The 56,128-nt window shown below is 66.3% G+C and carries 52 protein-coding genes (2 of these 52 cut by a window edge); 22 read left to right on the top strand and 30 right to left on the bottom strand.

Annotated elements, in window-relative coordinates; translation table 11 throughout:
- Window positions 1-884: the 3' portion of a fumarate hydratase gene (locus tag ACWV8V_RS08275; RefSeq protein ID WP_019185911.1), read on the top strand. The gene continues 634 nt to the left of window position 1, outside the view; the window shows 884 of its 1,518 coding nt (coding positions 635-1,518); the start codon falls outside the window, past its left edge; it ends in the stop codon at window positions 882-884.
- Window positions 885-985: 101 nt separating this feature from the next.
- On the opposite strand, the gene ACWV8V_RS08270 is transcribed toward ACWV8V_RS08275, so the two are convergent.
- Entirely contained in the window at window positions 986-1,621 is a 636-nt protein-coding gene (locus ACWV8V_RS08270; RefSeq protein WP_259261558.1) for a LysE family translocator, read from the bottom strand.
- Window positions 1,622-1,780: 159 nt separating this feature from the next.
- Between ACWV8V_RS08270 and ACWV8V_RS08265 the strand changes: the two genes are divergently transcribed.
- Window positions 1,781-2,416, top strand: coding sequence for a glutathione S-transferase family protein (locus tag ACWV8V_RS08265; RefSeq protein WP_455899441.1), 636 nt, complete (start codon window positions 1,781-1,783; stop codon window positions 2,414-2,416).
- Between the two features lie 6 nt (window positions 2,417-2,422).
- Here the strand turns inward: ACWV8V_RS08265 and ACWV8V_RS08260 are convergent, their stop codons facing one another.
- The gene (locus ACWV8V_RS08260; protein ID WP_455899440.1) at window positions 2,423-3,532 is read right to left on the bottom strand and encodes a sterol desaturase family protein; all 1,110 of its coding nucleotides are present in this window, start codon (window positions 3,530-3,532) and stop codon (window positions 2,423-2,425) included.
- 177 nt (window positions 3,533-3,709) lie between these two features.
- Here ACWV8V_RS08260 and ACWV8V_RS08255 point away from each other — a divergent pair, with 177 nt between their 5' ends.
- Complete coding sequence (locus ACWV8V_RS08255; RefSeq protein ID WP_455899439.1) at window positions 3,710-4,063, top strand: hypothetical protein; 354 nt, start codon at window positions 3,710-3,712, stop codon at window positions 4,061-4,063.
- Window positions 4,064-4,072: 9 nt separating this feature from the next.
- Here ACWV8V_RS08255 and arsC read toward each other — a convergent pair whose 3' ends face one another.
- The 3 genes from arsC to ACWV8V_RS08240 form a co-directional block, all read right to left on the bottom strand.
- Window positions 4,073-4,426 carry an arsenate reductase (glutaredoxin) gene (gene arsC, locus ACWV8V_RS08250; RefSeq protein WP_259261562.1) on the bottom strand — a complete coding sequence of 118 codons (354 nt, stop codon included), beginning with the start codon at window positions 4,424-4,426 and terminating at the stop codon, window positions 4,073-4,075.
- A complete protein-coding gene (locus ACWV8V_RS08245; RefSeq protein WP_455899438.1) occupies window positions 4,426-5,592 on the bottom strand; it encodes a phospholipase A in 1,167 nt (388 codons plus the stop codon). Before ACWV8V_RS08245 ends, arsC begins: the two co-directional genes overlap by 1 nt.
- A 153-nt stretch (window positions 5,593-5,745) precedes the next feature.
- Complete coding sequence (locus ACWV8V_RS08240; protein WP_455899437.1) at window positions 5,746-6,231, bottom strand: DUF456 domain-containing protein; 486 nt, start codon at window positions 6,229-6,231, stop codon at window positions 5,746-5,748.
- On the opposite strand from ACWV8V_RS08240, the gene ACWV8V_RS08235 reads away from it, so the two are divergent.
- Together ACWV8V_RS08235 and ACWV8V_RS08230 are read left to right on the top strand one after the other, a co-directional pair.
- Window positions 6,215-6,355 carry a hypothetical protein gene (locus tag ACWV8V_RS08235; RefSeq protein WP_259261655.1) on the top strand — a complete coding sequence of 47 codons (141 nt, stop codon included), beginning with the start codon at window positions 6,215-6,217 and terminating at the stop codon, window positions 6,353-6,355. The two genes, ACWV8V_RS08240 and ACWV8V_RS08235, sit on opposite strands and share 17 nt — an antisense overlap.
- Before the next feature lie 108 nt (window positions 6,356-6,463).
- Window positions 6,464-6,667: a cold-shock protein gene (locus ACWV8V_RS08230; RefSeq protein WP_019185917.1), complete on the top strand. Its 204-nt coding sequence runs from the start codon at window positions 6,464-6,466 to the stop codon at window positions 6,665-6,667.
- Window positions 6,668-6,760: 93 nt separating this feature from the next.
- Here the strand turns inward: ACWV8V_RS08230 and ACWV8V_RS08225 are convergent, their stop codons facing one another.
- Both ACWV8V_RS08225 and ACWV8V_RS08220 read right to left on the bottom strand, forming a co-directional pair.
- Entirely contained in the window at window positions 6,761-7,246 is a 486-nt protein-coding gene (locus ACWV8V_RS08225) for a glycine zipper 2TM domain-containing protein (protein WP_019185918.1), read from the bottom strand.
- 118 nt (window positions 7,247-7,364) lie between these two features.
- Entirely contained in the window at window positions 7,365-7,805 is a 441-nt protein-coding gene (locus ACWV8V_RS08220) for a hypothetical protein (RefSeq protein WP_455899436.1), read from the bottom strand.
- A gap of 94 nt (window positions 7,806-7,899) precedes the next feature.
- Here ACWV8V_RS08220 and ACWV8V_RS08215 point away from each other — a divergent pair, with 94 nt between their 5' ends.
- Window positions 7,900-8,712 carry a tRNA threonylcarbamoyladenosine dehydratase gene (locus ACWV8V_RS08215; protein ID WP_455899435.1) on the top strand — a complete coding sequence of 271 codons (813 nt, stop codon included), beginning with the start codon at window positions 7,900-7,902 and terminating at the stop codon, window positions 8,710-8,712.
- Window positions 8,713-8,730: 18 nt separating this feature from the next.
- Here ACWV8V_RS08215 and ACWV8V_RS08210 read toward each other — a convergent pair whose 3' ends face one another.
- Together ACWV8V_RS08210 and ACWV8V_RS08205 are read right to left on the bottom strand one after the other, a co-directional pair.
- Window positions 8,731-9,492 (bottom strand): TatD family hydrolase, encoded by a 762-nt coding sequence (locus tag ACWV8V_RS08210; RefSeq protein WP_259261567.1) that lies wholly within the window; start codon window positions 9,490-9,492, stop codon window positions 8,731-8,733.
- On the bottom strand, window positions 9,489-9,713 hold the full coding sequence (locus tag ACWV8V_RS08205) for a DUF6116 family protein (RefSeq protein ID WP_123730791.1): 225 nt from the start codon (window positions 9,711-9,713) through the stop codon (window positions 9,489-9,491). The genes ACWV8V_RS08210 and ACWV8V_RS08205 overlap by 4 nt, the downstream gene beginning before the upstream one ends.
- Window positions 9,714-9,872: 159 nt before the next feature.
- Here ACWV8V_RS08205 and ACWV8V_RS08200 point away from each other — a divergent pair, with 159 nt between their 5' ends.
- From ACWV8V_RS08200 to ACWV8V_RS08170, 7 genes are all read left to right on the top strand, one after another.
- A complete protein-coding gene (locus tag ACWV8V_RS08200; RefSeq protein WP_123730792.1) occupies window positions 9,873-10,703 on the top strand; it encodes a glycine zipper 2TM domain-containing protein in 831 nt (276 codons plus the stop codon).
- Window positions 10,704-10,834: 131 nt separating this feature from the next.
- Entirely contained in the window at window positions 10,835-11,386 is a 552-nt protein-coding gene (locus ACWV8V_RS08195) for a GNAT family N-acetyltransferase (protein WP_455899434.1), read from the top strand.
- 129 nt (window positions 11,387-11,515) lie between these two features.
- The gene (locus tag ACWV8V_RS08190; protein ID WP_455899433.1) at window positions 11,516-13,795 is read left to right on the top strand and encodes a thiamine pyrophosphate-dependent enzyme; all 2,280 of its coding nucleotides are present in this window, start codon (window positions 11,516-11,518) and stop codon (window positions 13,793-13,795) included.
- Between the two features lie 3 nt (window positions 13,796-13,798).
- Entirely contained in the window at window positions 13,799-15,742 is a 1,944-nt protein-coding gene (asnB, locus tag ACWV8V_RS08185) for an asparagine synthase (glutamine-hydrolyzing) (protein ID WP_455899432.1), read from the top strand.
- 118 nt (window positions 15,743-15,860) lie between these two features.
- Complete coding sequence (locus tag ACWV8V_RS08180) at window positions 15,861-16,421, top strand: NADPH-dependent FMN reductase (protein WP_455899431.1); 561 nt, start codon at window positions 15,861-15,863, stop codon at window positions 16,419-16,421.
- 214 nt (window positions 16,422-16,635) lie between these two features.
- Window positions 16,636-18,060: a replicative DNA helicase gene (locus tag ACWV8V_RS08175; protein ID WP_455899430.1), complete on the top strand. Its 1,425-nt coding sequence runs from the start codon at window positions 16,636-16,638 to the stop codon at window positions 18,058-18,060.
- A gap of 192 nt (window positions 18,061-18,252) precedes the next feature.
- Window positions 18,253-18,468, top strand: coding sequence for a hypothetical protein (locus tag ACWV8V_RS08170; protein WP_259261571.1), 216 nt, complete (start codon window positions 18,253-18,255; stop codon window positions 18,466-18,468).
- Between the two features lie 143 nt (window positions 18,469-18,611).
- Here ACWV8V_RS08170 and lpdA read toward each other — a convergent pair whose 3' ends face one another.
- The 7 genes from lpdA to ACWV8V_RS08135 all read right to left on the bottom strand — a co-directional run bounded on the left by lpdA (window position 18,612) and on the right by ACWV8V_RS08135 (window position 29,491).
- Window positions 18,612-20,048: a dihydrolipoyl dehydrogenase gene (gene lpdA / locus ACWV8V_RS08165; protein WP_121037968.1), complete on the bottom strand. Its 1,437-nt coding sequence runs from the start codon at window positions 20,046-20,048 to the stop codon at window positions 18,612-18,614.
- A 60-nt stretch (window positions 20,049-20,108) separates the two neighbouring features.
- Window positions 20,109-21,311, bottom strand: a complete 1,203-nt coding sequence (gene sucB, locus ACWV8V_RS08160; RefSeq protein ID WP_121037965.1) for a dihydrolipoyllysine-residue succinyltransferase — start codon at window positions 21,309-21,311, stop codon at window positions 20,109-20,111.
- Window positions 21,312-21,354: 43 nt separating this feature from the next.
- Window positions 21,355-24,186 (bottom strand): 2-oxoglutarate dehydrogenase E1 component, encoded by a 2,832-nt coding sequence (locus tag ACWV8V_RS08155; RefSeq protein WP_123730799.1) that lies wholly within the window; start codon window positions 24,184-24,186, stop codon window positions 21,355-21,357.
- 185 nt (window positions 24,187-24,371) lie between these two features.
- Complete coding sequence (locus ACWV8V_RS08150) at window positions 24,372-25,280, bottom strand: GNAT family N-acetyltransferase (RefSeq protein WP_455899429.1); 909 nt, start codon at window positions 25,278-25,280, stop codon at window positions 24,372-24,374.
- Window positions 25,281-25,294: 14 nt separating this feature from the next.
- On the bottom strand, window positions 25,295-26,698 hold the full coding sequence (locus ACWV8V_RS08145) for a ribosomal protein uL16 3-hydroxylase (RefSeq protein WP_259261574.1): 1,404 nt from the start codon (window positions 26,696-26,698) through the stop codon (window positions 25,295-25,297).
- A 65-nt stretch (window positions 26,699-26,763) separates the two neighbouring features.
- Window positions 26,764-28,131 (bottom strand): adenylosuccinate lyase, encoded by a 1,368-nt coding sequence (gene purB, locus ACWV8V_RS08140; protein WP_259261651.1) that lies wholly within the window; start codon window positions 28,129-28,131, stop codon window positions 26,764-26,766.
- 37 nt (window positions 28,132-28,168) lie between these two features.
- Window positions 28,169-29,491: a hemolysin family protein gene (locus ACWV8V_RS08135; protein WP_259261575.1), complete on the bottom strand. Its 1,323-nt coding sequence runs from the start codon at window positions 29,489-29,491 to the stop codon at window positions 28,169-28,171.
- Between the two features lie 295 nt (window positions 29,492-29,786).
- On the opposite strand from ACWV8V_RS08135, the gene ACWV8V_RS08130 reads away from it, so the two are divergent.
- Complete coding sequence (locus tag ACWV8V_RS08130; RefSeq protein ID WP_455899428.1) at window positions 29,787-31,199, top strand: class II fumarate hydratase; 1,413 nt, start codon at window positions 29,787-29,789, stop codon at window positions 31,197-31,199.
- A 176-nt stretch (window positions 31,200-31,375) separates the two neighbouring features.
- On the opposite strand, the gene ACWV8V_RS08125 is transcribed toward ACWV8V_RS08130, so the two are convergent.
- The 7 genes from ACWV8V_RS08125 to ACWV8V_RS08095 all read right to left on the bottom strand — a co-directional run bounded on the left by ACWV8V_RS08125 (window position 31,376) and on the right by ACWV8V_RS08095 (window position 35,968).
- Window positions 31,376-31,801, bottom strand: coding sequence for a hypothetical protein (locus ACWV8V_RS08125; protein ID WP_121037947.1), 426 nt, complete (start codon window positions 31,799-31,801; stop codon window positions 31,376-31,378).
- 93 nt (window positions 31,802-31,894) lie between these two features.
- Window positions 31,895-32,503, bottom strand: coding sequence for a YggN family protein (locus ACWV8V_RS08120; RefSeq protein ID WP_259261577.1), 609 nt, complete (start codon window positions 32,501-32,503; stop codon window positions 31,895-31,897).
- A 30-nt stretch (window positions 32,504-32,533) separates the two neighbouring features.
- On the bottom strand, window positions 32,534-33,418 hold the full coding sequence (locus tag ACWV8V_RS08115; protein WP_455899427.1) for a GIN domain-containing protein: 885 nt from the start codon (window positions 33,416-33,418) through the stop codon (window positions 32,534-32,536).
- A 27-nt stretch (window positions 33,419-33,445) separates the two neighbouring features.
- Window positions 33,446-34,477, bottom strand: a complete 1,032-nt coding sequence (locus tag ACWV8V_RS08110) for a hypothetical protein (RefSeq protein WP_455899426.1) — start codon at window positions 34,475-34,477, stop codon at window positions 33,446-33,448.
- Window positions 34,474-35,349, bottom strand: coding sequence for an ABC transporter ATP-binding protein (locus tag ACWV8V_RS08105; protein WP_259261580.1), 876 nt, complete (start codon window positions 35,347-35,349; stop codon window positions 34,474-34,476). The genes ACWV8V_RS08110 and ACWV8V_RS08105 overlap by 4 nt, the downstream gene beginning before the upstream one ends.
- Window positions 35,346-35,708, bottom strand: a complete 363-nt coding sequence (locus ACWV8V_RS08100; RefSeq protein ID WP_019185943.1) for a GntR family transcriptional regulator — start codon at window positions 35,706-35,708, stop codon at window positions 35,346-35,348. The genes ACWV8V_RS08105 and ACWV8V_RS08100 overlap by 4 nt, the downstream gene beginning before the upstream one ends.
- Window positions 35,709-35,710: 2 nt before the next feature.
- Window positions 35,711-35,968 carry a hypothetical protein gene (locus ACWV8V_RS08095; protein ID WP_455899425.1) on the bottom strand — a complete coding sequence of 86 codons (258 nt, stop codon included), beginning with the start codon at window positions 35,966-35,968 and terminating at the stop codon, window positions 35,711-35,713.
- Window positions 35,969-36,384: 416 nt separating this feature from the next.
- Between ACWV8V_RS08095 and ACWV8V_RS08090 the strand changes: the two genes are divergently transcribed.
- The 6 genes from ACWV8V_RS08090 (at window position 36,385) to ACWV8V_RS08065 (ending at window position 42,478) form a co-directional block, all read left to right on the top strand.
- Window positions 36,385-36,984 carry a glutathione peroxidase gene (locus ACWV8V_RS08090; RefSeq protein ID WP_455899424.1) on the top strand — a complete coding sequence of 200 codons (600 nt, stop codon included), beginning with the start codon at window positions 36,385-36,387 and terminating at the stop codon, window positions 36,982-36,984.
- Window positions 36,985-37,068: 84 nt separating this feature from the next.
- Window positions 37,069-38,049: an FKBP-type peptidyl-prolyl cis-trans isomerase N-terminal domain-containing protein gene (locus tag ACWV8V_RS08085; protein ID WP_259261583.1), complete on the top strand. Its 981-nt coding sequence runs from the start codon at window positions 37,069-37,071 to the stop codon at window positions 38,047-38,049.
- 22 nt (window positions 38,050-38,071) lie between these two features.
- A complete protein-coding gene (locus ACWV8V_RS08080) occupies window positions 38,072-39,421 on the top strand; it encodes a UDP-glucose dehydrogenase family protein (protein ID WP_455899423.1) in 1,350 nt (449 codons plus the stop codon).
- Window positions 39,414-39,653: a SlyX family protein gene (locus tag ACWV8V_RS08075; RefSeq protein ID WP_019185948.1), complete on the top strand. Its 240-nt coding sequence runs from the start codon at window positions 39,414-39,416 to the stop codon at window positions 39,651-39,653. The genes ACWV8V_RS08080 and ACWV8V_RS08075 overlap by 8 nt, the downstream gene beginning before the upstream one ends.
- Window positions 39,654-39,662: 9 nt before the next feature.
- Window positions 39,663-40,355 (top strand): DUF2058 family protein, encoded by a 693-nt coding sequence (locus tag ACWV8V_RS08070; protein ID WP_455899422.1) that lies wholly within the window; start codon window positions 39,663-39,665, stop codon window positions 40,353-40,355.
- Window positions 40,356-40,402: 47 nt separating this feature from the next.
- On the top strand, window positions 40,403-42,478 hold the full coding sequence (locus ACWV8V_RS08065; RefSeq protein ID WP_455899421.1) for an acyltransferase family protein: 2,076 nt from the start codon (window positions 40,403-40,405) through the stop codon (window positions 42,476-42,478).
- 55 nt (window positions 42,479-42,533) lie between these two features.
- Here the strand turns inward: ACWV8V_RS08065 and ACWV8V_RS08060 are convergent, their stop codons facing one another.
- The 5 genes from ACWV8V_RS08060 to ACWV8V_RS08040 all read right to left on the bottom strand — a co-directional run bounded on the left by ACWV8V_RS08060 (window position 42,534) and on the right by ACWV8V_RS08040 (window position 49,959).
- Window positions 42,534-43,871, bottom strand: a complete 1,338-nt coding sequence (locus ACWV8V_RS08060) for an amidohydrolase family protein (RefSeq protein ID WP_455899420.1) — start codon at window positions 43,869-43,871, stop codon at window positions 42,534-42,536.
- 89 nt (window positions 43,872-43,960) lie between these two features.
- Entirely contained in the window at window positions 43,961-45,151 is a 1,191-nt protein-coding gene (locus ACWV8V_RS08055) for an MFS transporter (protein ID WP_455899419.1), read from the bottom strand.
- Window positions 45,152-45,165: 14 nt separating this feature from the next.
- The gene (metH, locus tag ACWV8V_RS08050; RefSeq protein WP_259261587.1) at window positions 45,166-47,850 is read right to left on the bottom strand and encodes a methionine synthase; all 2,685 of its coding nucleotides are present in this window, start codon (window positions 47,848-47,850) and stop codon (window positions 45,166-45,168) included.
- Between the two features lie 63 nt (window positions 47,851-47,913).
- Window positions 47,914-49,020 (bottom strand): homocysteine S-methyltransferase family protein, encoded by a 1,107-nt coding sequence (locus tag ACWV8V_RS08045; protein WP_259261588.1) that lies wholly within the window; start codon window positions 49,018-49,020, stop codon window positions 47,914-47,916.
- A gap of 9 nt (window positions 49,021-49,029) precedes the next feature.
- The gene (locus tag ACWV8V_RS08040) at window positions 49,030-49,959 is read right to left on the bottom strand and encodes an ArsR/SmtB family transcription factor (protein WP_121037902.1); all 930 of its coding nucleotides are present in this window, start codon (window positions 49,957-49,959) and stop codon (window positions 49,030-49,032) included.
- 112 nt (window positions 49,960-50,071) lie between these two features.
- Here ACWV8V_RS08040 and ACWV8V_RS08035 point away from each other — a divergent pair, with 112 nt between their 5' ends.
- Complete coding sequence (locus tag ACWV8V_RS08035; RefSeq protein WP_429000572.1) at window positions 50,072-51,256, top strand: acyl-CoA dehydrogenase family protein; 1,185 nt, start codon at window positions 50,072-50,074, stop codon at window positions 51,254-51,256.
- A 163-nt stretch (window positions 51,257-51,419) separates the two neighbouring features.
- On the top strand, window positions 51,420-51,713 hold the full coding sequence (locus ACWV8V_RS08030) for a hypothetical protein (RefSeq protein WP_455899418.1): 294 nt from the start codon (window positions 51,420-51,422) through the stop codon (window positions 51,711-51,713).
- Window positions 51,714-51,953: 240 nt separating this feature from the next.
- On the opposite strand, the gene ACWV8V_RS08025 is transcribed toward ACWV8V_RS08030, so the two are convergent.
- Window positions 51,954-55,127: a multidrug efflux RND transporter permease subunit gene (locus tag ACWV8V_RS08025; protein ID WP_455899417.1), complete on the bottom strand. Its 3,174-nt coding sequence runs from the start codon at window positions 55,125-55,127 to the stop codon at window positions 51,954-51,956.
- Window positions 55,128-55,142: 15 nt separating this feature from the next.
- Window positions 55,143-56,128, bottom strand: partial view of an efflux RND transporter periplasmic adaptor subunit gene (locus tag ACWV8V_RS08020; protein ID WP_455899416.1) — the 3' portion only. Its footprint extends 292 nt past the window's final position; the window shows 986 of its 1,278 coding nt (coding positions 293-1,278); the start codon falls outside the window, past its right edge; the stop codon is at window positions 55,143-55,145.

Raw genomic sequence — 56,128 nt, 5'->3', positions numbered from 1 at the left:
CGATCGACATCAACGAGCTCAAGGCCCGCGGCGCCTCCAACCGTGCCGAAGAACTGCGCCTGGAACTGTTCGACAAGGTCAACGCGTTGGGCATCGGCGCGCAGGGCCTGGGCGGCTTGACCACCGTGCTGGACATCAAGGTCAAGGATTTCCCCACCCACGCGGCCAACCTGCCGGTGGCGATGATCCCGAACTGCGCGGCCACCCGCCATGCGCATTTCACGCTGGATGGCAGCGGCCCGGTGATGCTCGATCCGCCGTCGCTGGAAGACTGGCCGCAGATCACCTATGACGCCTCCAAGGGCACCCGCGTCGATCTGGACACGATCACTCCGGAAGACGTCGCCAGCTGGAAGCCGGGCCAGACCCTGCTGCTCAACGGCAAGCTGCTGACCGGCCGCGACGCCGCGCACAAGCGCATGGTGGAGATGCTGGACAAGGGCGAGCCGCTGCCGGTCGACCTCAAGGGCCGCTTCATCTACTACGTCGGCCCGGTCGATCCGGTGCGCGACGAAGTGGTGGGCCCGGCCGGCCCGACCACCGCCACCCGCATGGACAAGTTCACCCGCCAGGTGCTGGAACAGACCGGCCTGCTGGGCATGGTCGGCAAGGCCGAGCGCGGCCCGGCGGCGATCGAAGCGATCCGTGACAACAAGTCGGCCTACCTGATGGCGGTCGGCGGCTCGGCGTACCTGGTCTCCAAGGCGATCAAGGCGGCCAAGGTGGTGGGCTTCGCGGATCTGGGCATGGAAGCGATCTACGAGTTCACCGTGCAGGACATGCCGGTGACCGTGGCGGTGGATTCCACCGGCGAGTCCGTGCACCAGACCGGCCCGCGCGAATGGCAGGCCCGCATCGGCAAGATTCCGGTCGTGGTCGCCTGAGGCCTCCGGTCGCGGCAACGCTGGAAACGAAAACGGCGCCCCGGGGCGCCGTTTTTCGTGGCTGACGCGGGCAGGCACCGACCGTTGGCCGTTACTTCCCCTCAGCGGCGCGCGTCCACCAGCATGCGCACCGCCAGCGCGCCGAGCACCGTGCCCATCAGGCCACGCTGTACCGTCTGCCAGCGCGGGCGCCCGGCCAGAAAGGTGGCGATACTGCCGGCGGCCAGTACGATCAGTGCGTTGATACTGACGCTGGTTGCGATCTGCACCAGCCCGAGCACCACCGATTGCACCATCACGCTGCCATGCCCATGGGGCTGGATGAACTGCGGCAGCAGCGAGAGATACATCACGGCGATCTTCGGATTGAGCAGCGCGGTGAACAGGCCCATGCCGAACAATCTGCGCGGGCTGTCATGGTCCAGCGTGCGCAGCTGGAACGGCGAACGTCCGCCGGGGCGCAGCGCCTGCCAGGCGAGGTACAGCAGATACGCCGCGCCGGCGAAACGCAACACATCGTAGGCATGCGGCACTGCCATCAGCAGCGCGGTGATGCCCAGTGCCGCGCACACCAGATACACCAGAAAACCCAGCGCGACACCGCTCAGCGAGATCAGCCCGGCGGTGCGTCCCTGGCAGATCGAGCGCGAGATCAGATAGATCATGTTCGGCCCGGGCGTCAGCACCATCCCCAGCGAAATCAGACCGAAGGCGAGCAGAGCGGACGAATCGGGCATGGGGGATCCTGGGCTGGCGGCGGGGCAGAGGACGCATTCTGCGAGCGTCCGCGGCGCAGTGGCAGAGACAGAACGCGTCCCCATCGCCCGTGCTCTGTACCCATGTGATGGCACGGAGCGCGGGCGCATACTGTGCGCCTCCCTCAAGAGGCCCTGAGCATGCGCACCACGTTGTATGGATCGCCGAGTACCGCCGCCCTGGTCGTCCATTGGCTGTTGCTGGAGCTGCAGATCGAGCACGAGCTGGTGCTGCTGGATTTCGACAAGCGCGAGCACAAGGACGCGGCGTATCTCGCCCTGAATCCCGCGGGCCTGGTGCCGACGTTGAGCATCGACGGGCTGGTTCTGACCGAAGCGGCAGCGATCGCGCTGCATCTGGCAGACCGCCATCCGGAAGCGGCCCTGCTGCCAGCACCGGGGACTGCCGACCGCGCCGAGGCGTACCGCTGGATGTTCTGGTGCGCCAATACTGTGCAACCGGCGTATCGGGCGTGGTTCTACCCGCAGGAAATGGCGGGCCCCGAGCACGTGGACGCGACCCGCCAGCGTGCGCGCGAGCGGTTGGAAGGCGCCTGGCAGCATCTGACCGAGCACCTGTCCACGCGCGGCCCGTATGTGCTGGGCGAGTCGTTGAGCGTGGTCGATTTCATGTTGGTGATGTTGATGCGCTGGTCACGCAACATGCCCACGCCCAGTGACACCTGGCCGGCATTGAAGGCCTACGCGGATCGCCTGAAAGCACGGCCGGCGTTCGCCGAGGTCTACCGTCGCGAGGGCATCACCGACTGGCGCTGACTGGGTTCAGTCGACGTACTCGTCGAAGGTCCGTCGTGCACGGAACGGCATCAGGTGCTGGTTGAGCAGTCCCTTTGGAACGGTCTCCAGTTTCATGACGCCGTATTCCTGCGGCCATTCGCGCTGATCCCGCGGCAGTTTGAAGGTGCCCATCAGCATGTCCACCAGCGGCAGGTGGATGGCGTAGTTGACGTCGACGTACTCCTGCTGTCGCGCGTGATGCCAGTGGTGGTAGCGCGGCAGCACCAGCAGGTACTCCAGCCACCCGAAACGGATGCCCAGGTTGGCGTGGGCCAACACCGCCTGCAGACCCACCAGGATCACGTAGGCGTTGATCGCCGGGGTCGAAAAGCCGAGTACCAGCAGTGGCAGCAGCACGCAGCTGCGGGTCATGACGATTTCGACGAAATGGATGCGCGAGCCGGCCAGCCAATCCATGTGCCGGCTGGAATGGTGCACGGCGTGGAAGCGCCAGAGCCATGGGGTGTTGTGATACGCGCGGTGCAGCAGCGCCTGGGCCATGTCCGCGACGAACACCGCGATCAGGAACTGCAGCCACACCGGCATCGACTGGATCAGCGTCTTGAGCGCGGGAAACGCGGCCAGCCCGGCAATGGTCGAGGTCGAGGCGGTCACCAGGATCAGGATGAACTGCACCAGCACGTGGCTCATGAAGAAGTAGCCGACATCGGTACGCCAGCCCGGGCGTAGCGGCGAGAGCACGTGTTTGCCGAGGTAGCGCTCCAGCGGCACGAATACCAGTGCCGAGAAGAACAGCGACAGCACGAACCAGTCCAGACCCAGTGAGTAGGGTGTCTGCCCGATCGCATCGAACTGCACGTTGGTACCCCCCAGCAGCACCGCCAGGGTGGCGCTGCCGACGCCGATCGTGGCGATCCGCTTGTTGCGGTCGCGCAGGATCGCCAGGGTGCCCATGATGAAGGCGGAGGCCAGCCCGACCAGCAGCAGGTGGCGGGCGAACTGTTCGTTGTAGACCGCGCGGAACTCGCGGCTGGTCAGCAGGTCCGGAAAGTGGAAGCAGGCCACGCCCATCAGGCTGAGCAGTCCCAGCAGAGCCGAGGCGTAGGCGAAGAACGAGCGTCGTGGTCGGGCCATCCGCTGGCATCCAGGTAAAAGGGCGGGGCTATTGTGAGCGTCGGAGCTGACGAAACGGAAGAGGCAGTTGCGGCTGCGCTGGGAGCCCGGGTCTTAATTCGGAAAACAAGCAGTGCTACATTCCGGGCATGCGCGCATGCCGGCCATGGCCGGACGCTTTCCACACGGAGCACGACGATGCCACGGATGCTTTTCACCCTGCTGTTGATCCTGCTGGTCACCGCCTGCAGCAGTGATGGCGATTTCCACACCGCCCCGCCCAGCCTGCGCGAGGTCACCGCTGCCAACCAGTGCATGCAGCAGTGCCAGCGTCAGTACGACAGTTGCATGACCAGCCGTACCGGGTTTGGCAGCGGCGACAGCTGTGGTGCCGGGGTGGCGACCCAGCGCGACGCGAAGTGCGACAAGATCGACAACCCGGACCTGCGTAAATCATGCCAGGCCAGCAGCGACTACTGCCGCAACCGGCTGCCCGCGCTGACCTGTGGCGAGGATATCAACCGGTGTACCAGCCGCTGCGGAGGCAGCTGAGGCGCGGTTTTACGCCGGCAGGATCGCCAGCACCGTCTCCGGCGGCCGGCACAGGCGTGCACCGCGCGGGGTCTCCACGATCGGGCGGTTGATCAGCTCCGGGTGGGCGACCATCGCCTCGATCAGCGCGGCATCGGACAACGCGTCGTCGCCCAGCCCGAGCGAACCATAGGCCGGCTCCTTGCTGCGCAGCAACGCGCGCGGGGCGATGCCCATGCGCGTGATCAGCCCTGCCAGCGTGGCACGGTCCGGCGGCGTCTTCAGATACTCGACCACCACCGGCTCGATGCCGTGTTCACGCAGGATCTCCAGTGCCCCGCGCGAGTTGCTGCAGCGCGGGTTGTGCCAGATCGTCACGGCCATCAATACCACTCCAGCAGCGACACCCCCAGGCCGACATAGGTGGCCTTGTGGTTGTAGTCGATCATGCTCTCGCCGTAGCCATCGAAGATCTGCACGTGGCCGCGCAGCAGGTTGCTGATCGGGAAGCCGTAATCAAGCTGCAGCGCACCGTGCGAGCGGTCGCCGCCGCGCAGCGAGTGACGCGCCATCAAGGACACCTCATGACCGTTTTTGTTCCAGGTCAGGGTGGCGTCACCGCGGCCCATGTAATCGGAGATGTCGGGGTTGTTGTCGTCCTTGCGGTCTTCCGGGATGCGATACCACGGGCGCAGCACCAGCGCCCAGTTCTCGCGGTCCAGACCAACGGTGGCGATCACCCGGTTCCAGCTGCGCGACAGGGGATCGGCGCGGCCATTGGACATGTGGTTGACGCTGATCCCGCTCATGCGTCCGCGCCAGCCGCCGATCGAGTAGCCGTTGCGGAACATCAGCATCACTTCCGGCTCGTAATTGGTCTCACGGAACGGACGCGAGTTGTCGGCGTTGTAGGCCTGCCAGCGCGAGCTCTGCGTGTAGCCGGCCCAGATGTCGCCGTTGTCGCCAAACAGGTTTTCCACGATCTTGGTCTTGAAGCTGAGCTGGAACTTCAGTTCCGCGCTGTCCAGCTGCTGCGAGGTGGTGACCGTGTTGACCGGATTGGGCGACTGCGGCATCTGGTTCTTGTCGCTGGTCCAGAACGCGGGCAGCAGGTAGACCGGCTTGTAGGCGCGCAGCTGGAAGGCACCGAGCTTGGAGTCCTGCGCGAGCTCCCAGCGGCTGTCGAGCAGCGAGCCCTTGCCGGCATTGGCCAGCGCGTCTTCATGGCCGTCGTTCTTGAACACTTCGCCGAGGCGCTGCTTGACCCGTTGCGTCGCCGGGGCGTCGGCGTCGGCACTGCGGGCGGCATGACGTTCTTCCCGGCGCTCCTGCTTGGCGGCGGTGGCAGCGGCATCGGCGGCCAGGGTGACCTCGGGCGTACGCCCGAACAGCGTGTCGTAGCAGGCCAGACGCGCTGCGTCGGTGTCCACCAGGGCGCAGGCCTCCGGTGACGCCGGCTTCGGTGCCGCCTCCTGTGCTGCAGCGGGCAGGGCGGCGCCGGCCAGGGCCAAGGCAGTGAACAGGGCGGAGCGGGAATAGGGCAGGGTCATGGGAGCAGGGCCGCGTGACAAAAATGAATGGGTCTGATCGCACAGTGTCGCCGCTGCCCGGCTTTCCTGCCAGCACGCGATGCCATCGATCTGACCCGGTTTATGCCGGTCAGTGGTGTGCTCGGGGTGTGAACGTCCGCGTCCCGGTCGCAGTCAGAAGAACCACGCGAAGGCGAACAGCCCCAGCATCGCGATCACCAGCGCCAGCTTGAGCGCGAACCCCAGCAGGATGCCAAGCCAGGTCGCCAGGCCCACCTTGGTGGAGCGGCCCAGCTCGCGGGTGTGCCAGTACTCGCCCAGCAGTGCACCGGCCAGCGGGCCGACGAACAGGCCGATCGGCATGAAGAACACCCCGACAATGCTGCCCAGGAAGGTTCCCCACAGGGCCTTGCGGCTGGCACCTACCCGCTGCGCGCCGACCACCGTGGCCAGGATGTCCACGGCGAAGGACAGCAGGGTCAACAGGCCCAGGATCGTCAGCGGCAGCCAGCCCACATGGACGAAATCGTCGGCCCATGCCGCCAGCACCAGCCCGGCGAACACCAGCGGGATGCCGGGCAGGGCGGGAAGGATCACGCCGGCGATGCCGACGAGCACCAGAACGACGGCTAGCAGGTACAAGATGAATGAATGGTCCATGCTGTCCAGTATGGTTCCTGAAATGGGGTTGACATCCGAAGGTTTTGGCCAGTTGCTTTTTCGTTTTGCTCGGGTTAAGTTGCAGGCGCTGAGCTTGGCAAGGTCACCGTGGATCGTGGCCTGATGATGGTAGATCTTCCAGATCCGCTGCATCGTTGCACCCCGCTTCCTCCTTGCTGTCAGCCGCCTGTACGGGTGTATCCAACAACAAGACAGTTAGGGAGTAGCTGAGATGGCTGAGAAGGGCACCGTCAAGTGGTTCAACGACGCGAAGGGTTTCGGGTTCATCAGCCGTGAGAGCGGCGAAGATGTGTTCGTGCACTTCCGCGCGATCGAATCCCAGGGCTTCAAGAGCCTGAAGGAAGGTCAAGCGGTCGAGTTCGAAGTGGTGACTGGCCAGAAGGGCCTGCAGGCCGACAAGGTCAAGCCGCTCTGAGCGCAGACCGGGTCCTGCCTGGTTGAAACACGAAAAGCAAAAGGGCCCGCTTGCGCGGGCCCTTTTTTGTGGCGTGCAGGGCGGCTGCGCCAATCAGCGCAGGATCACCTTGCCGTTGACCACGCGCACGTAGGTATTCTCGCGGATGCCACCCAGATCACGCTGGTTCACCACGACGGTGCGACCGTCATCCATGCGCACGGTGATGTCGAACGTATCGCTGGTCACGTTCTTCTGGATCTGGTTGCCGGCCAGCGCACCACCCACCGCGCCTGCGGCGGCGGCGATGTTCTTGTTGCCGCGGCTGCCACCGGTGTGGTCGGAGATCTCATGGCCGGCGACCGCGCCGACGATGCCACCCAGCACCGCGCCGGTCGCGCTCGGTGCGCTGCGGCCCGACGCGACCTGATTGATACGGGTCACGATGCCGCAATCGGCGCAACGGTTGGTGTTGTAGTTGCCGCCGGAATTGCCGTAACCGTTGTTGTAACCACTGCTGCCGTAGCCCGGCGAGGTGGTGGCACAGCCAGCCAGGGCGACGGTGGCAACGGCAGCAGCGGCAATCAGTTGAATCTTCATGGTGTATCTCCTGGCCAGAGGGGTGGTCGAATGCGTCTGGTGCGCATGGAGCAGATCGTGTCCTGTGCTGCGTGAACAGCGTGCCAATCCCGGGGCGCCAGCGTGGCTGGAAGATGAATCAGCGGAAATCCTGGTGGCAGGCCTTGCAGTCCGCCTGGATCTTCTCCACCAGCGTGGCCATGCCCGGGCAGTCGGTCGGCGGCGCGGCCAGGGCCTCGTTGAGGGTGGCGCGCAGGGCGCTGGCGTGCTGCTGGAAGCCTTGGCTGTCCTTCAGGCCGGGAAAGGCCAGGTCCAGATCATTGGAGAGCGAGCGCAGCGTCTGCAGCCGCGGCACGGTGTCGGCCAGACTGCAGCGGTTCTGCGCCTGCGCCGCCTGAAGCAGTTCCACCTGGCGGTTCATCACGTGCATGAGCGAATCCGGGAAGGGGTCCTGGCGGGCCTGGATCGCCCGCGAGACCATCACCGTAGCGATCAGGCCGATCACGAGGCCCAGCAGGCCCACGAACAGGTAGCGGTAAGCGGCGGAGGGGCGGCGTGGCGGGGTCACGGGGTCGTTCATGGTGAGGGCTTCGGTGAGGGTGGCTGCGGCGATGGTACGACGCGTCCTGTCCACGGCGCGTACCGGCCGGGCCTGGGCGCATTAAAATAGGCGCATGAACGACGTACTGCGCGAACGATTTGCCGGCATCGACCGGTTGTATGGAGTGGGCACCGTGGATCTGCTTGCCAGCCGTCGAGTGGCGGTGGTGGGCATGGGCGGCGTCGGCTCGTGGGTGGTCGAAGCCCTGGCGCGCACGGCGGTGGGCCATCTGACCCTGATCGATGCCGATGACATCTGCGTGTCCAACACCAACCGCCAGCTGCCGGCGCTGGCCGGCCAGTACGGCCGCAACAAGGCCGAGGCGATGGCCGAGCGCTGCCGCGCGATCAACCCGGACATCAGCGTCGATGCTGTCGCCTCCTTCTTGACCGTGTCCAACATGGTCGAGCTGCTGGACCGCGATTTCGATCTGGTGATCGATGCCTGCGACAGCTTCCGGGTCAAGGTCGAGACCATCGCCTGGTGCCGTCGCCGCAAGCTGCCGATTCTCACCGTGGGGGCGGCCGGTGGCCGTACCGATCCCACGCTGGTGCGGATCCGCGATGTCTCGCGCACCGAACACGACGCAATGATGGCGCTGATCCGCAAGAAGCTGCGCAGCGATTTCAACTTCCCGAAGAACGCCTCGCGTTACTTCGGCGTGCCGGCGGTGTACTCGCTGGAAAACGTGAAGTACCCGCAGGCCGACGGCAGCGTGTGCGGCATCCGCCCGAACCTCGGCGCCGACGCGGCGCTGAAGCTGGACTGCGGCGCCGGGCTGGGCGCGGCCACGCATATCACCGGTGCGTTCGCGTTCGCGGCGGTGGGCAAGGCGCTGGAGATGTTGAGGAAGCCGAAGAAGGGTGCGCTGCCCGCCGAGGCTTGATTCCGGCGGATTCTCCGCTCAGAGGCGGAACAACGCCTCGGCATTGGCCGTGGTCTGCGCGGCAATCGCCTCGGCCGGCTCCCCGCGCAGCCGCGCCACCGTCTCCAGGATCACCGGCAAGCGTGCCGGCTCATTACGCTCTCCACGGATCCCCGCATCCGGCTGATCCGGCGCGTCGGTCTCCAGCAGCAGCTGCTCCAGGGGCATGCGGGCCACCAGCCGCTGCAGGCGCTGGGCGCGGTCATAGGTCAACGGGCCGCCCAGCCCGATCAGGAAGCCCAGCTTGTGCAGGTTCGCCGCCTGTTCCGGACTGCCCGGGAAGCTGTGCACCACGCCGCGCAGCCCGCCGATCTGCTTGATCGCCGCGATCACCGCATCCACCGCACGGCGCGCATGCACGATCACCGGCAGGTCGAAGTCGCGTGCCAGCCGAAGCTGACCGAGGAAGTAGTGCTGCTGGGCGTCCGGGTCCAGCCCCTCGACGAAGAAATCCAGCCCGCACTCGCCCACCGCGCAGGGGCGCTCGCGTTCGAGCCACGCGCGCAGTTCGTCCAGGTGTTCGGGGCGGTGCTGGTCCAGAAACATCGGGTGCAGTCCGTAGGCCGGGTGCAGCCCGTCGGCCAGCCTGCACGCATCGCGCAGGCCGGGCCAACTGGCGGCAGTGACGGCGGGAACGACCTGGGCCATGACCCCGGCAGCGCGTGCGCGCGCGATCACCTCAGGGCGATCCGCATCGAACTCCCCCGCATCCAGGTGGCAGTGGCTGTCAATCACCCTCACGCGCGGCGCTTGGTCGGCAACGGCGGGGGAAGCTTGTCACCGCGTCGCTTCCAGTTGGCCAGCAGCAGCGTGCCCAGGCCGAACAGGATTTCATCCACGAACGGCAGCGGGTCGGGAATCACCAGCGTCACCGCGAACAGCGCGGCGGTGATCTTGAACAGCGTGGGGTAGCGCAGCCGACGCGCCCATTCCAGCACCGGCAACAGTATGGGATTGGACATGAGGCACTCCTGGGCAGATGCTGTAAACGCTATCACGAGCCCAATGCTCACCGAACCTGAATGGGCGGCAGGATGTTCACGATCCGTGGAGATTCCGTTCAGGGTGGCCGTGCTGGAATTCACTCAAGAACGTTGCGGATCGTCCGCAAGGAGCCGGTTATGAAAAGTACAACTACTACTGCGTTGGTCGCTGCGGGTGCACTGCTGGTCGGCGGTATCGCCACCGCTGCCTTCATGAAGGGCGGCAGTTCCTCGCCCGATGCGGTGACCGCTGCTCAGACCCGGCCCACTCTGGACACCACGCCGCTCGCCGACGATGGCGCGCGCACCGACCAGCTGGCCATTGAAGACAAGGCCGGCAAGCTGGAGTACGCCGACATCGTCAAGGTCGACCCGCTGACCAAGAAGGAAAAGGCCTACGCCACCGTGATCGGCACCGAGCCGGTGCGCGAGACGTCCAGCACGCAGACGCCGCATGAAGTCTGCCAGGACGTGGTGGTGCAGGAACGCCTGCCCGAACGCGACGGCAATGTCGGCGGTACCGTCGCTGGTGCCGTGATCGGCGGCCTGCTGGGTAACCAGGTCGGTGGTGGCAATGGCCGCAAGGCCGCCACGGCCGCTGGTGCTGTCGCTGGCGGCATGATCGGCAACCAGGTGGACAAGCGCCATGTGGGCGGCCGCGTGGTCAACCGCACCGAGCGCCAGTGCCATACCGAAACCGCGACCTCCGAGTCGACCCGCGTGACCGGCTACAACGTCACCTACCGCAATGAAGACGGCACCACCGGCACCATGCGCATGGCCAGCAAGCCGGGCAACCGCATCCCGATGGGCACCACCAACGCGGTCACCGGTTACAACGTGACCTACCGTTACGACGGCGCCGAGAAGACCGTGAAGATGGACAACAAGCCGAGCAGCGATCGGCTGCCGGTGATCGATGGTCAGCTGGTCACCCAGACCGCTGCACTGGATGCGAACAGGCAGTAAGTTCCTGCAGCTCGTAAGCACCACCAGCACGCCGGCCTCTGCCGGCGTGCTGCGTTTTGGGGTGCGCCGCACGGCATGCCGATCACGGCATCTGCGATCATGCCGGCACGCATGCGACACACGAGGACGCCATGAGCATTTTCGACCTCCAGCTGGAGACCGACCGTCTGATCCTGCGGCCACCGCGCGCCGAGGATTTCGATGCCTTCCTGCGCTTCTGCTCGGACCCGGAGGTGATGCAGCACCTCGGTGGCGTGCAGGCCCCGTCGCAGGCATGGCGCAGCTTCAGTTGCCTGGTCGGCAGCTGGCATCTGTACGGATTTTCGATGTTCTCGGTGATCGAAAAAAGCAGCGGTGAATGGGTCGGCCGCATGGGTCCGTGGCAGCCGCTGGACTGGCCGGGCACCGAGGTCGGCTGGAGCATCCGCCGCGAGAGTTGGGGCAGGGGCTATGCGCCCGAAGCGGCGGTGGCCAGCATGGACTGGGCGTTCGACACGCTGGGCTGGGAAGAGATCATCCACACCATCGATGCCGCCAACGAAAATTCCAAGGTCGTCGCGCGCAAGCTGGGCAGTTCGCTGTTGCGGATGGGCGAGCTGCCGCCACCGCATGCCGGCAAGCCGATCGAGATCTGGGGCCAGTCGCGGCAGCAGTGGCAGCAGCGCCGCGTCGGGCAGCGGTGATGCTGCACCCGCGCTTGGCAAAGGCGCTGGGGTGAGGCCAGACTCGGGATCGCGGGCGAGCCGCCCGCGGTGCATGAGCAAGAGTCCATCCGGCTATCCGCCTACGCAACACGTCCCGGAGGGTGATGCATGTTTGCCGTGGTTCCCGATCCGATTCCGGCGCGCATGAAAGGCCTCAACCGGGCCGAGATCTGCGACGCCAACTTCATCGATTTCGTGCAGCAGTGGCGTGGCGATCCTGCGCCGAGGCCAGCCCCCGGCAGCCCCATCCTGCCTGGCAGTACGCTGGACGCGCAGGGCTTTGCCGACCTCTTCGAGTCGCAGCTGATCAGCCGCCATCTGGACCTGATGGCGCGCGTGCTGCGCGTGCAGAACAAGGTCTTCTACACCATCGGTTCGTCCGGCCATGAAGGCAATGCGCTGGTGGCACGGCTGGCCCGGCACACCGATCCGGCGTTCCTGCATTACCGCTCCGGCGGCTTCATGGCCGAGCGCTTCCGCAAGCTGCCGGGCATGGACCCGGTGATGGACGCGGCGCTCTCGTTCGCGGCCAGCCGGGACGATCCGGCCAGCGGCGGGCGCCACAAGGTATGGGGCAGCAAACCGCTGTGGGTACTGCCGCAGACCTCCACGATCGCCTCGCACCTGCCAAAGGCCTTGGGCACCGCGCTCGCCATCGAAAGCGGACGACGCATTGGTCACACGCTGCCGATTCCCGAGGACAGCGTGGTGATCTGCTCCTTCGGCGATGCCTCGGCCAACCACGCCACCGCGCAGACCGCGTTCAACACGGCGGCGTGGGCGGCGTACCAGCGGCTGCCGGCGCCGATCCTGTTCGTCTGCGAAGACAACGGCATCGGCATTTCGGTCAAAACGCCGGACGGCTGGATCGCGCAGAGTTTCGCGCACCGCCCGGGCCTGGACTACTTCTTCGCTGACGGTCTGGATCTGGTCGAGGGCCATGCGCAGGTCGAGCGCGCGCTGGCCCATTGCCGGCAGACCCGCCGCCCGACCTTCCTGCACCTGCGCACCACGCGGTTGATGGGCCATGCCGGCACCGATTTCGAGATCGAATGGCGGCCGTTGCCGGAGCTGTGCGCCGCCGAGGCCAGCGATCCGCTGCTGCGCTCGGCGGCCATCGCCCTGCAGTCCGGGTGGATGACCGCCGCGCAGGTGCTCGATCTGTACGAGCGTGTGCGCGCGCGCTGTTTTGCGGCGGCCGCCGAGGCGGATCGACGCCCGAAGCTGACCGCTCTCGCCGAGGTCATCGCCCCACTGGCGCCTTACTCGCCGGCGGCGGTGCATGCCGAAGCCACGCGCGTGGTCGCTGATGACGCGCGTGCTGCCGCCTTCGGTGGTGAGGCGCAGCTGCCCGAGACACAGCCCCCGCGCCATCTGGCGATCCAGATCAACCAGGCCCTGCACGATCTGATGGCCAAGTACCCGGCCACGCTGCTGTTCGGCGAGGACGTCGCGCAGAAAGGTGGGGTGTACACGGTCAGCAAGGGCCTGCTCAAGGCGTTTGGCCCACGCCGCGTGTTCAACACCCTGCTGGACGAAACCATGATCCTGGGCATGGCGCAGGGGCTGGCCAACCTGGGCATGCTGCCGATCCCGGAGATCCAGTACCTGGCCTACCTGCACAATGCGGCCGACCAGCTGCGTGGCGAAGCGTGCTCGCTGCAGTTCTTCTCCAACGATCAGTACCGCAACCCGATGCTGGTGCGCATTGCCGGGCTTGGCTACCAGAAGGGCTTCGGCGGGCATTTCCACAACGACAACTCGATCGCTGCGCTGCGCGACATCCCCGGCCTGGTGGTCGGCTGTCCCTCGCGCGGCGACGATGCGGCGATGATGCTGCGCACCTTGGCGGCGCTGGCGACGGTCGATGGGCGCGTCGCGGTGTTCCTGGAGCCGATCGCGCTGTACATGACCAAGGACCTGCACGCGCCGGGCGATGGGCAATGGCTGTTCCCGTATCCGGCCGCCGACCAGGCACTGGTGCTCGGCGAGGGCCGGGTCTACGCGCCGGAGGCCAGTGACCTGGTCGTCTTCACCTACGGCAATGGCGTGCCGATGAGCCTGCGGGCGGCACGGGCGATCGAGCAGCAGCTGGGTTGGCAGGTGCGGGTGGTCGATCTGCGCTGGCTGGTGCCGCTCAATGCCGGTTTCATCGCTGGCCAGGCCGCCGATGCCCAGCGCGTGCTGGTGGTCGATGAGGGGCGGCACAGCGCCGGGGTGGGCGAGGGCGTGATCACCGCGCTGGTCGAGGCCGGGCTGGGGCACCTGCCGATCCGGCGGGTCTGCGGGGCCGATACCTACACGCCGCTGGCGGGGGCAGCATTGTGCGTGCTTCCAAGCGACAATGCGGTATTGAACGCCGCCCTCGCGCTGGCGCAGGACCATTGATACATGTGTGGATTGGCAGGCATGTTGCTGCCCGCTCCGGCAAGGGAGCAGGCAGCACTGGAAGAACAGGCGCGGCGCATGGGCGACGCATTGGTGCACCGTGGCCCGGATGACAGCGGGGTGTGGGCCGATGCCTCGGCCGGCATCGCGCTGGCGCACCGCCGGCTGAGCATCCTGGATCTTTCGCCGCTGGGCCATCAGCCGATGACCTCGGTGGATGGCCGTTATGTGCTGGCCTACAACGGCGAGGTCTACAACTTCGCCGAGCTGCGCGCCGAGCTGGAAGCGCTGGGCCACGGCTTCCGCGGCCACTCGGATACCGAAGTGCTGCTCGCGGCGATCACCGAGTGGGGCTTCGACGAGACCCTGCAGCGCAGCAACGGCATGTTCGCCATCGCCTTGTGGGACCGCGCCGAGCGCTGCCTGTGGCTGGCCCGCGACCGGGTCGGCAAGAAGCCGCTTTACTACGGCTGGGCTGGCGAAACGCTGGTGTTCGGCTCCGAGCTCAAGGCCCTGTGGCAGCACCCGGCCTTCGACAACGAGGTCGACCGCGATGCGCTCACCCTGCTGCTGCGGCTGGATTACATTCCCGCGCCGCACTGCATCCACGAACGCTGTTTCAAGCTGATGCCCGGCCGCGTGCTGCGGCTGGATGCTGAGGCGGTAGCCGCCGGTGCTACCGCGCATCGCCCGGACCAGTTGCAGCAGCCGTTCTGGAACGCGCGCGAGCGCATGCAGCAGGCCCTGGTCGCGCCGTTCACCGGTAACGATGCCGAGGCCGAAGAACGTCTGGATTCCGTGCTGCGCGACGCGGTGGCGCTGCGCATGGTGGCCGATGTGCCGGTCGGCGTCTTCCTCTCCGGCGGCACCGATTCCTCGGTGGTGGCCGCCTTGATGCAGGCACAGTCGAGCCAGCCGGTGCACAGTTTCAGCATCGGCTTCACCGGCTCGGATCATGACGAGGCGCCGCTGGCCAAGTCGCTGGCCCAGCACCTGGGCTGCGATCACACCGAGCTGTATGTCAGCGGTGCCGACGCGCTCGCGGTGGTGCCCAGCCTGCCGGCGATGTTCGATGAACCCTTCGCCGATGCCTCGCAGGTGCCCACGGCGCTGGTTGCCAAGCTGGCGCGGCAGGGCGTGACTGTGGCGCTGTCCGGCGACGGTGGCGATGAACTGTTCTTCGGCTACACCCGTTACCAGCGGGCGATGCGCAACTGGCGCCTGCTGGGCAAGGTGCCGGCGCCGCTCCGCCGCTGGATGGCCAGCCATGCGCATACGCAAGGCGAGGCCTCGCGCACGGGCGGGCTGGCCGCGCTGCTGGCCGAATCGGGCGCGCGCGGGATTGGCGATGTTTACCGCAACCGCATTTCGCGCTGGCGCGATCCGGTGGCGGCCGTTCGCGGTGCACAGGCGGCCGGCAGCTTCTACGACCTGGCCGATCCGCTGCATGGTGCCGGCTCGCCGGCGGACGCAATGATGCTGGCCGATTTCAGTACCTATCTGCCCGATGATCTGCTGTGCAAGGTGGACCGCACCAGCATGGCGGTCAGCCTGGAGGCACGTGCACCGCTGCTGGACTGGCGGGTGGCCGAGTTCGCCTGGTCGCTGCCGATGGCGATGAAACAGCGCGATGGCGTCAGCAAGTACCTGCTCAAGCGCGTGCTGGGCCGCTATGTACCGCAGGATATGGTGCACCGGCCCAAACGCGGCTTCGGGGCCCCGGTCAGCGCGTGGCTCAAGGGCGACCTGCGTGGCTGGGCCGATGAACTGCTGGATCCGGCGCGGCTGGCCGAGGAGGGCGTGTTCAACGTCGAAGCGGTCGCCCCGCTGTGGCAGCAGTTCAAGCAGGGCGAGCGCAAGTGGCACACGCATCTGTGGAACGTGCTGATGTTCCAGGCCTGGCAGGCGCATTGGCGCAACGCACGCGCCGATTTGACGCGCGCGTAGCGCCACGCGTTCGGGTGCGGACGTAATGCAGCCACCCATCGGGTGGCTGACGACGCCTTCACCGTTGCCGAAGGTGGGCCCGCCTAGGCTGGGCCTTTCCCCCAACGGAGCGAACGTGATGGCCGAATACAAGATCGCCGTACTGGTCGGCAGCCTGCGCAAGGGCTCGCACAATCAGGCGTTGGCCCACGCGCTGGAGAAACTGGCCGCCGGCAAGGCGGTGTTCTCCTATGTGGAGATCGGCGACCTGCCGTTGTACAACCAGGATTTCGACAAGGATTACCCCATCCAGGGCGTGCGCCTGAAGCAGCAGATCCGCGATGCCGATGCGGTGCTGTTCGTCACCCCCGAATACAACCGCTCGGTCCCGGGCGTGCTCAAGAACGCCATCGACCTGGGCTCGCGCCCGTATGGCGACAGCGCTTTTGCCGGCAAGCCGGCGGCAGTGATCGGCGCCTCGATCGGGGTGATCGGCACGGCGCTGGCCCAACAGCACCTGCGCAACATCCTGGCCTACCTGGACATGCCGGTGCTGGGCCAGCCCGAGGCCTTCCTGCACTTCAAGGAAGGGCTGATCGACGCCCACGGCGCGATCAGCAACGAGGGCACCAAGGACTTCCTGCAGGGCTTCGTGGACACGTTCATTGCCTGGGTCGGCACCCACGGCGGTACGCACTGATCCACCGCGAGGGGGTCATGCATCTGCGATAATGGCATGGACGGACGTCGCAAGGGCGTCCGTCGCACGCGATGCGACGGCCCCGGCCGATCGTACCGGCAGGCGCCGGTATCCCCAGCTCATCCACTGTTTATCCACAGGTTTGTGCATGGCTGCGGGGCGCCCCGCGTGCCTACCATGTCCTACGCCTCACACTGCAGGAAGTACGCCCCCCATGTCCGCCCGTTCTGGCTTCCGTTCCGACCGCAGAGACCGCGGTGACCGCTTTGATCGCGATGAGATGCGCATCGACGCCCTGCGCGTGCCGCCGCATTCGATCGAGGCCGAACAGGCGGTGCTGGGCGGGCTGATGCTGGCCCCGGAGAGCTATGACCGGGTCAACGACCAGCTGACCGAAACCGACTTCTACCGCCGCGATCACCAGATGATCTACCGCGCGATCCGCGAGCTGTCCGAACGTGACCGCCCGTTCGATGCGGTGACCCTGGGCGAGTGGTTCGAATCGCAGGGGAAGATGGAGCTGGTCGGTGATGGCGCGTACCTGATCGAGCTGGCCAGCACCACGCCGTCGGCCGCCAACATCAGTGCCTACGCGGAGATCGTGCGTGACAAGGCGGTGCTGCGTCAGCTGATCCAGGTCGGCACCGACATCGTCAACGACGGCTTCCAGCCCGAAGGCCGCGAAAGCAGCGAGCTGCTCTCGGCAGCGGAAAAATCCGTGTTCGCGATCGCCGAGCAGGGCGCGCGCGGGCGCACCGATTTCGTGGCGATGCCCGGCGCGTTGAAAGACGCGTTCGAAGAGCTGCGCAACCGCTTCGAGAACGGCGGCAACATCACCGGCCTGCCGACCGGCTATACCGATTTCGATGCGATGACCGCCGGCCTGCAGCCGACCGATCTGATCATCCTGGCTGCGCGCCCGGCCATGGGCAAGACCACGCTGGCGCTGAACATCGCCGAGTACGCCGCGATCAAGTCCAAGAAGGGCGTGGCGGTGTTCTCGATGGAAATGTCGGCCTCGCAGCTGGCGATGCGTCTGATTTCCTCCAACGGCCGCATCAACGCCCAGCGCCTGCGTACCGGCCAGCTGGAAGATGAGGATTGGAGCCGGGTGACCGGTGCGATCCGGATGCTGAAGGAAACCAAGATCTTCATCGACGATACGCCGGGCGTGTCGCCGGAAATCCTGCGTTCCAAGTGCCGCCGCCTCAAGCGCGAGCACGACCTGGGCCTGATCGTGATCGACTACCTGCAGCTGATGAGCGTGCCGGGCAACAGCGAAAACCGCGCGACCGAAATCTCGGAGATCTCGCGTTCGTTGAAGGGCCTGGCCAAGGAACTCAACGTGCCGGTCATCGCGCTCTCCCAGCTCAACCGCTCGCTGGAAACGCGTACCGACAAGCGCCCGGTGATGGCCGATCTTCGTGAATCCGGCGCTATCGAGCAGGATGCGGACATGATCGTGTTCATCTACCGCGACGACTACTACAACAAGGAAACCTCGCCGGACAAGGGCCTGGCCGAGATCATCATCGGCAAGCACCGAGGCGGCCCGACCGGCTCGTGCAAGCTCAAATTCTTCGGCGAATACACCCGGTTCGACAACCTGTCGCACGATTCGGTGGGTTCATTCGAGTAACGCCGACGGCGTTACGGTAGTGCCGGCCGCTGGCCGGCTCCTATGGAATTGTCATCGTGCAGAGCCGGCCAGTGGCCGGCTCTGCCGTTTCATCGGCGTATCCCGGGCTTCGTCGCAAACCGGTTGCAGTGCGCCCGGGCAGGGCGCGATGGTGGTCGCCGGGCGGCAGGGTGCCGCCAACGGAGACCTGCGATGAAGACCCTGTTCGCCTTGGGCGTGTGGTGCCTGCTGTTCGTGCTGTGCTGGCCGCTGGCGATCCTGGCCCTGGTGGCGTGGCCGTTCGTGTGGCTGATCAGCCTGCCGTTCCGTCTGGTGGGGATCACCTTCTCGGCGCTGTTCGCCTTCCTGGGCGCGTTGTTGATGCTGCCGGCGCGGGTCCTGGGCGGCGGGCGCACGGCGACGGCCTGAACAACACCGCGATCGGGTAGTGCCGGCCGCTGGCCGGCTGCTCTTCTGTCGGGATGGCGTGGAGCCGGCCAGCGGCCGGCACTACCTGTCGCCCACAAAAAACCCCGCCGAGGCGGGGTTTTTCGTTACGCCACCAACACGGCTCAGTTGGCCTTGTGGATCGCGCGCTTGCTCACGGCCATGGCGGCGTCATGCACCACTTCCGACAGCGACGGGTGGGCGTGGCAGATGCGCGCCAGGTCGTCGGCCGAACCGCTGAACTCCATGGTCAGCACGCCTTCGTGCACCAGCTCGGAGACATTCGCGCCGACCAGGTGCATGCCCAGGATGCGGTCGGTCTCGGCATGCGCCAGGACCTTCACGAAGCCGGTCGGCTCGATCATCGCCACGGCACGGCCGTTGGCGGCGAACGGGAAGCTGCCGGCCTTGTACGGGATGCCTTCGTCCTTGAGCTGCTGCTCGGTCTTGCCGACCCAGGCCAGCTCCGGCTCGGTGTAGATGACCCACGGGATGGTGTCGAAGTTGACGTGGCCCGGCAGGCCCGCGATCAGCTCGGCCACGGCGATGCCTTCTTCGAAGCCCTTGTGCGCCAGCATCGGGCCGCGCACGCAGTCACCGACCGCCCAGACGCCATTGACGCCGGTGTGGCAGTGCGCGTCCACTTCGATCTGGCCACGCTCGTTGATCTTGACGCCGGTGCCTTCGGCCAGCAGACCCTTGGTGGCTGCGCGACGGCCAACGGCCACCAGCAGCTTGTCCACGATCAGGCTCTTCTCGCCTTCACCATCGGTGTAGGTCAGGGCGACTTCCTTCTTCTTGCCCTTGCCGGTCACCTCGGCCTTGGAGACCTTGGCGCCCAGGCGGATGTCCAGGCCCTGCTTCTTGAATTCCTTCAAGGCGGTCTTGGCCACTTCGGCATCGGCCGCGGCCAGGAAGTCCGGCAGGGCTTCCAGGATGGTCACTTCCGAACCGAGGCGCTTCCAGACGCTGCCCAGTTCCAGGCCGATCACGCCGGCACCGATCACGGCCAGGCGGGCGGGGACTTCGGTGAAGTCCAGGCCGCCGACGTTGTCGACGATGGTCTCGCCGTCGAACTTGGCGAACGGCAGTTCGATCGAATCCGAACCGGCGGCGATGATGACGTTGGTGCCCTTCAGCTCGACTTCCGAGCCGTCGTGCTGCTTCACCTTGACGATGTTGCCCGGCTGCAATTCACCGAAACCGTAGTACGCGGTGACCTTGTTCGCTTTGAACAGCATGGCGATGCCGCCGGTGAACTGCTTGACGATCTTGTCCTTGCGGCCAACCATCGCCTCGACGTCCATCTTGGCGTCCTTGAAGCTGATGCCGTGGTCGCCAAAGATGTGGCCCATGTTCCAGAACTGGCGCGAGGAATCCAGCAGCGCCTTGGACGGGATGCAGCCCACGCGCAGGCAGGTGCCGCCCAGGGCCGGCTTGCCGTCCTTGCCCAGCGCAGCGTCGATGCAGGCGGTCTTCAGACCCAGCTGCGCGGCGCGGATGGCGGCGTGGTAGCCGGCCGGACCGGCACCGATGACGACGACGTCGAATTGTTCAGCCATTGATAGTTCCTTGTTTCTTTACCAGAACCCCTCCGCGCAGGCGCGGAGGGGTGGGAGGTCTTACAGGCCGAACAGCATGCGGCCCGGGTTTTCCAGCTGGTTCTTGATGTCCACCAGGAACTGGACCGAGTCCTTGCCATCGATGATGCGGTGATCGTAGGACAGCGCCAGGTACATCATCGGCGCGATCACGACCTGGCCGTTCTGGGCGATCGGACGCTCCTTGATGGCGTGCATGCCCAGGATGGCGCTCTGCGGCGGGTTGATGATCGGGGTCGACAGCAGCGAGCCGAAGGTGCCGCCGTTGGTCACGGTGAAGGTGCCGCCCTGCAGTTCTTCCAGGCTCAGCTTGCCGTCACGGGCCTTCTTGGCGTAGTCGGCGATGGTCTTTTCGATGTCGGCGAACGACATGCGCTCGACGTTGCGCAGGACCGGGGTCACCAGACCCTTCTCGGTCGACACGGCGATCGAGATGTCCGAGTAGCCGTGATAGATGATGTCGTCACCATCGATCGAGGCATTGACCAGCGGGAAGCGCTGCAGGGCGTTGGCGGCGGCCTTCACGAAGAAGCTCATGAAGCCCAGCTTGATGCCGTGGGCCTTGACGAACTCGTCCTGCAGATCCTTGCGCGCGGCCGAGACCTTGGACAGGTCGACCTCGTTGAAGGTGGTCAGCATCGCGGTGCCGTTCTTGGACTGCATCAGGCGCTCGGCGATGCGCTTGCGGATGCGGGTCATCGGCACGCGCTCTTCCGGACGTGCGCCACCGGACTTGCCGGCGCCACCGTTGCGGGCGAAGTTGACGATGTCTTCCTTGGTCACCGCGCCGCGGCGGCCGGTGCCGTCCACGTCGGCCGGGTTCACGCCTTCAGTGATGGCGGTGAAGCGGGCGCCCGGGGGCAGCGAATCGGCAGCGGACTTGGCCGCCGGTGCCGGCGCGGCGGCAGCAGCCGGAGCAGCCGCCTTGGCCGGTGCGGCCTCGGCCTTCTTCTCTTCAGCGGCCGGTGCCGGAGCATCGGCCACGGCGCCTTCTTCGATGATCGCCACAACCTGGCTGGAGGTCACGGTGGCGCCCACCTCGAACTTGATCTCCTTCAGCACGCCGTCGACCGGCGACGGCACTTCCAGGACGACCTTGTCGGTTTCCAGATCAAGCAGGTTTTCATCGCGCTTGACGGCATCGCCGACCTTCTTGTGCCAGGTGGCGATGGTGCCGTCGGCGACGGATTCGGGCAGTACCGGGGCTTTGACTTCGGTGGCCATGCGGGAGCTTCCTGGTTTGTCTTTTCTAGAATGAGGGGGAGAGTTATTCAGCGACCGAGTCGTTGAACGGGTTGACCAGGGCATCGGCGATCAGCTTCTGCTGTTCGATGATGTGGTCAGCCATGTGTCCAGCGGCCGGCGATGCCGAACGGGCGCGACCCGCGTAATGGATGCTCTGGCCATCGGCCAGGCACGCCTGCAGGTGGTGACGGATCTGGTACCAGGCACCCTGGTTCTGCGGTTCTTCCTGACACCACACCACATCGGCCGCCTTGCCGTACTTCTTCAGCTCTGCTGCCAGTGCCACGCGCGGGAACGGATACAGCTGCTCCACGCGGATGATGGCGACATCGTCCTGGCCACGCTTGGTCTGGTCTTCCAGCAGGTCGTAGTAGACCTTGCCCGAGCACAGCACCACGCGCTTGACCTTCTTGGCGTCTGCGTTGGCATCGCCGATCAGATGCTGGAACTCGCCGTTGGCCAGTTCGTCCAGGGTCGACACGGCCAGCTTGTGGCGCAGCAGCGACTTGGGCGACATCACGATCAGCGGCTTGCGGGTGGTCATGCGCATCTGGCGACGCAGCATGTGGTACGCCTGCGCCGGGGTCGACGGCACGCAGACCAGCATGTTCTCCAGCGCGCACAGCTGCAGGAAGCGCTCCAGACGCGCGGAGCTGTGCTCCGGGCCCTGGCCTTCATAACCGTGCGGCAGCAGCAGGGTCAGGCCGGTGATACGGCCCCACTTGGCTTCGCCGGCCGCGATGAACTGATCGATCACGACCTGGGCGCCATTGGCGAAATCGCCGAACTGGCCTTCCCAGATGCACAGGGTGTTCGGATCGGTGGTGGAGAAGCCGTACTCATAGGCCATCACCGCTTCTTCGCTGAGCAGCGAATCGATGATGGTGGCCTGTTCCGGCGACTCGACCAGCTGGCGCAGCGGCAGGTAGTAGTTGTCGGTCTTCTGGTCGTGCAGGATCGCGTGGCGGTGCGTGAACGTACCGCGGCCCACGTCCTGGCCGACCAGGCGCAGGTTGTTGCCTTCGTCTAGGATCGTGGCGTAGGCCAGGTTCTCGGCAAAGCCCCAGTCGCCCGGGATCTCGCCGGCGGCCATCTTGCGACGGTCGTCGTAGACCTTGGCCACGCGCGAGTGCAGTTCCACGCCTTCGGGCACGGTGTTGATCATCTGCGCCAGCTGCTTGACCTTCTCCATGCCGACCGCGGTGGAAACCGCGTCGGAGAGCTTGCCGTTGAGCAGCTTGGGCCAATCCACGTACATCTTGCTGGTGGCCGGGGTCTTTTCGACCTGGGCCAGCTCGGTGGTGACTTCGCCGGCATCGAGCTTGTTGCGGTAGGCATCGACCAGCGCCTTGCCGCCACCGGCTTCGATCACGCCGGCAGCTTCCAGCGCCGCGGCGTACAGCTCGCGGGTGGTCTGGTGCTTGCGGATCACCTGGTACATCAGCGGCTGGGTGATCGCCGGTTCGTCGGCCTCGTTATGGCCCCAACGGCGGTAGCACATCAGATCGATGACCACGTCCTTGGCGAACTTCTGGCGGAACTCGAAGGCCAACTGGGCAGCGAACACCACGGCTTCCGGATCGTCGCCGTTCACGTGCAGCACCGGGGCGGCGATCATCTTGGCCACGTCGGTGGCGTAGCGCGTGGAGCGCGTATCCAGCGGGTTGGACGTGGTGAAACCGACCTGGTTGTTGACCACGATGTGCACCGTGCCACCGACGGCGAAGCCGCGGGCCTGGGACATCTGGAACAGCTCCATCACCACGCCCTGGCCGGAGAAGGCCGCGTCGCCGTGGATCAGGATCGGCATCACCTGCTTGCGGGCGGTATCGCCACGACGTTCCTGGCGCGAGCGCACGCTGCCGGCCACGACCGGGTCGGCGATTTCCAGGTGCGACGGGTTGAACGCCAGCGCCAGGTGGACGGCGCCGCCCGGGGTGGAGACGTCGGCGGAGAAGCCCATGTGGTACTTCACGTCGCCGGCGGAGGCGTGGTCGTCGTGCTCGAACTTGCCTTCGAACTCGTCGAACAGCTTGCGCGGGCTCTTGCCGAGGGTGTTGACCAGCACGTTCAGGCGGCCGCGGTGGGCCATGCCGATCACCACGTCCTTGACGCCATCCTTGCCGGCGTCACGGATGATGGTGTCCATCATCGGGATCAGCGCATCGCCGCCTTCCAGCGAGAAGCGCTTCTGGCCGACGTACTTGGTGTGCAGGTAGCGCTCCAGACCCTCGGCAGCCGTCAGGCGCTCCAGGGTACGGCGCTGGGTGTCCGCGTCCAGGTTGTAGCTGCCACCGGCCAGTTCCAGGCGCTGGTACAGCCACTGGCGCTGCTCGACCTCGGAGATGTGCATGAATTCCGCACCGATCGAGCCGGTGTAGGTCTTCTTCAGGCGCTCCAGCAGGTCGCGCAGTTTCATGCGCGGCTGGCCGGCGACGCCGCCGGTGCTGAACTCACTGCCCAGGTCGCTTTCCGACAGGCTGTGGAACGGCAGGCCCAGATCCGGCGGATTGGTCGGCGCGGTCAGGCTCAGCGGGTCCAGGCGGGCGGCCATGTGACCACGCGAACGGTAGGCGGTGATCAGGCGACCGACATTGCGCTCGCGCTCGTCGCCTGCACCGGCGGCCGTGCCGCTCTTGACGGCATTCCTGGCGGCGTCGGCAATGTGGGCGATGACGGCCGAATGCGGAATATCACCGGCTTCGCGGCCCTGGAAGCCGTCGAAGTAGGTCTTCCATTTGGGATCGACACTGTCCGGAGAAACGAGGTACTGCTCGTACAGATCCTCGATATAGGAGGCGTTGCCGCCGGCGAGCTGCGAAGATTGCGCAAACTGCTTCAGTTGATTGTCCACGATGGAGAGTCGGATTCGCTTGTGGGGTAAGGCTTCGATGATCCGGCAGGGAAAAGTGAATAGCCCTGCGCGGGCGGTATCTAACACCCCAAATTGTACCCCCATCGAGACAGGAAGGGGCACCGTACGGGCCAGTGCGGGGCCTGCGGTGTCATTCCCAGACAGGTTCGGGACCGGGGTGTGGGCTACAGCCCGAGCGCGCGCAGCTCGCTGCAATCACGCGAACGTTCCCATACGCGCTGCAAACCGTCCTGCAACGGCCGCGAACGTGCCGGCTGGGACACGCCCGCCTCGCCGTCGAAGCGATGCCCGCTACTACGAAAGTAGTAGTCGCCGGCGTCATTGAGCAGGCAGGCCGATGCCGTCGCGCGGTCGATCGGATCGCTCACTTCGCGCACCCGGAAGACGCTCGGCAGGCGCTGCAGCAGGCTCAACACGGGCGAGCCGGCCTGACGGATGGCGGCGCTGTCGTGGACGATCAGCCAGGCCTGTTTGTCGTAGCGGGCGGTGGCGTAGCGGCGCAGTGCTTCCAGCACCGGCGGTGCATCGAGCAGGCCGGGGTCGAGCTGGCGGCTGTGGATCCAGAGCTGGCGGCGGGCGCGGTGGACCAGCGCGGTGGTGATCGCAACCGCGTCCTCGGCCCGGTCGATCGCGACCGCCCCGGACAGGACAAGGCGCATGTGCTGGTGGGCGATGCCGGCCTCTTCGAAGACCTCGCCCTCGGGCAGGAAGCCCTGCCGGGTATAGAACACGCGGGCCGGCAGCTGCGCATGCAGCCCGACCTCGCGCCAGCCACGAGCTTTGGCCTGATCGATCAGGGCCTGCAGCAGGGCGTCGCCGACCCCTTTGCCGCGCCATGCCGCAAGCACCGCCATCCGGCCGATCCGGCCCTCCGGGGTGAGCCGGCCGGCACCGATCGGCGTGCCGCCGGTGTCCCGGGCCAGGACGTGCACGCTCAGGGGATCGAGCGCGTCGATCTCCAGCTCGGCCGGTACCTGCTGTTCGTCGACGAACACGGTGAACCGCACCCGGTGCAGCGCGGCGTGCTGCGCCGGGTAATCGACCACGTCAACCTGGAAACCGGGGGCGGCCATGGCGGGCGGGCGGATCAGCCGCGCGGGGGCTCGTCCTTGCCGTCGGCCTCGTCGCTGTCGTCGAAATCGACGATCACCTCGATGCCGTCGTCGTGGATGGTGACCTCGTGCACGTCGGCCTGGATGGCCTCGTCATCGATGACCTCGACCGCGTCGGTGCCGTCGACGATGTCGTACTCGGCGACGTAGTCGTCTTCGTCCTCGAACCCGGCATCGTCCACCAGCTGGTAGAAGCCGCCGGCGACCAGCGCCTGCACGGCATCACGGCCCTTGGCCGAGAGCTTCTGGTACAGCGCCGCACCGATCTGTTCGGTGCCGGCCAGTACCTGGGCATCCTTGACCGGCAGGGCGAAGTCCAGGCCGCTGCAGTACAGGCTGGCGCCACGCTTGGCACGGCGCCAGGCCAGCCGCGCCCACGGGTGGCGCTGCAGTTCCACGCCTGCGCCCAGTGCGGCTTCGATCTCTTCGCGCGGCAGTGGTTCGCCGTGCGCCATCACTTCCCCGGCGGCGCGGTAGGTGGTGATGAAGCGGCCGAACCAGTCGCCCAGCTTGTCCGGGTCGTTCATGCGGATCGCATTGAGCGCCTCGACCACGCGGTTCATCGAGACCACGTCGATCTCGTTCGGGTCCTCGGGCACCTTCAGGTCCGGATCCTGGTAGCGGATGGACTCGTCGGCACCGTCGATCAGGGTATCGAGGTAGTCGCTGATCAGCTCGGCCGAGGCCGGGGCACGCATGCCGAAGGAGAAGGTCAGGCAGGGGTCTTCGGCGACGCCGTTGTGCGGCACGTTCGGCGGCAGGTACAGCATGTCACCCGGGGCCAGCACCCAGTCGTGGGTCGGCTTGAAGCGGCGCAGCAGCTTGAGTTCGACGTCGTCGCGGAAGTCCAGCGGCGGACGCTTGCCCTTGATGGATTCGCTGGCATCGATCTGCCAGCGGCGGTGGCCATGGGCCTGCAGCAGGAAGACGTCGTACTGGTCGACATGCGCGCCGACCGAGCCGCCGGTGGCGGCGAAGCTGATCATCACGTCATCCATGCGCCAGCGCGGCAGGAAGTTGAAGTGGCTGATCAGGGCGCGCACGTCGGCGTCCCACTTGTCCACGTCCTGGACCAGCAGGGTCCAGTCGTGGTCGGGCATGCCGGGGAATTCTTCTTCCTGGAACGGGCCGGTGCGCACGCTCCAGCCATCGGTGGCGCGGTCGTGGGTGATCAGGCGCGACAGCGCGCCTTCCTCGCAGGCCAGGCCGGCGAGGTCTTCGGGCTGGACCGGCGTTTCGAAATCGGGGAACGCGCCACGGATGAGCAGCGGTCGCTTCTGCCAGTAATCGCGCAGGAAGGTGGCAGCGGGCATGCCCAGCGGCAGGCCGGGGCGGGCCTGGATGTCGATGACGGGGGTTTTGGTCTTGCGTGCGGCCATGGGGGAGATCCTTGCAGCGTATAGACGGGTAGTGGGGGGGGCGCGACGGTGCCACGCCCATGCCTTCAGATCGCCTTGGCCAGGTCCGCCGCCAGGCCGATGTAGCCGCCCGGGGTCAGGGCGCGCAGGCTCTGCTTGGCGTCGGCCGGCAGCTCCAGGGATTCGACGAAGGCCTGCATCGACTCGGTGGTGATGCCCTGGCCACGGGTGAGGGCCTTGAGCTGTTCGTAAGGGTTGGGCAGGCCATGGCGGCGCATGACGGTCTGCACGGCTTCGGCCAGCACTTCCCACGCGGCGTCCAGGTCGGCGTCCAGGCGTTCCGGGTTCACGGTCAGCTTGCCCAGGCCCTTGGCCAGCGAGTCCAGGGCGACCTGGGTGTGGCCGAAGGCGGTGCCGACCGCACGCAGCACGGTGGAGTCGGTCAGGTCACGCTGCCAGCGGCTGATCGGCAGCTTGGCGCTGAAATGCTCGAACAGGGCGTTGGCGATGCCGAAGTTGCCTTCGGCGTTTTCGAAATCGATCGGGTTGACCTTGTGCGGCATGGTCGACGAGCCGACTTCGCCTTCCTTGAGCTTCTGCTTGAAGTAGCCCAGCGAGATATAGCCCCAGACATCGCGGGCCAGGTCGATCAGGATGATGTTGGCGCGGCGCGCGGCATCGCCGATCTCGGCGACGTTGTCGTGCGGCTCGATCTGGGTGGTGTACGGGTTGAACACCAGGCCGAGGCTTTCCACGAAGCGCTGGGCGAAGGTCGGCCAGTCCACGTCCGGGTAGGCGATGACGTGGGCGTTGTAGTTGCCCACCGCGCCGTTGATCTTGCCGGTCAGCTCCACCGCGGCGATCTGGCGGCGCTGGCGCTCCAGACGGGCCACGACATTGGCCACTTCCTTGCCCAGCGTGGTCGGCGAGGCGGTCTGGCCGTGGGTACGCGACAGCATCGGCTGGGCAGCCTGGGCGTGGGCGAGGGCGCGCAGCACGCCGGCGATGTTGTCCAGCGACGGCAGCAGCACCTCGCGGCGGGCCTGCTCGAGCATCAGGCCGTAGCTGAGGTTGTTGATGTCTTCGCTGGTGCAGGCGAAATGCACGAACTCCAACGCCGGGCCCAGCTCGGCATCGGCGGCGAGCTGTTCCTTGATGAAGTACTCCACGGCCTTGACGTCGTGGTTGGTGGTGCGCTCGATCTCCTTCACCCGCGCGGCGTGGGCCGGGGCGAAGTCGTCGGCCAGGGCGCGCAGGCGGGCGGTGGCAGCGGCCGAGAACGGGGCCAGTTCGACGATGCCCGGCTCATTGGCCAGTGCCAGCAGCCATTCCACTTCCACCTTCACGCGGGCCTTGATCAGGCCGTATTCGGAGAAGATCGGGCGCAGGGCGTCGACCTTGCCGGCGTAGCGGCCATCGAGCGGGGACAGGGCGAGCAGGGCGAATTCGGACATGGCAGGGCGCAGGTCGTTGGCAGCGGGGGCCGTCATTCTACGCTGCCCCGGCGTCCTCGGCCTGTGCCATGCGCACCGTCACCGCCTGGATCCGGTGCCCGGCCATGCGCTTGATCGTGAACAGGTGCCCGTCGATCTCCAGCTGCTCGCCTTCCTCGGGCAGGCGCTGGAGCTGGTGCACGATCAGCCCGCCGACCGAATTGAGATGATCGGGCGCGCTCAGGTCATGCCCCAGCAGGCGCTCCAGCCGGAAGATGGAGGTCGAGCCGGCCACCAGCAGGGTGCCGTCCGCGCCGCGCGTCGGGGCGTCCTTGACGATATGCGGGTGCTCGTCCTCGATATCGCCGACCACCACTTCCAGCAGGTCTTCCAGGGTGAAGTAGCCCAGGATGCGGCCGTGTTCTTCCACGCACAGTGCCAGGTGGGTGGTGCCGGTGCGGAAGCGTTCCAGCACCAGCGGCACCGGGGTCTCCAGCGCGATCAGGTTGGCCGGGCGCAGCAGCGGGCGCAGATCCTCGGTCGGATGGCCGCGGGCGATTTCCACCAGCAGGTCCTTCATGTGCAGGATGCCGAGCACTTCCTCGCCATCGCGGTCGAACCAGGGGTAGCGGCTGTAGCGGCTCTCGGCGAACTCGGCCATGACGTCGGCCAGGCTCATCCCGTCGCGGAACGAGCGCATATGGTCGCGTGAGCGCATCAGGTCGCCGGCCACCAGTTCGGGCAGTTCCAGCGCGTGGCTCATCAGGGTGAGGTCCTGGTCCGGCGCGCTGCCGGTGGGCTGCTGGCGGCCTACGATGAGCTTGAGTTCCTCGCGCGAATAACGGTGCGAGGTGTGCTCCACGTCCCCCCAGCCGGCCGCTCTGAGCAGCGCGTTGGCGCTGTTGTTGAGCAGCCAGATGGCCGGGTACATCGCCCAGTAGAACAGGTACAGCGGTGCGGCCGTCCACAGCGACATCGCTTCCGGGCGGCGGATCGCCATCGATTTCGGGGCCAGTTCGCCCAGCACGATGTGCAGGAACGAGATGATGCTGAAGGCGATGATGAAAGCGGTCAGGCGCGAGGCCTCCGGGGTCAACCCCAGCGTATCGAACAGCGGCTGCAGCAGATGCGCGAACGCCGGTTCACCCACCCAGCCCAGGCCCAGCGAGGACAGCGTGATGCCCAGCTGGCAGGCGGACAGATACGCATCCAGGTGCGCGTGCACGTTGAGCAGCAGGCGACCGCGCCAGCCGTTTTTTTCCGCAAGGCCCACGGCCTGGGTGTGGCGCAGCTTGACCAGCGCGAACTCGGCGGCCACGAAGAAACCGTTGAGCACCACCAGCAGCAGCGCCAGTGCAAGGAGCAGGAGGTTGCCGATCATCCACGGCCCCGCAGCACGGCTGCCAAGGCGAGAACGGCACCGGCGGTCGCCAGGGCGGCGAGGGCGGTCATCGGTGCGTGCGCGGCGGCACGCCCGGTACTACTGTCGGGATCGTCACCCATGGGGGCGGCAGTCTGTCTGAATGGAAACGAATCCCGAGTCTAGCCGATCAGTCGCTTTCTTGGGTTTCAGCGGCGCTTGAGAGTATCGTGATGTGCGCCGCCAGCCAGGGAATCAGGCCCGTTGCCAGCCGCAGGTTCCCTTTCATCCACGAAAGACGTGCGGAGTTGATGCAATGAGCAAGGGTTTCAGGATTGAGCACGACAGCATGGGCGAGCTGCAGGTGCCCGTTGATGCGTTGTGGGGCGCGCAGACCCAGCGCGCCGTCGATAATTTCCCGGTGTCGGGCCAGCGTATGCCGCGTGGTTTCATCCGCGCGCTCGGCCTGGTCAAGGGCGCTGCGGCGAACGTCAACGTCGAGCTGGGCTATCTGCCGCGCAACATCGGCAAGGCCATCGAAGCCGCTGCGGCGGACGTTGCCGACGGTCGCCACGACGCGCACTTCCCGATCGATGTGTACCAGACCGGTTCGGGCACCTCCTCGAACATGAATGCCAACGAGGTCATCGCCACGCTCGCCAACCGCGCGGGCAAGGCCGGCAAGACCGCGGTGCATCCCAACGATCACGTCAACCAGGGGCAGAGCTCCAACGATGTGATTCCCACCGCGCTGCGTGTTTCCGCGCTGCTGGGCGTGCATGAGCAGCTGCTGCCTTCACTGGTGCACCTGCGCAAGACCATCGACAAGCGCGGCCGTGCGCTGCGCAAGGTGGTCAAGACCGGTCGCACCCATCTGATGGACGCGATGCCGCTGACCTTCGAACAGGAATTCGGTGCGTGGTCGGCGCAGTTGTCTTCTGCCCAGGAGCGCATCGAGGACAGCCTCAAGCGGCTGCGGCGCCTGCCGCTGGGCGGCACCGCGATCGGCACCGGCATCAATGCCGATCCGCGGTTCGGCACGCTGGTGGCCAAGCAGCTCAAGCAGCAGACCGGCATCAAGTTCGACAGCGCCGAGAACAAGTTCGAAGGCCTGGCCGCACAGGACGATGCGGTTGAACTGTCCGGCCAGCTCAATGCGTTGGCGGTGGCACTGATCAAGATCGCCAACGACCTGCGTTGGATGAATGCCGGTCCGCTGGCCGGGCTGGGCGAGATCGAACTGCCGGCGCTGCAGCCGGGCAGCTCGATCATGCCGGGCAAGGTCAATCCGGTGATTCCCGAAGCCACCGTGATGGTGTGCGCCCAGGTGATCGGTCACCACACCGCGATCACCGTGGCCGGCCAGACCGGCAACTTCCAGTTGAACGTGACGCTGCCGTTGATCGCGGCCAACCTGCTCGATGGCATCAACCTGCTGGCCAACATCACCCGTCTGCTCGCCGATACCGCGATCGCCGGGCTGAAGGTGCGCGAGGATCGCGTCCGCGAGGCACTGGATCGCAACCCGATCCTGGTGACGGCCTTGAACCCGATCATCGGCTACGAGAAGGCGGCGGCGATCGCCAAGCGCGCCTATAAGGAACAACGCCCGGTGCTGGACGTGGCCAAGGAAGACAGTGGCCTGTCCGAAGCCGAACTGCGCAGGCTGCTGGATCCGGCGGCCCTCACTGCCGGTGGCATCCATGGCGGTGGTGGTGGGGGCGGTTGACCGCTCGCACTACCTGAAACGAAAAACGGGCCGAAAGGCCCGTTTTTTTGTGCGTGAGCCCCGTAGCGGCCGGCGGGCCCCAGGGCAAAATCAAGGAGGAGGCCGTCGCCGCCAGGCGGCGGACGGGGGACATTTGCCCAGGGGCCTCCCGGTCACTGCGGGGCTCGCGCACACACTCAGTGGCGAGCGGCCTGCAGGTTGCCGAAGGTTTCGGTGTAGTCCTTGAATTCCGGAATCTTCGTGATCAGGTCCGGCGGGATCGGCTGCATGCCCTCGGGGACCTGGATCTTCACCGAGCGCTTGGCCGGGTCCGGCGGGGCGTCGGTCAGCGTGTTCTGGCGCAGCACCTGCAGCTGGCCGAACATGCCCTGCAGCATCGCCTGCTGCTCCTCGTTGAGCGGAATTTCGATCTCATCGATCTTCATGTGCCCGTTGGGCAGGATGATGATGTTCGGCGCAGGCGCGCGGCGCACGGTAACCATGCCGTCGCTGACGGTGATCTTGGGCTTGCTGCGCTCGGCGCGGTGATTGCGATACTCCTGGTCGCAACCGGTGGCAACCAGGCAGAACAGGGCGAACAGCAACAGACTCAGCTTCTTCATGAGCAGGCAACGCATGCGACGGGAGGGGAGATTGTAGTCCTCCCGCCCCCGGAAGGGCCTGCCTGCGACGCATCGTCGCAGGCAGTGCCGGGATTACCTGCCGCAGTCGTCGATGTCGCTCTGGTCCATCGTCGCGTACGGCTGGAAGGCCGGCAGCGCGGCCGCCAGCGCCTGCTGTTTCGCCATCATGGCCGGCAGCAGGCCACACAGCTTCTGGGCCTGGTCCTCGATCTTCTTGGCCTCTTCATTCACCCGTGCCTCGATCCCCTGGGTATCGCCGGAGAACATGCCCTTGATGGCTTCACCGGCGGCTTTCACGCCCAGATTGGCACCGGCGACGCCGATTTCCATGCCGGCATTGGCGAGCTGCTCGACCTGCTTGCGGTAGTCCAGCAGCAGCGCACGCTGGTGAGCGTCCACGGTGACCGGCTTGCCGTCGATGAGCAGGTCGCCCTGGGGGCTGATCTCCGCCTTCGGCGTCTTCCCGTTGGCGATGGAGATGTTGCCCTGGCTGATCTCCCGGCGGGCCTTGTCGGTGGCCTCCTGTACGGTCTTGCCGATGCCATCGGTATCCAGCGCGCTGGTCGCCGGGGCGGCGGCGCTCTGGTCGGCGGGCGCCTTGCCCTTGCCACTGTCGGGGGCGGTACAGGCCGCGATCGGCAGGCACAACAGCAGGGCAGGCAGCAGCAGTCGAGTCGTCATGATGCGTATCCGTCAGAGGAGAAGAGAGGCTTACTTGCCGCGCGGCAGTTCAACCCGGCCGCGGACGTTGCTGTGGCGGATATCGCCGCTGCCGCTGTTGGCCACGCGCAGGTCGCCGCCGACATCGCGGACGGTGACATCGCCCGACCCATGACGGTCCACGGTGACGCTGCCGCCGATATCGCGCAGGTCGGTGTCGCCGGAGCCGACGGTGCCGACGCGCACGTTTCCCTTGGTTTTTCGCACATCGGTATCACCGGAGCCGACCACGCCGATCTCGACGTTGCCACCGACGGTATCCAGCTCGAAGTCGCCCGAGCCGATCGTGCCGACCTTGGCGTCCCCGCGGATGTTGCGGGCCTTGAAGTCGCCGGAACCGACCGAGAGCAGGTTCAGCGCACCGGCACCGTCAAGGATGACATCGCCCGAGCCGACCGCTGCAGTCACCAGGCCGTTGATCTCCTGAACCTTGATGTCACCCGAGCCGACGTCGGCGCTCAGCGAGTGCGCACCGGTGACGCTGGCATCGCCCGAGCCGACCTTGAGCTGCACCAGGATCGAGTCCGGTACGGTGCCGCGCATGTCCAGGTAGGCATAGCTGCTGCCGCTGATGGTGAGCGTGTTGCGGGCGTCGCGCTGCAGGCGGACAACGAGCTTGTCGCCGACCTTCTGCTGGGTCACGGTCAGTTCGCGCAGCCAATCCGCATTGGAGGCGCAGGCGCGCCCCCCGAGCTGGGCCGCGCCCGGGCCAGCCTGCAGCACCAGATCGTGCTGGTTCACTTCGAACACCACTGCCTTGGCGCCGGCCAGGTCGAGCTTCAGGTCACGGGCTTCGTTGAACTTGCATTGCGGTTCATTGGCGAGCGCGGTCAGCGGCAGCAACAGCAGGGAAGCAACAGTGAGCATGCGGATCATGGGTGGTTCCTCGATGAAGGGCGGGGATCAGATTTCGCCGGCGCGGCGGCGCAGGCGGATGGCCAGGAACAGGAACACCACGCCGACGGCAGCACCGATCCACAGTTCCGGCATCGCGAAGGCAGCCAGCTGATGGCTCGGGCCCAGCTCGTTGACCAGGTTGTCCATGTTGCCGGCGTTACCGCTGAACATCGATTCACCGCGGTAGAACTGGTCGGTGGCCGGCACCGCGCTGAGCAGCAGGCGGCCGACGATGTGCTTCCAGAACCAGCCACCGGTCAGGTCGAACAGGGTCATGACCTTGGTGGTACTGACAATGATGCCGGCGAACAGCGGCAGCATGACGGCCCACAGGAACGGCTTGGTTTTGGCCCAGGCCGAGCACAGCAGCAGCCAGCCGACGGTCGGCAACGCCCAGAGCAGGTAGACCGGAATCCAGGACAGATGGCCGGCGATGATGGTCAGCGGGCTGGCCGGTCCCCAGATCAGCATCATCGGGTCGCCGCCGTGGGCGATCACCACGATGGAGATCATCACCAGGAAGCCGAACATGGTCAGGGCCGAGGCGATCACCGCGATGATCGGCGCGATCAACAACGCGCTCAGCGCCTTGGACAGGACCGTGGACGTATCCGACAGCGGCAGCGACTTCCAGAACAGGATGCTGCGGTCGCGACGGTCGTCGTACAGGGCGCCCAGACAGTAGAAGAACACCACGAAGGCAAGCACGATCAGCGGCCAGCCCGAGCTCAGGATCAAGGTCAGATCCAGGCCATTGGCCAGGTCCTGCAGGTTCTTGGCATCGAGCTTGCTGGTCAGCAGGCTCAGGTCCAGGCCGTTGATGCTGACGTTTTCGTCGTTGAGGTGGATGCCGCCGCTCTTGACCGCACGGTGCATGGCGACCAGGCCGAACACGATGCCGAGCAGGCTCATCACCAGCGAGATGCCACCGGCGATCACCGGCGCATACAGGAACCCGCCGCGGTTTTCCCAGTACTCACGCTTGAGCAGCCACTTGAACGCGCTGGCCTTGCTGATGGGGTGGTTGACGGTGTTCATGCGTAGGTTCCCTTCATGATGGCCACGAACAGATCCGCCAGCCCGGGGCTGCGGATTTCGCCCAGGGGCGTGAGCTGGGCGCGTGGCACCCCGTCGAACAGCAGGACGGTCTTGCCGAAGGGCAGGGCGCGTTCATCGATCGGCTTGAGCGCGCGTGCGGCCTCCACGGCGTCGGCCGAGACCAGTACTTCGGTATAGCGTTCGCCGATGTCTTCCATATCGGTGGTGAGCACGATGCGGCCATCACGGATGAACATCACATCGGTGAGGATGTGTTCGATCTCTTCCACCTGGTGGGTGGTGACGATGATGGTCTTCTGCTCATCGAAGTAGTCCTCCAGCAGACGCTGGTAGAACTCCTTGCGGTACAGGATGTCCAGGCCCAGGGTGGGCTCGTCCAGCACCAGCACCTTGGCGTCGATGGCCATCACCAGGGCCAGGTGCAACTGCACGATCATGCCCTTGGACAGTTCACGTACGCGCTGCTTGGGGTGCAGCTTGGTGGAGGCCAGGAAGCGCTCGCAGCGCGCCCGGTCGAAACGCGGATGGGTGCCGGCGACGAAGTCGATCGCCTCGCGCACCTTCATCCAGCGCGGCAGCACGGCCACGTCGGCGATGAAGCACACCTCGTTCATCAGCGCGTTGCGCTGCTCGGTCGGGTCCAGCCCGAGCACGCGCAGCTCGCCTTCTACCGAGGTCAGGCCGAGCAGCGCCTTGAGCAGGGTGGTCTTGCCGGCGCCGTTGGGGCCGATCAGGCCGGTGATGCGGCCGGGCGCGATCGTGAAACTGGTGTTGTCCAGCGCCACGGTCTGTTTATAGGCCTTGCGCAGGCCTCGAGCGGAAATGACGACATCACTTGCAACGGCATTCATGAGGATTTCCCCTGGGGCAGCAATTCGTCGAGGTTCAGGCCCAGGCGCTGGATACGCTCCAGGACCAGCGGCCATTCTTCATTGAGGAAGCGGTCGCGCTCGCTGCTGCGCAGCTGCGTGGCCGCTTCTTCGGTCATGAACATGCCCAGGCCGCGGCGCTTCTCGACCAGGCCTTCATCAGCCAGTTCCTGGTAGGCGCGCGATACGGTGATGGGGTTGAGCTGGTACTCGGCGGCAACCTGCCGGACCGAGGGCAGGGCGTCGCCAGGCTTGATGATGCCGTCAAGCATCATGGCGATCACGCGCTCCTTCAGCTGGCGGTAGATCGGAGCACCATCGCTCCATTGAATATCGCTCATGGTCAGCTCCGTGGGTTCAGCGACTGCGCGAATGAGAAGTAAGGCATGGACAGGGAGCTGTGCAGCCGGCGGGGGGGCGTGGGGGCGCCAGTGGCGTTCCCTGCCTCGATGACGCCTGCGTCCTGCGGGCCTTCAAACATATCGGTGCTGGCGGCAGGGCTGCCAGCGTCACCGGAGGGGAGGCCGAACCAGCCAAGCAGCAGCAGCGCCGAAGCGGCGATGATGGCGGTGGCGGAGTGGCGGTGGCGCATGCGGTTCATGGGCTTCCCCTGTCTAGGTGACTGGTGTTGTATGCAACTATAACACCGGCACGCCCAAGGTCAACAGGGTGGCGTACCCAACTGATGGCAGGGGGCATATGACAGGCAGGCGTTGGTCGTAACGTATTGAATTTAAATGGATAGGTGTCTGCGTGGGCTGACGTTTTCCGCCAGCGCACATTCATTGATGTCAATGGTATGGCAAGCCATGGGCGCATTCAGGCGATCCTCGCAGGATCCGTGTCACCGCGCTGACACGGCCAGAAGCGGCAAAGCGGCCCCTGAACGCGGCGCCCTCCAGTGGACCGGCCCACGGCGATCCGGCGGCAAAAACGGCGGTGATATAGTGCCGCCGCAGTCTTGGCAGCCCTTGCCAGGCCGGTTGAGCGCTCGTTTTCCCACCTTGGAGTGTCGCGATGCATTACGTGTCTTTGTTGTCCCCCGTCCGTCGCGACCTTGCCCGGCGCGGGGCGTTGTTGCTGCTGGCCGTCGGCCTGCTGGTTGGCGCGTCGGCCCAGGCGGCCGACCTGCTGGATGTGAGCTACCGCCCACTGGCGGGCAAGGGTGAGGTCAATCTGGCCAAGCAGTACGGTGGCAAGGTGCTGTTGGTGGTCAATACGGCCAGCAAGTGCGGTTTCACCCCGCAGTACGAAGGCCTGGAAGCCCTGCAGCGCAAGTACAGCGCACGCGGGTTCTCGGTGCTGGGCTTCCCGTCCAATGACTTCAAGGGCCAGGAGCCGGGCGACGAGGCCCAGATCCAGGAGTTCTGCACGCTGACCTACGGCGTGAAGTTCCCGATGTTCCAGAAGGTGGTGGTCACCGGGCCGGAAGCGACGCCGCTGTATCGCAGTCTGGCCACCGCTACGGGTGTATCGCCGGGCTGGAATTTCCACAAGTATCTGATCAGCCGGGATGGCCGGGTGGTGGCACAGTTCCCGAGCAAGGTCACGCCGGACGATCCGAAGCTGGTCGCGGCGATCGAACGTGAACTCTCTGTCACCGCCAACAAGCGCTGACGATATCGACATCTCGGACGCGCGTGCGACAATGGTTGCTTTCGCGCCGACGTCGGCGTCCAGTCACTTCCAGGAATGCAGCGAATGAAGATGGGAATGCGCGGCGCCGCGGCGTCGGTTCTGATTCTGGCGATGGGTGCCACCGGTACCGCGATGTCGCAACAACCAGCCGCCCGCGCGGCTGTCAAGGAGACTTCCACTTTGAACACCCAACGCGAAAAGCTTGGCTACGCCATCGGTATCGATGTCGCCAATTCGTTCGGTCCGATTTCCAGCGAGATCGACCTGGCCGCCCTGCGCCGCGGTGTGACCAACGCTTTTGAAGGCAAGCAGCCGTTGATCAGCCAGGAAGAAGCGCAGAAGACCGACGCTGCCCTGCGCCAGGCCGTGATGGCCAAGAACGGCCAGCCGGTTCCGGGCGTTGCGCCGGGTACCGCGCCGCCGAAGGTGGACCGCGAGAAGGTCGGCCTGATGCTGGGCAGCTTCGCCGTGGGCCCGTCGCTGGCGCCGCTGAAGGACGATCTGGACCTGGACGCGCTGTTCGACGCGGTCAGCACCACGTTCAACAATGGCACCCCGAAGATGACCGCCGAGCAGGCCAAGGCCACGCTGGAAGGCTTCATGAAGGGCAAGCAGGCTGAGATGGAAGCCAAGGCGTCCGCCCAGGCCGGCACCAACCGCGTGGAAGGCAACAACTTCCTGGCCAAGAACAAGACCGTGCCGGGCGTGGTGACCACCGCTTCGGGCCTGCAGTACCAGGTGCTGCGTCCGGGTTCGGGCGAGCGCCCGATGCCGACCAGCAAGGTGCGCGTGAACTACGAAGGCAAGCTGCTCGATGGCACCGTCTTCGACAGCAGCTACCAGCGCGGCCAGCCGATCGAGTTTGGTCTGGACCAGGTGATCAAGGGCTGGTCGGAAGGCGTCTCGCTGATGCCGACCGGGTCCAAGTACCGCTTCTGGATTCCGGGCGAGCTGGCCTATGGCGAGCAGGGCACCCCGGGTGGTCCGATCGGTCCGAACGCGACGCTGACGTTCGACGTCGAGCTGCTGAACGTTCTGCCGTAACGGATCTGGAGCACTACCGCCCATGCGCGTTGCGATTTTCGGTACCGGCTACGTCGGTCTTGTCACGGGTACCTGCCTGGCCGAGGTTGGCCACCAGGTGATCTGTGTCGATATCGACCAGGCCAAGGTCGACGGCCTCAATAACGGGATCATCCCGATCTATGAGCCCGGCCTGGAACCGATGGTCAAGGCCAACCACGCTGCGTCGCGGTTGATCTTCACTTCCGACGCCGCCGCCGCGATCGCGCATGGCCAGGTGATCTTCATTGCCGTGGGCACGCCACCGGACGAGGACGGCAGTGCCGACCTGCAGTACGTGCTGGCCGTGGCCCGCACCATCGGCCGGCACATCACCGTGCCGGTGGTGGTGGTGAACAAATCGACCGTGCCGGTAGGCACGGCCGACAAAGTCCGTGAGGCCATCGCGCAGGCGCTGGCCGAGCGCGGCGTGGAGATCGCGTTCGACGTGGTCTCCAACCCCGAATTCCTCAAGGAAGGTGACGCGGTCGCCGACTGCATGCGGCCGGACCGCATCGTGGTGGGCGCGTCCAATCCCGAATCGGTCGCGCTGATGCGCCGCCTGTACGCGCCGTTCAATCGCAATCACGACCGCGTGGTGGAGATGGACGTGCGCTCGGCGGAGCTCACCAAGTACGCGGCCAACGCGATGCTGGCGACCAAGATTTCGTTCATGAACGAAATCGCCAACATCGCCGAGAAGGTCGGTGCCGACATCGAGCAGGTCCGTCAGGGCATCGGCTCGGATCCACGCATCGGCTGGCACTTCATCTACCCCGGTGCCGGCTACGGTGGCTCGTGCTTCCCCAAGGATGTGCAGGCCCTGGCCCGGACCGCCCAGCAGTACGGCCATGAGCCGAAGCTGCTCAATGCGGTAGAAGCCGTCAACGAGCATCAGAAGGGCCATCTGTACGCCCTGATCCAGCGCCACTACGATCGTGGCGAGGACGAAGGCGTGCGCGGCAAGACCTTCGCGGTGTGGGGCCTGGCGTTCAAGCCCAACACCGATGACATGCGTGAAGCCTCCAGCCGCCGCCTGCTGGCGCAGCTGTGGGAGGCCGGTGCGCACGTGCGTGCCTATGATCCGGAAGCGACCGAAGAAGCGCGCCGCATTTTTGGCGAGCGCGATGATCTGGTGTTCTGCGACAACGCTTACGACGCGCTCGAGGGCGCCGATGCGCTGGTCGTGGTGACCGAATGGAAGCAGTTCCGCAGCCCGGATTTCGTCCGCCTGCGTGAGATGCTCAACGATGCGGTCGTGTTCGACGGCCGCAATCTGTACGACCCGCAGGACATCGAAGCTGCGGGCCTGGCTTACTACGGCATTGGCCGGGGACGTTCGTTGAATGCATGAGTCCACACCCTCCGAGCGCGAACAGGCACTGGAAGCACGCCTGATCGAGCTGGAAATGCGCGTCTCCTTCCAGGAGCAGGCGCTGGCCGAACTGAGCGAGGCGCTGGCCGATGCGCGCATGGAAGGCAACCGCAATGCCGACCTGACCCGCATCCTGCTCGAAGACCTCGGCAAGGTCCGCACCGCGTTGTATTCCGATTCGGCCGAAGAGCCGCCGCCTCCGCATTACTGATCTGACGTCATGAGCGATACTCTCCGCGACCAGCTGCTGGGCCTTGGCTTCAAAGCCCCGGCCAAACCCGAACGAACCAACGACCGCAAGCCGGATCGTCGACCCGACGCGCGCCGCGATGGCCGCCCGGCCGGCAAGCCGCAGGGCGCACGCCCGGCCGGCAAGCCCGGTGAGGGCCAGCGCCCCGCCCGCGACGGCGACCGCCGGCCGCAGGGCAAGGGCCGCCCCGCTGGCGCCCGGCCGCGGCAGGGCGCGCCCGGCAAGCCCCGCTCGCGCGAGGACATCGATCTCGCCAAGGCGTATGCGATCCGTGCGCAGAAGGAAAAAGACGACCGTATCGAGGCCGAGCGCCTGAAGCAGGAAGAAGCGCGTCTGCGTCGCGAAGCCAAGGCCAAGCTGGAGGTCCTGCTGGAAGGCAAGTCCCTCAACGCCGAGGCGGCCGACATCGCGCGCCACTTCCCGTACGGCGGCAAGATCAAGCGTATCTACGTCACCGCCGACCAGCTCAAGGCACTCAATGCCGGCGAGCTCGGCGTGCTGCAGCAGAACGGCCGCTATGTACTGGTGACTGCTGCGGTGCTCGCCGAAGCCGAAGCGGTGTTCGCACCGTCGGTGGCGCTGAAGGTCGATCCGGATGCGCCGGCCGGGGACGATCCGTACGCCGACCCGCAGTACCAGGTGCCTGACGACCTGGTCTGGTGATTCCAACAGGGTCGCAGCTCGGCGGCCCTTCGTTTGCAGGGATGCGTATGACGGCTGACCCAAGTCGCGGCTATGTGCCGCACATCGACGGGCTGCGTGCCATCGCAGTGCTGGCGGTGATCGTCTTCCACCTGGACCCGGCCTGGTTGCCCGGTGGGTTCACCGGCGTGGACGTGTTCTTCGTGATCTCCGGCTTCGTGGTCAGTGCCTCGGTGCACCGGCTCTCGCCGTTGCCGTTGGGACAGTCGCTGCTGCGCTTCTACTCGCGTCGGTTGCGTCGTATCGCGCCGGCGCTGCTGAGCTGCCTGCTGCTGACCGGTGTGGCCAGTGTGCTGCTCATCCCCGAGTCGTGGTTGAGCGAAGCCAGTGACATGACCGGTCTGATGGCCTTCGTGGGCCTCAGCAACTGGGTGCTGGTGGGCGTGGGCACCGACTATTTCGCGCCGCGCGCGGAGTTCAACCCGTTTACCCATACCTGGTCGCTGGGCGTGGAAGAGCAGTTCTACCTGCTGTTCCCGCTGCTGTTCCTGTTCTGGAGCCGGGGAGGGCGCGGGCGGACGATCAGCGTGGGCTTGTTCGCGCTGGCGAGCGCGCTGTCCATCGGTCATGCCATCCATGCGGCCAGCCACCCGGAATACGCGGTTCGAGCCTTTTATGCCACCACCACCCGGTTCTGGCAGCTTGGTGCAGGCGTGCTGTTGTTCCAGCTGCTGCACCTGCGCGAACGCGGTCCGGACGCGGCCCACGCGCTTGGCCGTACGCGCCTGGCATGGTCGCTGCTGGCGTTGGTGGCGTTGGGTACGCTGGGCTGGAACCTGTGGTCGGCGCGTGCGGGGCATTCGCCCTGGCCGGACGGACTCTGGGCGGTCCTGGCCAGCGCCGGGCTGCTGCTGGCGTTGCATTACCACCCTCAAGCGTTGATCGGCCGGCTGCTGTCCAGCCCGCCGCTGCGGCGGATCGGGCTGTTGTCCTACTCGCTTTACCTGTGGCATTGGCCGGTGTTCGTGCTGATGCGCTGGACGGTAGGCCTGGAGACCGTCGGCCAGCGCGTGTTCGCCACAGCAGTGGTGGCGCTGCTGGCCTGGGTGTCCTGGCGCTGGGTCGAGCGGCCGTTCCGCGGGCCGTTGTCGCAGTGCCTCACCACCCGCCGGTGGGTGGTGGTGGGCGTGGCGGCCCTGTTCATTGGCGGCGGCCTGCAGGCCGTGCTGTATTCCCAGTCGGCACGGCTGTCGCTGAGTACGGTCAGCCGCCATCCACTGGCGTGGTACCCGGACGGAAAATCCGTCGCGGCAGACTACCCGGGCTGCGAACTGCGGGTGGGCAAGGCGCGCTTCGAGGCCGGTCGTGCCCGCACGTTCTCACGCGGTGAGTGTGATCGCCCGGTGCCTCCGGGCATGCCGCGCAACGTGTTCGTGGCCGGCGATTCGCACGCGATGGCGTACAACGAACTGCTGCGTCGCCTGGCGCTGGAGACGGGCGCAACGGTGTGGCAATACGGCCGCGGCGGCTGCCCGCAGCTGGGCCTGCAGGAATGGCGTTGGGCTGCGCCGGACTGCCAAGGCTACGACACGGCGGTGCGTGCCGATATGGCGCGCCATGCAACGCCCGGCGACGTGGTCCTGCTGGCCTCGCTGCGGGTGCCGCGTTTGTCCGATCAGTTCATCCTGTTCGACGCGCGCGAGCAGCGCGAGAGCGAACACAGCGAGCAGGGGCGCGTTGGACGTGCGGCCGAAGCCGAACGCGCGATTGCGAACTGGCGCCCGCTCGCCGAGGCCGGTGTGCGCCTAGTGCTGGAAGCGCCCAAGCCGGTACTGCCTGCACCGCCCTACCGCTGCTCGGATCGCTTCAACGCCGACAACGCGGTGTGTCGCAATGGCCTTCAGGTGCAGCGCGACTGGATGGAAGACTATCGCGCCCCGGCGCTGGTCGCGCTGCAGCAGGTGGCTTCCGGGTTGCCCGGCGCGGTGATCTGGGACCCGCTGCCGATCCTGTGTGACGCCGACGCCTGCCGTGCCCAGCGCGACGGAGACCCGCTGTTTTTCGATGGCGACCATCTGAGCGGATACGGCAATCGGCTGCTGCTGCCCTCCTTGCAGGCAACGCTGGCGGCCACGCCGCACTGACAGCAGGGCCGATGGCGGCAATGGGGCGCTGGCATCGCAGCGCCCCCGGATCGCGTTATTCCGTGATCGATCCGGCAACCTCTTCGCCCGCCTGCCAGACCGCAGCAATGCGCTGCGTGTTGGCGATATCCACCAGCGGATCGGCATCGAGCACCAGCAGGTCGGCGCGCTTGCCGGCGGCAATGCGGCCGCGGTCGGTCAGCCCCAGCAAGGCTGCCGCTTGCGTGGTGGCGACCTGCAAAGCTTCGGAGGGCGTCAGCCCGGCCTCCACCAGCAGTTGCAGTTCGCGATGTTCGGCCACGCCGATCACCCGCTGCGGCATCGCGCCGGCATCGGTGCCGAAGCCGAGCTTCACGCCGGCCGCATGCAGGCGACGCACGTTGTCCAGATTCGTTGCGACCGCCTTGCGCGCGGCGGCCACCCCGCTGCTGGCCAGCTGGGTACGCTGCCAGTCCGGCTGCGACCAGCGCGCCAGCACATCGGCGTGCAGTGCCTGGCGCAGGAAGGGCTGCTGCAACGCCAGCGGATGCTCGGCATACCTGTAGTTGGCCTCGTCGATGGCGATGGTGGGGATGTACCAGGTGCCCTGGTCGCGCATCTTCCGCGCCAGCATTGGATCCACCGCCCGGTCGCGGATGCCGTGGGCGAGGATGTCGACCTTGGCATCGACCAGGTCGCGGGCCTGCTCCAGATCGTGGATGTGCGCGGCGACCTTGAGCCCGTGCGCATGCGCTTCGGCGATGGCGGCGCGATACACCTCCGGGGTCAACATCGGACGCTTGCCACCGAGGTCGTCCACCCACAGCTTGATCAGGTCCACGCCATCGGCATGCTGGATGGCCACGGCCGCGCGCGCTTCTTCGGCGTTGCGCGGGCGTGCCACCGGATCGTGGCTCAGGCCCATGGTGTCGGCCGGCGGCGCGCCATCCGGGGCGCCGATACCGCCGCCGGCGCCATACAGCTGTGCGCCCAGGCCGGGATCACTGTTCACCGCCTTGCGGATGGCGAAAAAGTCCGCGCCGTTCATGCCCAGCGCGGTTACCGTGGTGATGCCGTAGCGCTGGAACTGGCGCAGGTCGCGCACCACGTTGTCATGGGTGTAGAAACGGTCGCCGTGCTCCAGCCCCTGCGTATTGCCGACGTGGGCATGGTCGCTGACCAGCCCGGGCAACAGGGTCTTGCCGGTGTAATCGATGCGGCGCGCACCCGTGGCGGCCGCCGGCAGCGGCGTGCCGACATGCACGATCCGCGCGCCGTCGATCAGCACCGGCGTGATGCCGAGGTCGCGGGTGCCATCGAAGACGCGCGCATTTTCGAACAGGATCGGCGCTGCCGCGGCAGGCAGGGCGGTGGTGGCGGCAAGCAGCAGCGCCCACAGGCGGGTCGGTCGCATCGGCGGCTCCAGTCAGGGGGAGCCTTGAGCCTACCCCATCCGGGGGATCGGGTTGCCGGCCAGTGGCCGGCATTGCCGGGAGCGGACGATCAGCGCGTGCGCGACCGCAGCAGCGGCAGGCTGATCGCAAAGAAGCACAGCAGGGCGCCGGCCAACGCAAACCCGCTGCCTGCCAGGAACGCGGTACGGCCCTGATCGATCGGCCACAACTGGCCCGCGATCAGCGCGCCGAGCACGCCGCCCACCCCGGAGGAGAAGCCGTACAACAAGCCCTGGCCATGGCCGTTGAGGCGACCGGGGAAGTAGGTCGCCAACATCTGCATCGCCGCGGCGAAGAAGGCGGCAAAGCCAAGCGCATGCGCGGTCTGGGCGAGGAGCATCACCGGCAGGTTCTCCGGGAACAGCGCGGTGACCGCCCAGCGCACGGTGGAACTGAGCAGGGCGATCAGCAGCATCCAGCTGGCGTCATAGCGCCGGAAGAAACGCCCGATGGTGAAGAACACGCCTACTTCGAACACTACGCCCACCGTCCACAGCACGCCCAGGGTGGAGGTCGCGTAGCCGTGGTGATCCATGTAGACCGAGAAGAAGGTGTAATAGGGGCCGAACGACAGCTGCTCCATGAACGCGGCCAGGAAGAACGCCAGCACCTGCGGCTTGCGCACGATCGCCCAGAAGCCGCTGGCATCGCCGTCGCTGCGCTGCAGGTTGCGTGCGTAGTGGTTGGCAAAGCCCGAGGCGGTCAGCAGGCCGAACAGCGGCAGCATCAACCACGGCAGCAGATGTGCGTTGCCGGCGCCGCCGTCGCCTTCGATGATCCAGCCGAACAGCATCACCACGGCGATGAAGCCCAGCGAGCCCCACACCCGGATCAGCCCGTAGCGGTGGCTGTCGCTGCCCAGGTGGGTCAACGTGATCGATTCAAACTGCGGCATCACCGCGTTGTAGAAGAAGCAGAACGCGATCATCGCCGGGTACAGCCACGGCTGCGGCAACGGCAGCAGGAACGCGCAGAAGGTCAGCAGGGTGAGCACGCAGCCCAGCCGCAGCCAGAAGATCGGGCGCGGCGAGGCGGCGGCGAGGGAGGTCCAGGTCGTGGGAGCCACGATGCGGGTGGCGTACCAGATGCCCATCATCACGCTGATCGCGGTCACGCTCATGCCACGCGAGGTCAGGAACAACGACCAGTACGGCGTGAACGCGCCCAGAGCGGCGTAGTAGAACAGGTAGAACGAGGACAGGCGGACGGCCGGTACGGCGTCGCGGGGGAGGGCGGTCATGCGGGGTGACGCGGTCATTCCGGATCGTAATCCAGGTTGGAGGCCAGCCAGCGCTCGGCCTGCACGCGGTCCACGCCTTTGCGCTTGGCATAGTCGACCACCTGCTCACGACTGACCCGACCGACCACGAAATACTGGCTCTGCGGGTGGCTGAAGTAGTAGCCCGACACCGCTGCGGTGGGCAGCATCGCAAAGCTCTCGGTCAGCTGCATGTCCGCGTTGCGTTCGGCATCCAGCAAGCGGAACAGCGTGGCCTTCTCGCTGTGCTCCGGGCAGGCCGGATACCCGGGGGCAGGGCGGATGCCGGCGTACTTTTCGGCGATCAGCGATTCGTTGTCCAGCTGCTCATCCGGCTGGTAGCCCCAGTAATCCATGCGCACGTGCTGGTGCAGGCGCTCGGCCAGGGCTTCGGCGAGACGATCGGCCAGGGCCTTGAGCAGGATCGCGTTGTAATCGTCGTGGTCGGCCTCGAAGCGGGCCACGTGCGGGTCGATGCCGATGCCCGCGGTCACCGCGAACGCACCGATCCAATCCTGCTTGCCGCTGTCGGCCGGGGCGATGAAATCGGCCAGGCAGAAATCCGGGCGCTCGACCGGCTTGTCCACCTGCTGACGCAGGAAGTGCAGCACGGCCGGGCCATTGTCGGTACGCAGGTGCACGTCATCGCCGACACTGTTGGCCGGCCACAGGCCAAACACGGCCTTGGCGGTCAGCCACTTCTCCTCGACGATGCGGGTGAGCATCGCGCGGGCGTCCTTGTACAGATCGGTGGCCTGCGGGCCGACGATCTCATCGGTGAGGATCGCCGGGAACTTGCCGGCCAGTTCCCAGGCCTGGAAGAACGGGGTCCAGTCGATCACCTCGACCAGGTCAGCCAGTGGGTAATCATCGAGCACATGCAGGCCCGGCTTGCGCGGCGCCGGCGGTGTGTAGGTGGCCCAGTCGCCCACGAACCGCTGGGCGCGTGCCTTGGCGAGGGTGACCAACCGCTTGGCGTCGCCACGATTGCGGTGGCGTTGGCGGATGTCGGCGTAGTCGGCCTCGTTGGCGGCCACGAAGGCATCGCGCAGCTCACGCGAAATCAGCGATTGCGCCACGCCGACCGCGCGCGAGGCATCCTTCACCCACACCGTGGGCGCTTTGTAATGCGGATCGATCTTCAGCGCGGTATGCGCGCGCGAGGTGGTCGCACCGCCGATCATCAGTGGCATCGTGAAGCCCTGGCGCTCCATCTCGCGGGCGACGTGGCTCATCTCTTCCAGCGAAGGCGTGATCAGGCCGGACAGGCCGATGATGTCCGCGTTCTCCGCACGCGCGGCGTCCAGGATCTTCTGCGCGGGCACCATCACGCCCAAGTCGATCACGTCGAAGTTGTTGCAGGCCAGGACCACGCCGACGATGTTCTTGCCGATGTCGTGCACGTCACCTTTGACCGTGGCCATGATGATCTTGCCGTTGCTCTTGGCGGTGTCGCCGCTGCGGGCTTTTTCCGCCTCGATGTACGGCAGCAGGTAGGCCACCGCCTTCTTCATCACGCGTGCGGATTTGACTACCTGCGGCAGGAACATCTTGCCGGCGCCAAACAGGTCGCCCACGATGTTCATGCCGTCCATCAGCGGCCCTTCAATCACATCCAGCGGACGGGTCGAACGCGCACGCGCTTCTTCGGTGTCCTGCTCGACCCACGCATCCATGCCATGCACCAGCGCATGCGCGAGGCGATCATTGACCGGCTTCTCGCGCCAGGCCAGGTCCTCGCCGCGCACTTCGCCCTTCTTGCCCTTGTAGCGCTCGGCGATCTCCAGCAGGCGCTCGGTGCCATCGCTGCGGCGGTTGAGGATCACATCCTCCACGCGCTCGCGCAGCTCGGCGTCCAGATCATCGTAGATCGGCATCGCGCCCGCGTTGACGATGCCCATGTCCATGCCTGCGCCGATGGCATGGAACAGGAACACCGAGTGGATCGCCTGGCGCACGGTTTCATTGCCGCGGAACGAGAACGACACGTTGGAGACGCCGCCGGAGACATGGCAGTGCGGCAACGTCCGCCTGATGATGCGGGTGGCTTCGATGAAGTCGACCGCGTAGTTGTCGTGCTCTTCGATGCCGGTGGCGACGGCGAAGATGTTCGGGTCGAAGATGATGTCCTGCGGCGGGAAGCCGACCTGCTCGGTCAGGATCCGGTAGGCGCGGGTGCAGATCTCGACCTTGCGCGCGCAGGTATCGGCCTGGCCGTCCTCATCGAAGGCCATCACCACGGCGGCCGCGCCGTAGCGCAGCACCTTGCGTGCCTGTTCGATGAACTGCGCTTCGCCTTCCTTGAGCGAGATCGAGTTGACCACGCTCTTGCCCTGCAGGCACTTCAGCCCCGCTTCGATCACGCTCCACTTGGAGGAGTCGACCATCACCGGAATGCGGGCGATGTCCGGCTCGGACATGATCAGGTTGAGGTAGCGCGTCATCGCCTTTTCGGAATCGATCAGGCCCTCGTCCATGTTGACGTCGAGAATCTGCGCGCCGTTGGCGACCTGCTGGCGCGCCACTTCCACCGCTTCTTCGTAGCGCTCTTCCTTCACCAGTTTGCGGAACTGCGCGCTGCCGGTGACGTTGGTGCGCTCACCGATGTTGACGAACAGCAGGTCCGGGGTGATGACCAGCGGCTCGAGACCGGACAGGCGGGTAGGGCGGGAAGACGTCATGGGCAGGCTGGCACGGGCTGGCGGAGGAGGGTCAACGACAACGGGAGCGTGGGGCGGATGCGGTCATGCCGCGTCTTCCAGCGGTGGTGCGGGCAGGCGGCGCGGCGGCAGATCGGCCACTGCCTCGGCAATCGCGCGGATGTGCGCCGGGGTGGTGCCGCAGCAGCCGCCCACCAGGTTGAGCAGACCGGCGCTGGCGAATTCACGCAGCGTGGTGGCCATTTCTTCCGGGGTTTCGTCGTACTCGCCGAAGGCGTTGGGCAGGCCGGCATTGGGATGCGCACTGACCAGACACTCGGCCACGGTGGACAAGGTCTCCACGTGGGGGCGCATGTCGCTGGCGCCGAGCGCGCAGTTCAGCCCGATCGACAGCGGCCGGCCATGCGCGACCGAGGCGTAGAACGCCTCGGCCGTCTGCCCGGAGAGGGTGCGGCCGGAGGCATCGGTGATGGTGCCGGAGATCATCACCGGCAGTCGACCACCGCGCGCATCGAACACTTCTTCGATGGCGAACAGCGCGGCCTTGGCGTTGAGCGTATCGAAGATGGTTTCCACCATCAGGGTGTCGGCGCCACCGTCGATCAGGCCATCGATGGCTTCGCGGTAGGTCTCGCGCAGCGCATCGAAGCTGGTGTTGCGGAAGCCGGGATCGTTCACGTCCGGGCTGATCGACGCGGTGCGGCTGGTCGGGCCGAGCACGCCGATCACGAAGCGCGGCTTGTCCGGCGTGGTCGCTGCGACCGCATCGCAGCAGGCGCGCGCCACTGCGGCACCGGCTTTGTTGAGCTCGTAGACCAGGTGCTCAAGGTGATAGTCGGCCTGGCTGACCGAGGTCGCGTTGAAGGTGTTGGTCTCGACCAGATCGGCACCGGCCTCCAGGTACGCGGTGTGGATGCCGCCGATCACCTCGGGGCGGGTCAGCAACAGCAGGTCGTTGTTGCCCTTCAGGTCATGCCCCTGCGGCGTGTCACCGGTCGCGCCATGATCGCAGCCGGGCCCGTGCTGGTGGTCGTAACCGCCGGCGAAGCGCGCGCCGCGGTAATCGTCCTCTTCCAGCCCATGCCGCTGGATCATCGTGCCCATGGCGCCGTCGATGATCAGGATGCGCTGGGCCAGCGCCGTTTCCAGCGCATGCACGCGGTCGGGGTGGAGCCAGGGCAGGGATGGCATGGGCAGACCTCAGGGCTTGCTGGCAATCAGCGAAATGACTTCGAAATGCGGCGGGCGCTTCTCGCGGGTCACGGTTTCCAGGCTGGAGACGACCAGGCCGGCCTTTTCAACGAACTTGCGCAGTTCCTTGTCGCTGAAACCGAGGTTGACGTGGCCATAGGCATCCACGGCCGCACGGTGTTCGTGACGGGCCAGGCTGCACAGCAGCAGGCGACCGCCTGGGCGCAGGACGCGCGCACCTTCGGCGACGGCCTGGGCCGGTTTGGCCGCATAGGTCAGTGCGTGCATCAGCACCACCAGGTCGAAGCTCTGGTCGGGGAAGGGCAGGGCATGCATATCGCCTTCGCGCACTTCCACGTTGGCCAGCCGGCGCAGGCGCTCGCTGGCAGCAGCGACCACGCGCGCGCTGGTGTCGATACAGATGTAGCGCTTGGCGTGCGGCGCCACAAGCTCGGCCAGCACGCCGTCACCGGAGGCGATGTCGAGCACGTCACCGGTTTCCAGCAGCGGCAGGGCGGTGCGCGCCAGCGCTTCCCAGGTGCGGCCCGGGGAATAATGGCGTTCCATGTCGCCAGCGACGCTGTCGGCCCAGTTCTGGTCCGCCGCACGGCTGGCCATGACGGCAGCCACGCGTTCAGCATCCTGGCGCAGCAGCGGGTCGTCGCTGCCGGTGCTCAGGGCATGCCACAATGCGCGCTGCGCCGGATCCAGCGCGGCGTCATCGAAGCGGTAGTACGCCGAGACGCCGGAGCGACGGTCGCGGACCAGGCCGGCTTCCTTGAGCCGGGCCAGATGGGTGGACACCCGCGGCTGCGCCAGCGTGGTGATGGCCGACAGCTCGGCCACAGTGAGTTCTTCCTGTTCCAGCAGCGCCAGCAGGCGCACCCGGGTGGCGTCGGCGAACACTTTCAGCCGGACGGACCAGTCCTCGAGATCCATAAATATCTACCTATCGCGATATAGAGATATTTTCGTCCTTTGGCGGCGCTGCGGTCAAGTCAGGCGTCCTTTCCCCGCCCCCCGGTACAATCGCCCGACCGGGTCGCGCGCACTGCGGCCCTTATCACTCTGTACCCGGGAGGGTGTTGTGGATTTCAGCTTCACCGAAGAGCAGTTGATGCTGCAGGACGTTGCGCGCCGTATCGCGCAGGAAAAAATCGCGCCCAGCGCCGAACACCACGACCGCACCGGCGAGTTCCCGCTGGAGAACATCCGCCTGCTTGGCGAGAACGGTCTGATGGGCATTGAAGTGCCCGAAGCCTACGGCGGCGCGGGCATGGACCCGATCGCCTACGTCCTGGCGATGGTGGAGGTCGCCGCCGGAGACGCTGCGCATTCGACGATCATGTCGGTCAACAACTCGCTGTTCTGCAACGGCATCCTGACCCACGGCAGCGAAGCGCAGAAGCAGAAGTATGTGCGCGCCATCGCCGAGGGCGAGGCCATCGGTGCGTTCGCGCTGACCGAGCCGCAGTCCGGTTCGGATGCGACAGCCATGCGCTGCCGCGCGGTCAAGCAGGCCGACGGCACCTACGTGATCAACGGCAAGAAGAGCTGGATCACCTCCGGCCCGGTGGCCAAGTACATCGTGCTGTTTGCGATGACCGATCCGGAACAGGGCGCGCGTGGCATCACCGCCTTCATGATCGACACCGACAAGGCCGGCTTCCACCGCGGCAAGACCGAGCCGAAGCTGGGCATCCGTGCCTCGGCCACCTGCGAAATCGAGTTCCAGGACTACGTGGCAGACGCTGACGACGTGCTGGGCAAGGAAGGCGAGGGCTTCAAGATCGCCATGGGCGTGCTCGACGCCGGCCGTATCGGCATCGCCTCGCAGGCGATCGGCATCGCCCGTGCAGCGTACGAAGCGACGATCGAATACGTGAAGGACCGCAAGGCCTTCGGCGCGGCGATCGGTACCTTCCAGATGACCCAGGCCAAGATCGCCGACATGAAGTGCAAGCTGGACGCGGCGATGCTGCTGACGCTGCGCGCGGCATGGGTGAAAGGCCAGGGCAAGCGTTTCAGCAATGAAGCGGCGATCGCCAAGCTGACCGCCTCTGAAGCGGCGATGTGGATCACCCACCAGGCTGTGCAGATCCACGGCGGCATGGGGTATTCCAAGGAAATGCCGCTGGAGCGGTACTTCCGTGATGCCAAGATCACCGAGATCTACGAGGGCACCTCGGAGATCCAGCGTCTGGTGATCGCGCGCAACGAGACGGGTCTGCGTTGATCGATAGGACAGCGGCGCCACTTCGGCGCCGCTTGTCGGTCAGGGCCTCTGAAGTGGCCTTGAGGCGTTGCGGACGCTCCAGCGTCGGATCAAGGTAGGTGCCGACCGTTGGTCGGCACGCAGGGTAGTGCAGAATGTGCGGTCCCGTTCTGCAGGTGACTCCATGGTTATTTATCGAGGCGCAGGGTTCCTCACCCTGCTCACCCCCATCGCCGCCCTGCTGCTGTTGATGTGGTTGTGGCCGGATCCTGCTGTTGCCAAAGGCAATACCTCGCTGGCGCAGCTGTTGATCGGATTCGGCATCGGCGCAGCGATCAACGTCGTGCTCGGCATGGTGCTCAACCGCGGCCCGCGCGGTGAAGGCGAGCCTGCCCGCCATCACTTCTTCTACCTGCCGATGCAGTGGCCCTCGTTGGCGATCGTGATGGTGTGCGCGGCAGTATCACTGCTGCGCTGAGGCCGTTTGGTAGTGCCGGCCGCTGGCCGGCAACCAGGCGGTCCTTGTCTGGCAGGTGCCCGGAGCAGCCGGCCAGCGGCCGGCACTACCTCGTCCCCATATGCATGCCTCGCGTGAGCCACATTACCCGTCACGCACGGCGCACAAAAAAGCCCCGGCTCGCGCCGGGGCTTTTTCATTCCAGCGTGACCACCCACGGTGGTCACCTGCCGGTGGGGCAACCGTGGCTGCCCCTGTGCATCAACGATCCGGACGGTGGGCCGTATTGGCTTCGCCCTGGCGCTCCAGGAACTCCTTGGACGGTTCGTCCAGCTTGTCACCCAGCATGCGGCGGACCACCACGAAGAACACCGGGATCATCAGCAGACCCAGGAAGGTGGCGAACACCATGCCGCCGATCACGCCGGTACCGATCGCGTGACGTGCGTTGGCGCCGGCACCGGTGGAGATGGCCATCGGCACCACGCCCATGATGAAGGCGAACGAGGTCATCAGGATCGGGCGGAAGCGCAGGCGGGAGGCTTCGATGGTCGCCTCGCGCAGGTTCTTGCCCGCGGCCCGCTGTTCCACCGCGAACTCCACGATCAGGATCGCGTTCTTCGCTGCCAGACCGATCACCGTGATCAGGCCGATCTTGAAGTACAGATCGTTCGGCAGGCCACGGGCGAGGGAGAAGGCCAGGGCGCCAAGGACACCCAGCGGCACCACCAGCAGCACCGCCACCGGGATCGACCAGCTTTCATACAGCGCGGCCAGGCAGAGGAATACCACCACGATGGACAGCACCAGCAGCAGGGTCGCGGCGTTGCCGGCCAGGATTTCCTGGTAGGACATGCCCGACCAGTCGTAGCCGAAGCCGGCCGGCAGGTCGTCGTTGACGATCCGCTCCATCGCCTGCATCGCCTCGCCCGAGCTGCGCCCGGCGGCCTGCGAACCGACGATGTTGACCGCCGAGTAGCCGTTGTAGCGGCTCAGCGACGGCGGTGCGGACACCCACTCGGACTTCACCACGGTGCTCAGCGGAATCATCGCCAGCGTGCCATCGGCGTTGGTCTGCAGCGTGCTGGGCGTGTAGAAGCTGTTCAACGACTCCGCGCCGGTGCGGTACGGGCCATCGGCCTGCAGGGTCACGCGCTTGATGCGGCCTTCATAGAAGAAGTCGTTGACGTACACCGGGGCCAGCATCAACTGGATGGTGCTATACACGTCCGACACCGACAGGCCCATGGTCTGCGCCTGCACACGGTCCACGTGCAACTGCAGCTGCGGGGCGTTTTCCAGGCCGTTCGGGCGCACGCCGGTCAGCAGATCGCTTTCCTGCGCGGCCTTGCCGAGCAGGATGTTGCGCGCCTGCGTCAGCTGCTCATAGCCCACGCCGCCGCGGTCCTGCAGCCACATGTCGAAGCCACCGAACTGGCCCAGGCCCTGCACGGTCGGCAGGTTGACCACGAAGATCTGCGCTTCCTTGATCCCATAGAACGCGCCGTTCATGTTGTTGATGAACTCGGGCACCGTGATGTCACGGTCCGCCCAGGGCTTGAGGCGGATGAAGCCCATGCCCACGTTCTCACCGGAGCCGACGAAGCTGAAACCGGCCACCTGCAGCATGCCTTCGAAGCCATCCTGCTTTTCCAGGATGCCGCGCATCTGGGCGAAGGCGTGGTTGGTCTGCGACTTGGTCGAGCCCGGCGGCAGCTGCACGATCGCCAGCGCGTAGCCCTGGTCTTCTTCGGGCAGGAAGCTGCCCGGCATGCGCGTGAACAGGAAACCGCACAGCACGGTCAGTACCACGAACAGGATCATCCAGCGCGGGGCATGCTTCACCGCCGAGGTGATGTGGCCCACGTAGGTGTTGCTGACCTTGTCGTAGTACTTGTTGAAGGTGCGGTAGACGATGTTCGGCTTGTCGTTGTGCGTCGGCTTGAGGAACGTCGCGCACAGCGCCGGGGTGAAGCCCAGGGCCAGGAAGGCCGAGAAGGCCATCGCGATGGCGATGGTCAGCGCGAACTGCTTGTAGATCTCACCGGCGGCGCCGCCCTGCAGGGCCGACGGAATGAACACCGCTGCCAGCACCACGGTAATGGCCACCACCGCACCGGTGATCTGGGTCATGGCCTTCTGGGTGGCGGCCTTGGGCGGCAGCTTCTCCTCGGTCATGATGCGTTCGACGTTCTCGATGACCACGATGGCGTCATCGACCACGATGCCGATCGCCAGCACCATCGCAAACAGCGTCAGCTGGTTGATGGTGAAGCCGATGATGCTCATGCCCAGGAACGTGCCCAGCAGCGCGACCGGGATGACCAGGGTCGGGATCAGCGTGGCGCGGAAGTTCTGCAGGAAGATCAGCATCACCAGGAACACCAGCACGACCGCTTCGATCAGGGTCTTGACCACTTCCTCGATCGAGATCTTCACGAAGGTGGTGCTGTCGTACGGCGAGAACCAGCTGACACCGGCCGGGAAGCTCGGCTTGAGCTCGTCCATCTTCGAGGTGACCGCATTGGCCACGTTGAGCGCGTTGGCGCCCGGCAGCAGCTGGATCGCGAAGGCACCGGTCGGCTTGCCGTTGTACTGGGTGTCAAAGCCGTAGTTGTTCGCACCGAAGGCGATCCGGGCGATGTCCTTGAGCAGCACGCGCGAGCCGTCGGGATTGGCGCGCAGGATGATGTTCTCGAACTCTTCCGGCGAGCTGAAGCGCCCTTCGGCCGACACGGTCGCGGTGAAGTAGTGGCCTTCAGGCGAGGGATCCGAGCCCAGCGAACCGGCGGCGAACTGCACGTTCTGGTCCTTGATCGCGGCCAGCACCTGGGTGGCGGACAGGCCGTAACCCTGCATCTTTTCCGGGTTGAGCCAGATGTTCATGGCGTACTCGGAACCGAACTGCTGGGTGCTGCCCACGCCGGGGATACGCGAGATCTGGTCGAGCACGCGCGAGCCGACGATGTCGTTGAGCGCATCGCGGTCGATCGAGGCGCTGTCGGACTGCAGGGCCACCACCATCAGGAAGCCGGCGTTGGCCTTGGCCACCACCACGCCCTGCTGGGTCACTTCGGTCGGCAGGCGAGGGGTCGCCAGGGAGACCTTGTTCTGCACCTGGACCTGGGCGATATCGGCATCGGTGCCGGTTTCGAAGGTCAAGGTGATGGTGACGCGGCCGTTGGAGGCCGAAGAGGAGCTGAAGTACAGCAGGTGATCGATACCGGTCAGCTGCTGCTCGATCACCTGGGTGACCGACTTTTCGGCGGTGTCGGCGCTGGCGCCGGGATAGGTGGCGCTCACCGTCACCTGGGGAGGCGCGATGCTCGGGTAGGACTCCACGCCCAGACCCAGGATCGAGATCACGCCCGCAAGCGAGATCAGGATCGCGACCACCCAGGCGAATACCGGGTGTTCAATGAAAAATTTAGGCATGACGGAGGATTCCCGTTATTGCTTGTTCGGTTCGGCAGCCGGAGCGGCGTCGGACGTTGCGGCGGCGGCATCAGCCGGGGCGGCCGCGGCGTCAGGTTTGGCGGCAGCCGCCGGAGCGGCTCCTGCCGGAGCAGCACCCGCCGGTGCCTGGCCATTGCCGTTGCCGGCGGCCGGGTTCCACGGGGCGGCCTTGGCCGGTTCGCCTTCCTTGACCTTCTGTACGCCGGCCACGATCACCTGATCGCCGGCATCCAGACCACCGCTGACCAGCCAGTTGCTGCCCTGCTGGCCCTCGCTCTTCACATTCTTGCGGGCGACCTTGCCGTCCTTGCCCACCACCAGGACGTAGCCGCCGGTGGTGTCGCGCTGCAGTGCCTGCAGCGGGACCAGGTAGGCGTTGTTGCGCTCACCCAGCGTCGCCTGGAAGCTGACGAAGGCGCCCGGCAGCAGGATCTGCTGCGGGTTCGGCAGTACCGCGCGCAGCGAGACCGCGCCGGTGGCCGGGTCGACCGTGGTCGAGGAGAAGTCCAGCGTGCCCGGCTGGTCATAGACCGTGCCGTCGGCCAGCTTCACCTGCACCGTGGATTTGCCGTCCCCGCTCAGCGCCAGTGCGCCCTTGGCCTGGGCCGCGCGCATCTGGGTCAACTCATCCACGCTCATCGAGAAGTTCACGTACAGCGGGTCGAGCTGATCCACGGTGGTCAGCAGGGTCACATCGCCCTGGCCAACCAGCGCACCTTCAGTGACCTGCTGCTTGCCGGCGCGGCCGCTGATCGGCGAGCGCACTTCGGCATAGCCCAGGTTGATCCGCGCGCTGGCCAGCGAGGCCTGGGCCTGCTGCACGGCGGCAGCGGCAGTGCGCTCGGTGGCTTCGGCCGCATCCAGATCGGACTTGGAGACGTAAGCCTGCGGGGCCAGCGAGCGGGCGCGGTTGGCGGCGGCCTTGGCGTTGGCGGCGGTGGCCTGCGCCGACGCCAGCTCGGCCTGGGAGGCATTGAGTG

The organism is Stenotrophomonas sp. Ker107b (genome assembly GCF_053847245.1).
This window is presented reverse-complemented; position numbering and strand designations above follow the sequence as displayed.

Coding starts and splice junctions, on each gene's coding strand:
- ACWV8V_RS08270 (WP_259261558.1), bottom strand. CDS start 1,621: ATGCCCGATTCGTCCGCTCTGCTCGCCTTCGGTCTGATTTCGCTGGGG.
- ACWV8V_RS08265 (WP_455899441.1), top strand. CDS start 1,781: ATGCGCACCACGTTGTATGGATCGCCGAGTACCGCCGCCCTGGTCGTC.
- ACWV8V_RS08260 (WP_455899440.1), bottom strand. CDS start 3,532: ATGGCCCGACCACGACGCTCGTTCTTCGCCTACGCCTCGGCTCTGCTG.
- ACWV8V_RS08255 (WP_455899439.1), top strand. CDS start 3,710: ATGCCACGGATGCTTTTCACCCTGCTGTTGATCCTGCTGGTCACCGCC.
- arsC (WP_259261562.1), bottom strand. CDS start 4,426: ATGGCCGTGACGATCTGGCACAACCCGCGCTGCAGCAACTCGCGCGGG.
- ACWV8V_RS08245 (WP_455899438.1), bottom strand. CDS start 5,592: ATGACCCTGCCCTATTCCCGCTCCGCCCTGTTCACTGCCTTGGCCCTG.
- ACWV8V_RS08235 (WP_259261655.1), top strand. CDS start 6,215: ATGAATGAATGGTCCATGCTGTCCAGTATGGTTCCTGAAATGGGGTTG.
- ACWV8V_RS08240 (WP_455899437.1), bottom strand. CDS start 6,231: ATGGACCATTCATTCATCTTGTACCTGCTAGCCGTCGTTCTGGTGCTC.
- ACWV8V_RS08230 (WP_019185917.1), top strand. CDS start 6,464: ATGGCTGAGAAGGGCACCGTCAAGTGGTTCAACGACGCGAAGGGTTTC.
- ACWV8V_RS08225 (WP_019185918.1), bottom strand. CDS start 7,246: ATGAAGATTCAACTGATTGCCGCTGCTGCCGTTGCCACCGTCGCCCTG.
- ACWV8V_RS08220 (WP_455899436.1), bottom strand. CDS start 7,805: ATGAACGACCCCGTGACCCCGCCACGCCGCCCCTCCGCCGCTTACCGC.
- ACWV8V_RS08215 (WP_455899435.1), top strand. CDS start 7,900: ATGAACGACGTACTGCGCGAACGATTTGCCGGCATCGACCGGTTGTAT.
- ACWV8V_RS08205 (WP_123730791.1), bottom strand. CDS start 9,713: ATGTCCAATCCCATACTGTTGCCGGTGCTGGAATGGGCGCGTCGGCTG.
- ACWV8V_RS08200 (WP_123730792.1), top strand. CDS start 9,873: ATGAAAAGTACAACTACTACTGCGTTGGTCGCTGCGGGTGCACTGCTG.
- ACWV8V_RS08195 (WP_455899434.1), top strand. CDS start 10,835: ATGAGCATTTTCGACCTCCAGCTGGAGACCGACCGTCTGATCCTGCGG.
- ACWV8V_RS08190 (WP_455899433.1), top strand. CDS start 11,516: ATGTTTGCCGTGGTTCCCGATCCGATTCCGGCGCGCATGAAAGGCCTC.
- asnB (WP_455899432.1), top strand. CDS start 13,799: ATGTGTGGATTGGCAGGCATGTTGCTGCCCGCTCCGGCAAGGGAGCAG.
- ACWV8V_RS08180 (WP_455899431.1), top strand. CDS start 15,861: ATGGCCGAATACAAGATCGCCGTACTGGTCGGCAGCCTGCGCAAGGGC.
- ACWV8V_RS08175 (WP_455899430.1), top strand. CDS start 16,636: ATGTCCGCCCGTTCTGGCTTCCGTTCCGACCGCAGAGACCGCGGTGAC.
- ACWV8V_RS08170 (WP_259261571.1), top strand. CDS start 18,253: ATGAAGACCCTGTTCGCCTTGGGCGTGTGGTGCCTGCTGTTCGTGCTG.
- lpdA (WP_121037968.1), bottom strand. CDS start 20,048: ATGGCTGAACAATTCGACGTCGTCGTCATCGGTGCCGGTCCGGCCGGC.
- sucB (WP_121037965.1), bottom strand. CDS start 21,311: ATGGCCACCGAAGTCAAAGCCCCGGTACTGCCCGAATCCGTCGCCGAC.
- ACWV8V_RS08150 (WP_455899429.1), bottom strand. CDS start 25,280: ATGGCCGCCCCCGGTTTCCAGGTTGACGTGGTCGATTACCCGGCGCAG.
- ACWV8V_RS08145 (WP_259261574.1), bottom strand. CDS start 26,698: ATGGCCGCACGCAAGACCAAAACCCCCGTCATCGACATCCAGGCCCGC.
- purB (WP_259261651.1), bottom strand. CDS start 28,131: ATGTCCGAATTCGCCCTGCTCGCCCTGTCCCCGCTCGATGGCCGCTAC.
- ACWV8V_RS08135 (WP_259261575.1), bottom strand. CDS start 29,491: ATGATCGGCAACCTCCTGCTCCTTGCACTGGCGCTGCTGCTGGTGGTG.
- ACWV8V_RS08130 (WP_455899428.1), top strand. CDS start 29,787: ATGAGCAAGGGTTTCAGGATTGAGCACGACAGCATGGGCGAGCTGCAG.
- ACWV8V_RS08125 (WP_121037947.1), bottom strand. CDS start 31,801: ATGAAGAAGCTGAGTCTGTTGCTGTTCGCCCTGTTCTGCCTGGTTGCC.
- ACWV8V_RS08120 (WP_259261577.1), bottom strand. CDS start 32,503: ATGACGACTCGACTGCTGCTGCCTGCCCTGCTGTTGTGCCTGCCGATC.
- ACWV8V_RS08115 (WP_455899427.1), bottom strand. CDS start 33,418: ATGATCCGCATGCTCACTGTTGCTTCCCTGCTGTTGCTGCCGCTGACC.
- ACWV8V_RS08110 (WP_455899426.1), bottom strand. CDS start 34,477: ATGAACACCGTCAACCACCCCATCAGCAAGGCCAGCGCGTTCAAGTGG.
- ACWV8V_RS08105 (WP_259261580.1), bottom strand. CDS start 35,349: ATGAATGCCGTTGCAAGTGATGTCGTCATTTCCGCTCGAGGCCTGCGC.
- ACWV8V_RS08100 (WP_019185943.1), bottom strand. CDS start 35,708: ATGAGCGATATTCAATGGAGCGATGGTGCTCCGATCTACCGCCAGCTG.
- ACWV8V_RS08095 (WP_455899425.1), bottom strand. CDS start 35,968: ATGAACCGCATGCGCCACCGCCACTCCGCCACCGCCATCATCGCCGCT.
- ACWV8V_RS08090 (WP_455899424.1), top strand. CDS start 36,385: ATGCATTACGTGTCTTTGTTGTCCCCCGTCCGTCGCGACCTTGCCCGG.
- ACWV8V_RS08085 (WP_259261583.1), top strand. CDS start 37,069: ATGAAGATGGGAATGCGCGGCGCCGCGGCGTCGGTTCTGATTCTGGCG.
- ACWV8V_RS08080 (WP_455899423.1), top strand. CDS start 38,072: ATGCGCGTTGCGATTTTCGGTACCGGCTACGTCGGTCTTGTCACGGGT.
- ACWV8V_RS08075 (WP_019185948.1), top strand. CDS start 39,414: ATGCATGAGTCCACACCCTCCGAGCGCGAACAGGCACTGGAAGCACGC.
- ACWV8V_RS08070 (WP_455899422.1), top strand. CDS start 39,663: ATGAGCGATACTCTCCGCGACCAGCTGCTGGGCCTTGGCTTCAAAGCC.
- ACWV8V_RS08065 (WP_455899421.1), top strand. CDS start 40,403: ATGACGGCTGACCCAAGTCGCGGCTATGTGCCGCACATCGACGGGCTG.
- ACWV8V_RS08060 (WP_455899420.1), bottom strand. CDS start 43,871: ATGCGACCGACCCGCCTGTGGGCGCTGCTGCTTGCCGCCACCACCGCC.
- ACWV8V_RS08055 (WP_455899419.1), bottom strand. CDS start 45,151: ATGACCGCCCTCCCCCGCGACGCCGTACCGGCCGTCCGCCTGTCCTCG.
- metH (WP_259261587.1), bottom strand. CDS start 47,850: ATGACGTCTTCCCGCCCTACCCGCCTGTCCGGTCTCGAGCCGCTGGTC.
- ACWV8V_RS08045 (WP_259261588.1), bottom strand. CDS start 49,020: ATGCCATCCCTGCCCTGGCTCCACCCCGACCGCGTGCATGCGCTGGAA.
- ACWV8V_RS08040 (WP_121037902.1), bottom strand. CDS start 49,959: ATGGATCTCGAGGACTGGTCCGTCCGGCTGAAAGTGTTCGCCGACGCC.
- ACWV8V_RS08030 (WP_455899418.1), top strand. CDS start 51,420: ATGGTTATTTATCGAGGCGCAGGGTTCCTCACCCTGCTCACCCCCATC.
- ACWV8V_RS08025 (WP_455899417.1), bottom strand. CDS start 55,127: ATGCCTAAATTTTTCATTGAACACCCGGTATTCGCCTGGGTGGTCGCG.